The 57671-nt window shown below is 48.8% G+C and carries 47 protein-coding genes, 5 pseudogenes and 1 other annotated feature (1 of these 53 cut by a window edge); of the genes and pseudogenes, 12 read left to right on the forward strand and 40 right to left on the reverse strand.

Translation table 11 applies throughout. The annotated features are described in order from the left end of the window. Together ET464_RS13495 and ET464_RS13500 are read left to right on the forward strand one after the other, a co-directional pair. Positions 1-473: the 3' portion of a cupin domain-containing protein gene (locus ET464_RS13495; RefSeq protein ID WP_129441698.1), read on the forward strand. Its footprint begins 190 nt before the window's first position; the window shows 473 of its 663 coding nt (coding positions 191-663); its start codon lies off the left edge, out of view; the stop codon is at positions 471-473. Between the two features lie 80 nt (positions 474-553). Then, the gene (locus tag ET464_RS13500) at positions 554-1372 is read left to right on the forward strand and encodes a DUF6492 family protein (protein ID WP_129441700.1); all 819 of its coding nucleotides are present in this window, start codon (positions 554-556) and stop codon (positions 1370-1372) included. A gap of 189 nt (positions 1373-1561) precedes the next feature. Here ET464_RS13500 and ET464_RS13505 read toward each other — a convergent pair whose 3' ends face one another. Further along, on the reverse strand, positions 1562-2212 hold the full coding sequence (locus tag ET464_RS13505; protein WP_165279999.1) for a phosphatase PAP2 family protein: 651 nt from the start codon (positions 2210-2212) through the stop codon (positions 1562-1564). A 443-nt stretch (positions 2213-2655) separates the two neighbouring features. Here ET464_RS13505 and ET464_RS13510 point away from each other — a divergent pair, with 443 nt between their 5' ends. Then, complete coding sequence (locus tag ET464_RS13510) at positions 2656-3990, forward strand: sugar porter family MFS transporter (protein ID WP_244226770.1); 1335 nt, start codon at positions 2656-2658, stop codon at positions 3988-3990. 171 nt (positions 3991-4161) lie between these two features. Here the strand turns inward: ET464_RS13510 and ET464_RS20895 are convergent. Then, a pseudogene (locus ET464_RS20895) lies at positions 4162-4281 on the reverse strand (IS3 family transposase); the annotation flags it as partial. A gap of 310 nt (positions 4282-4591) precedes the next feature. Then, positions 4592-5824 (reverse strand): MFS transporter, encoded by a 1233-nt coding sequence (locus tag ET464_RS13515; RefSeq protein WP_129441706.1) that lies wholly within the window; start codon positions 5822-5824, stop codon positions 4592-4594. Positions 5825-5946: 122 nt separating this feature from the next. Here ET464_RS13515 and ET464_RS13520 point away from each other — a divergent pair, with 122 nt between their 5' ends. Continuing rightward, positions 5947-6840 (forward strand): LysR family transcriptional regulator, encoded by an 894-nt coding sequence (locus ET464_RS13520; RefSeq protein ID WP_129441708.1) that lies wholly within the window; start codon positions 5947-5949, stop codon positions 6838-6840. A gap of 141 nt (positions 6841-6981) precedes the next feature. Beyond that, positions 6982-7701 (forward strand): 3-ketoacyl-ACP reductase, encoded by a 720-nt coding sequence (locus tag ET464_RS13525; protein ID WP_129441710.1) that lies wholly within the window; start codon positions 6982-6984, stop codon positions 7699-7701. A 151-nt stretch (positions 7702-7852) separates the two neighbouring features. On the opposite strand, the gene ET464_RS13530 is transcribed toward ET464_RS13525, so the two are convergent. Beyond that, positions 7853-10633, reverse strand: a complete 2781-nt coding sequence (locus ET464_RS13530; RefSeq protein ID WP_129441712.1) for a glycoside hydrolase family 3 C-terminal domain-containing protein — start codon at positions 10631-10633, stop codon at positions 7853-7855. A gap of 117 nt (positions 10634-10750) precedes the next feature. Then, on the reverse strand, positions 10751-10897 hold the full coding sequence (locus ET464_RS19850) for a hypothetical protein (RefSeq protein WP_165280000.1): 147 nt from the start codon (positions 10895-10897) through the stop codon (positions 10751-10753). A 253-nt stretch (positions 10898-11150) separates the two neighbouring features. Here ET464_RS19850 and ET464_RS13535 point away from each other — a divergent pair, with 253 nt between their 5' ends. After that, complete coding sequence (locus tag ET464_RS13535; protein WP_129441714.1) at positions 11151-14996, forward strand: endo-1,4-beta-xylanase; 3846 nt, start codon at positions 11151-11153, stop codon at positions 14994-14996. Between the two features lie 106 nt (positions 14997-15102). Here ET464_RS13535 and ET464_RS13540 read toward each other — a convergent pair whose 3' ends face one another. Both ET464_RS13540 and ET464_RS13545 read right to left on the reverse strand, forming a co-directional pair. Beyond that, positions 15103-15465, reverse strand: a complete 363-nt coding sequence (locus tag ET464_RS13540) for a DUF423 domain-containing protein (protein ID WP_129441716.1) — start codon at positions 15463-15465, stop codon at positions 15103-15105. A gap of 16 nt (positions 15466-15481) precedes the next feature. Further along, on the reverse strand, positions 15482-16156 hold the full coding sequence (locus ET464_RS13545; RefSeq protein WP_129441718.1) for a uracil-DNA glycosylase: 675 nt from the start codon (positions 16154-16156) through the stop codon (positions 15482-15484). Between the two features lie 214 nt (positions 16157-16370). On the opposite strand from ET464_RS13545, the gene ET464_RS13550 reads away from it, so the two are divergent. Beyond that, a complete protein-coding gene (locus ET464_RS13550; RefSeq protein ID WP_165280001.1) occupies positions 16371-16805 on the forward strand; it encodes a DUF4183 domain-containing protein in 435 nt (144 codons plus the stop codon). A gap of 45 nt (positions 16806-16850) precedes the next feature. On the opposite strand, the gene ET464_RS13555 is transcribed toward ET464_RS13550, so the two are convergent. The 7 genes and pseudogenes from ET464_RS13555 to ET464_RS13585 form a co-directional block, all read right to left on the reverse strand. Beyond that, positions 16851-17192, reverse strand: a complete 342-nt coding sequence (locus tag ET464_RS13555; protein ID WP_129441722.1) for a DUF4183 domain-containing protein — start codon at positions 17190-17192, stop codon at positions 16851-16853. Between the two features lie 94 nt (positions 17193-17286). Beyond that, positions 17287-18012: a hypothetical protein gene (locus tag ET464_RS13560; RefSeq protein WP_129441724.1), complete on the reverse strand. Its 726-nt coding sequence runs from the start codon at positions 18010-18012 to the stop codon at positions 17287-17289. Beyond that, the gene (locus ET464_RS13565; protein ID WP_244226536.1) at positions 17999-18553 is read right to left on the reverse strand and encodes an RNA polymerase sigma factor; all 555 of its coding nucleotides are present in this window, start codon (positions 18551-18553) and stop codon (positions 17999-18001) included. Before ET464_RS13565 ends, ET464_RS13560 begins: the two co-directional genes overlap by 14 nt. Positions 18554-18625: 72 nt before the next feature. Beyond that, a pseudogene (locus ET464_RS20365) lies at positions 18626-18727 on the reverse strand (GNAT family N-acetyltransferase); the annotation flags it as partial. Positions 18728-18801: 74 nt separating this feature from the next. Next, entirely contained in the window at positions 18802-19455 is a 654-nt protein-coding gene (locus ET464_RS13575; protein ID WP_129444398.1) for a M48 family metallopeptidase, read from the reverse strand. Between the two features lie 28 nt (positions 19456-19483). Next, positions 19484-21145: a 2-isopropylmalate synthase gene (gene leuA / locus ET464_RS13580; protein WP_129441726.1), complete on the reverse strand. Its 1662-nt coding sequence runs from the start codon at positions 21143-21145 to the stop codon at positions 19484-19486. A 74-nt stretch (positions 21146-21219) separates the two neighbouring features. Then, positions 21220-21479 (reverse strand) — a binding site (T-box leader). Between the two features lie 87 nt (positions 21480-21566). Beyond that, positions 21567-22109, reverse strand: a complete 543-nt coding sequence (locus tag ET464_RS13585; RefSeq protein WP_129441728.1) for an HAD family hydrolase — start codon at positions 22107-22109, stop codon at positions 21567-21569. Positions 22110-22284: 175 nt separating this feature from the next. Here ET464_RS13585 and ET464_RS13590 point away from each other — a divergent pair, with 175 nt between their 5' ends. Continuing rightward, positions 22285-22956 carry a hypothetical protein gene (locus ET464_RS13590; protein ID WP_129441730.1) on the forward strand — a complete coding sequence of 224 codons (672 nt, stop codon included), beginning with the start codon at positions 22285-22287 and terminating at the stop codon, positions 22954-22956. A gap of 56 nt (positions 22957-23012) precedes the next feature. Here ET464_RS13590 and ET464_RS20900 read toward each other — a convergent pair. From ET464_RS20900 to ET464_RS13650, 12 genes and pseudogenes are all read right to left on the reverse strand, one after another. Beyond that, positions 23013-25054: pseudogene (locus tag ET464_RS20900) on the reverse strand (DUF5054 domain-containing protein). 131 nt (positions 25055-25185) lie between these two features. Further along, a complete protein-coding gene (locus ET464_RS13600; RefSeq protein WP_129441732.1) occupies positions 25186-26220 on the reverse strand; it encodes an ABC transporter ATP-binding protein in 1035 nt (344 codons plus the stop codon). Next, positions 26213-27241 carry an ABC transporter ATP-binding protein gene (locus ET464_RS13605; RefSeq protein WP_129441734.1) on the reverse strand — a complete coding sequence of 343 codons (1029 nt, stop codon included), beginning with the start codon at positions 27239-27241 and terminating at the stop codon, positions 26213-26215. The genes ET464_RS13600 and ET464_RS13605 overlap by 8 nt, the downstream gene beginning before the upstream one ends. Before the next feature lie 25 nt (positions 27242-27266). Beyond that, positions 27267-28424: an ABC transporter permease gene (locus ET464_RS13610; protein ID WP_129441736.1), complete on the reverse strand. Its 1158-nt coding sequence runs from the start codon at positions 28422-28424 to the stop codon at positions 27267-27269. Between the two features lie 3 nt (positions 28425-28427). Then, positions 28428-29426 (reverse strand): ABC transporter permease, encoded by a 999-nt coding sequence (locus ET464_RS13615; RefSeq protein WP_129441739.1) that lies wholly within the window; start codon positions 29424-29426, stop codon positions 28428-28430. Between the two features lie 68 nt (positions 29427-29494). After that, on the reverse strand, positions 29495-31480 hold the full coding sequence (locus ET464_RS13620; RefSeq protein ID WP_244226539.1) for an ABC transporter substrate-binding protein: 1986 nt from the start codon (positions 31478-31480) through the stop codon (positions 29495-29497). A gap of 28 nt (positions 31481-31508) precedes the next feature. Then, complete coding sequence (locus ET464_RS13625; protein WP_129441743.1) at positions 31509-33008, reverse strand: Vps62-related protein; 1500 nt, start codon at positions 33006-33008, stop codon at positions 31509-31511. 486 nt (positions 33009-33494) lie between these two features. Beyond that, the gene (locus tag ET464_RS13630) at positions 33495-34625 is read right to left on the reverse strand and encodes a GntR family transcriptional regulator (RefSeq protein WP_129441745.1); all 1131 of its coding nucleotides are present in this window, start codon (positions 34623-34625) and stop codon (positions 33495-33497) included. A gap of 155 nt (positions 34626-34780) precedes the next feature. Further along, entirely contained in the window at positions 34781-35899 is a 1119-nt protein-coding gene (locus tag ET464_RS13635) for a TFIIB-type zinc ribbon-containing protein (RefSeq protein ID WP_129441747.1), read from the reverse strand. Between the two features lie 13 nt (positions 35900-35912). Continuing rightward, positions 35913-36992, reverse strand: a complete 1080-nt coding sequence (locus tag ET464_RS13640) for an SPFH domain-containing protein (RefSeq protein ID WP_129441749.1) — start codon at positions 36990-36992, stop codon at positions 35913-35915. A 105-nt stretch (positions 36993-37097) separates the two neighbouring features. Continuing rightward, positions 37098-38363, reverse strand: coding sequence for an FAD-binding protein (locus ET464_RS13645; RefSeq protein ID WP_129441751.1), 1266 nt, complete (start codon positions 38361-38363; stop codon positions 37098-37100). Between the two features lie 431 nt (positions 38364-38794). After that, a pseudogene (locus tag ET464_RS13650) lies at positions 38795-39648 on the reverse strand (manganese catalase family protein). A 246-nt stretch (positions 39649-39894) separates the two neighbouring features. On the opposite strand from ET464_RS13650, the pseudogene ET464_RS20380 reads away from it, so the two are divergent. Next, positions 39895-40175 (forward strand): annotated as a pseudogene (locus ET464_RS20380) (MFS transporter); the annotation flags it as partial. An 86-nt stretch (positions 40176-40261) separates the two neighbouring features. Here ET464_RS20380 and ET464_RS13660 read toward each other — a convergent pair. Continuing rightward, positions 40262-41398 carry a serine hydrolase domain-containing protein gene (locus ET464_RS13660; RefSeq protein ID WP_129441753.1) on the reverse strand — a complete coding sequence of 379 codons (1137 nt, stop codon included), beginning with the start codon at positions 41396-41398 and terminating at the stop codon, positions 40262-40264. 201 nt (positions 41399-41599) lie between these two features. Between ET464_RS13660 and ET464_RS13665 the strand changes: the two genes are divergently transcribed. After that, on the forward strand, positions 41600-42322 hold the full coding sequence (locus tag ET464_RS13665; RefSeq protein WP_129441755.1) for a YheC/YheD family protein: 723 nt from the start codon (positions 41600-41602) through the stop codon (positions 42320-42322). A gap of 105 nt (positions 42323-42427) precedes the next feature. Here the strand turns inward: ET464_RS13665 and ET464_RS13670 are convergent, their stop codons facing one another. The 7 genes from ET464_RS13670 to ET464_RS13700 form a co-directional block, all read right to left on the reverse strand. Beyond that, on the reverse strand, positions 42428-42748 hold the full coding sequence (locus tag ET464_RS13670; protein WP_129441757.1) for a hypothetical protein: 321 nt from the start codon (positions 42746-42748) through the stop codon (positions 42428-42430). A 211-nt stretch (positions 42749-42959) separates the two neighbouring features. Then, entirely contained in the window at positions 42960-44633 is a 1674-nt protein-coding gene (locus tag ET464_RS13675; protein WP_165280002.1) for a DNA methyltransferase, read from the reverse strand. A 598-nt stretch (positions 44634-45231) separates the two neighbouring features. Continuing rightward, a complete protein-coding gene (locus tag ET464_RS13680; RefSeq protein ID WP_129441761.1) occupies positions 45232-45738 on the reverse strand; it encodes an RNA polymerase subunit sigma-70 in 507 nt (168 codons plus the stop codon). A gap of 500 nt (positions 45739-46238) precedes the next feature. Then, positions 46239-46550 (reverse strand): hypothetical protein, encoded by a 312-nt coding sequence (locus tag ET464_RS13685; RefSeq protein WP_129441763.1) that lies wholly within the window; start codon positions 46548-46550, stop codon positions 46239-46241. Further along, positions 46534-46893: a hypothetical protein gene (locus ET464_RS13690; protein ID WP_129441765.1), complete on the reverse strand. Its 360-nt coding sequence runs from the start codon at positions 46891-46893 to the stop codon at positions 46534-46536. The genes ET464_RS13685 and ET464_RS13690 overlap by 17 nt, the downstream gene beginning before the upstream one ends. Before the next feature lie 122 nt (positions 46894-47015). Continuing rightward, a complete protein-coding gene (locus ET464_RS13695; RefSeq protein ID WP_129441768.1) occupies positions 47016-47336 on the reverse strand; it encodes a hypothetical protein in 321 nt (106 codons plus the stop codon). Between the two features lie 15 nt (positions 47337-47351). Beyond that, a complete protein-coding gene (locus tag ET464_RS13700) occupies positions 47352-47795 on the reverse strand; it encodes a hypothetical protein (protein ID WP_129441770.1) in 444 nt (147 codons plus the stop codon). A gap of 272 nt (positions 47796-48067) precedes the next feature. Between ET464_RS13700 and ET464_RS20600 the strand changes: the two genes are divergently transcribed. Further along, positions 48068-48202 (forward strand): hypothetical protein, encoded by a 135-nt coding sequence (locus ET464_RS20600; RefSeq protein ID WP_279630097.1) that lies wholly within the window; start codon positions 48068-48070, stop codon positions 48200-48202. A gap of 220 nt (positions 48203-48422) precedes the next feature. Here ET464_RS20600 and ET464_RS13705 read toward each other — a convergent pair whose 3' ends face one another. From ET464_RS13705 to ET464_RS13725, 5 genes are all read right to left on the reverse strand, one after another. After that, positions 48423-48803 carry a helix-turn-helix domain-containing protein gene (locus ET464_RS13705; protein WP_129441772.1) on the reverse strand — a complete coding sequence of 127 codons (381 nt, stop codon included), beginning with the start codon at positions 48801-48803 and terminating at the stop codon, positions 48423-48425. A 331-nt stretch (positions 48804-49134) separates the two neighbouring features. After that, positions 49135-50508, reverse strand: coding sequence for a TniQ family protein (locus ET464_RS13710; RefSeq protein ID WP_165280003.1), 1374 nt, complete (start codon positions 50506-50508; stop codon positions 49135-49137). 32 nt (positions 50509-50540) lie between these two features. Continuing rightward, on the reverse strand, positions 50541-51785 hold the full coding sequence (locus ET464_RS13715) for an ATP-binding protein (protein WP_165280004.1): 1245 nt from the start codon (positions 51783-51785) through the stop codon (positions 50541-50543). 1 nt (position 51786) lies between these two features. Beyond that, positions 51787-54294, reverse strand: coding sequence for a TnsB C-terminal domain-containing protein (locus ET464_RS13720; protein ID WP_165280005.1), 2508 nt, complete (start codon positions 54292-54294; stop codon positions 51787-51789). 347 nt (positions 54295-54641) lie between these two features. Further along, positions 54642-56003, reverse strand: a complete 1362-nt coding sequence (locus tag ET464_RS13725; protein WP_244226771.1) for a TniQ family protein — start codon at positions 56001-56003, stop codon at positions 54642-54644. Between the two features lie 557 nt (positions 56004-56560). Here ET464_RS13725 and ET464_RS19855 point away from each other — a divergent pair. Further along, positions 56561-56713 (forward strand): hypothetical protein, encoded by a 153-nt coding sequence (locus ET464_RS19855; protein WP_165280006.1) that lies wholly within the window; start codon positions 56561-56563, stop codon positions 56711-56713. Positions 56714-56979: 266 nt separating this feature from the next. On the opposite strand, the gene ET464_RS13730 is transcribed toward ET464_RS19855, so the two are convergent. Next, positions 56980-57603, reverse strand: coding sequence for a hypothetical protein (locus ET464_RS13730; protein WP_129441783.1), 624 nt, complete (start codon positions 57601-57603; stop codon positions 56980-56982). Positions 57604-57671: the final 68 nt, after the last annotated feature.

Here is a 57671-nt window from a genome sequence, read left to right on the forward strand (position 1 = left end):
TTCACCAGAACGCATCCGAGCTTGTCTATGTCATCTCCGGCTCCGCTATTGTATCGCTGATTAATCCGTTTACGAAAAAACTGCTTAACTTCAGCCTGCAGCCCGGTCAAGTGGCCAACGTTCCGCAAGGCTGGTGGCATTACGAAATTGCCACAACGGACAATACGCACCTGCTGGCTATATTTGACGCGCCGATTCCGGAATTTATCCCCGGCTCCGATCTGCTCCGCTTAACGCCGGCAGCGGTATTCGCTCATTCGTATTGCCTGAATGAAAACCAGGTGAAAGAAACGCTGGCGCCGATTACCGATACGGTCGTCATCGGCCCGCCTAACAACTGCCAGCCTTCCCGTGAAGGCGCGCCGGATGTTGAACAGCTGCAGCAATCTCCTTACCCGGCCCGGGCTTACCATTACTCCTACGCCGGCCAGCCGTACGGCTACTACCCGGTTTATTATTCCTATCCGTATTAATGCCGCTCCGCCCAGCCGGATGCTCCCGAATCGGCATATGTTATATACGTCCGAACAGCCTAAACGGGAGTTGATCACGCATGGCGTCTGCAACCGGAACCCGAACAGCCTCCGGCTACCGGCTTGACCTGATTATTCCGGTTATCGAAAAAGATTTAAAAACATTGCCTCATGTCGTGCAGGCCGCCAAGCAAAACGTACGGCATACGATAGGCGACGTCATTATTGTGGCGCCAGACAAACCGGCTATCCGCTCGCTCTGCAGCCGGAACGGCTACCGGTTCGTAAACGAAAACAGTGTGCTGCCGCTGCGGAAGCAGGATATCCGCTACAGCTCCAAACATTGGGAGCGTTCGGGCTGGATGCTCCAGCAGCTGCTGAAGCTAAGCGGCGACAAGCTTGCTTCAACGAAGCATTTTCTCGTGATCGACGCCGACACCGTGCTCCTTCGTCCGCATACGTTTATTGCGGGCGGGCAAACGACCTACTACACCCGCAACTGGAGCCAGCCGGAATATTATCGCACCTATCAAAAACTGATCGGCCGCAAGGCCGCCGCCCCCCGCTCCTTCGTCACGCATTACATGCTGTTCGAGAAAGCAAAACTGCGCGAGCTGAAGCGGCATATTGAGCAGCGCCACGGCCGAATCTGGTATAAAGCCATACTCGCCAGCATGAACAAAAAAAGACAGTTCGCCTTTAGCGAATATGAGACGTACGGCAATTTTGTATACAGCCGCTATCCCCAAAGCGTGAAGCTGAAAGCGGCGCTCAACCGCGCGCTGCATTCGGACGCATCGACCTTAACGAAGGACCGCATTCAATCGCTTGCGGCCAAATACCGCTCGGTTAGCTTTCATGAGCGCAAGCTGTATACGAAGCGGCTGACAGCATACTGAACGGTTCATTGCGGAAAAGCCTGCCGGCTGTGAAAAACGGCAAAGCGTTTGCCGTCAGCAGCAAATGGGGCTTTACTGACCGGATGACGTTAAACGGGCCGCTAGATGAGATGACCAGCACAATGAAAGCAAAACAAACTAAATAAACCAAAAAAAGAACAGGAGATCCTGTTCTTTTTTTGGTTATCATTAGAGGGGCACTCCCGAATCCGGGTGCCTCTTGACCGTTATGCGGGCGCGGATAGCCAGCGCAGCAAACAGCACTGCACCGGTGGACAAATAAGCGCCGGCAATATCGGTCGGGTAATGCACGCCCAAATAGATACGGCTGACGCCTGCGGCCAGCGTAAAAAAGCTGCATATGACCACAAGCGCGGTTCTCCCGGCACGCGAAGGAATCCGGCTCCAGCCTAACACCGCCAGCATGCCGAACAGCGCCAAGGCGCTTGTTGCATTCCCGCTTGGAAACCCGTATCCGCTTGCTTCAATAAGCCGGTGCACATCTGGCCTTTCGCGCTGAAACAGCTCTTTTAACGCCAAATTTACAGCTTGTGAACCTGCCAATACAGCAATGAAGGTTACCCATTCGCCAATACGCCTTGCCAGCAGCAAATAGAGGCACACAAGCGCAATGATAACAGCAACCGGTATCCCCGAAGCGACCGACCCGGCTGTCTTCAAAAAGGCGGTCCATCCATCCGACTCCAGATTGTGCAAGCCATCCGTCAGCGGCCGGTCAAAGCCGTCCGAATATCCCGTGCTGACAAACGCGGCAACCACGGCAAAAGCAGCTGCACAGCCGATCCCCCAATATAACGCCAAACGCGGTGTGGACCTCATCCGATCCCGCCCCTCCATTCATCTGCCCGTCATGTATCTTCTATTATATTGCCAAAAATTTCTTCGTGCTCGGCAAGTCGATTTTAGCATGGCGGACATGCCCGCTCAATAGCGTGCAGCAGGTTGAATCCGTTAATGTTGTTATTCCATCCCATGGACATGGACTATATTGCGATTTCTGGACAAGATAATGCTATTCGGCTTGTGAAAGCTGCTTCACAGCGGGTCAAGCGTTCTTTTTAATGCTGGTACAACACAAATTAGTGAAGAAGAACGCCCCAAATCGCCTGTTTTATGCGTGTTATAATGAATCCGCTTTAAATTGCAACCATTTATTCAATTCGCATTGGAAGGGGAATAAATACATGAGTTCAACCAACTCGAACGCAGTCCATGCAAACGCAGCCGACTCGGATACCGCTGAAAAAAGCGTAAAATCGAGCATGCTGTTTGTTTCGCTTGTTTCAGCTATCGCCGCAATTGGCGGTTTATTGTTTGGCTTCGATACCGCCGTTGTATCCGGAGCTATCGGATTTTTAAGCGACCGCTTTGATCTGAGCAAATTTGAAGAGGGCTGGGCAGTTTCCTCCCTAATCGTCGGCTGCGTAGTCGGCGCAGGCTTCTCCGGAATGCTGAGCGACCGCTTCGGCCGGAAAAAAGTGCTGATCGTTGCCGCTTTGCTGTTCATTATCGGCTCGATCGGTTCGGCTATTCCGGACACGTTCAGCTTTTATGTCATCGCCCGTATGGTCGGCGGCCTCGGCATCGGGATTACTTCCACGCTGTGCCCGCTTTATAATGCGGAAATCGCACCTGCCAAATACCGCGGACGCCTTGTCGCACTGAACCAGCTGGCGACGGTTGCCGGCATTTCGCTTGTTTACTTCGTCAACTCCGGCATTGCCGGCATGGGCGATGATGCTTGGGACGTTGCCAACGCTTGGCGCTGGATGTTTGGGGTTGGCGTTGTGCCCGGCCTGCTGTTTATGGTGCTGCTGTTCTTCGTGCCGGAAAGCCCAAGATGGCTGATCAAACAAGGCAAATCGCTTGAAGCGCTGAACATTTTGTTGAAAATTCACGGCGAAGAAGACGCAAGAAAAGAAGTTTTGGAAATTAAAGAATCGTTTAAGCAAGAAAACAGCTCGCTGAAACAAATTTTCAGCCCTGGCCTGCGCGTTGCGCTTATTGTCGGCGTTGTGCTGGCCGTCCTTCAGCAAGTTACCGGCATTAATGCAGTCTTGTATTATGCGCCGGAAATCTTCCAGTCGATGGGTACCGGAACGGATTCGTCGCTTGTTCAAACGATCTTTATCGGTGTCGTTAACGTATTGTTTACGATTCTCGCCATCTGGCTCATCGACAAAGTCGGCCGCAAGCTGCTGCTGCTCGTCGGATCGGGCTTAATGACGATCTGTCTTGCGGTTATCGGCCTTGCTTTCCACACCGGACATACAACCGGTCCGCTGGTTCTGGTGTTTATCCTGATTTATGTAGCGGCTTTCGCGGTTTCGCTTGGACCTGTCGTATGGGTCGTGCTGAGCGAAATTTTCCCGAACCGCATCCGCGGCCGGGCGACCGCTATTGCTTCCATGGCGCTGTGGGCTGCCGATTATGCGGTATCGCAATCGTTCCCGCCGCTGCTCGATTCCGCCGGTCCTGCTCCAACGTTCTGGATCTTTGGCGTTATGGGCGTGATCACCTTCTTCTTTACGCTTCGCGTCGTGCCGGAGACGAAAGGCAAATCGCTTGAAGAAATCGAAACTTCGTGGAGTAAATAATGAACGGAATTAAATAAAAAAAGCGATGCACCTTCCCGGGGGACTGACCCCCGTTACTGAGACAGGGATCAAAACACCTTTCAAGTTAAGCGACCAGTTGTCGGTACTCTACCGGCGACTGGTTATTTAGTTTCGCTTGAATTACGAATTGAGTTATAGTGGTAATGTATTCTCGAACGTTTCAGACTTTAGTGTGGAATGGAACGATTCGGGTGGGGTAATGCCTTTTCCTTTTACGGCCTCCTGATACGCCTGAGACGTGTATACGCTGCCATGATCGCTATGTAGCACCATTCCCGAGCTCATTCATAACCTCTCGAACCGGCACACCGGCCATTCTCATTTCAACGGCCTTCATTTCCACTTCAACGGGGTAGCCCACTCTTGTTGCCAATGCAAAAACACCTCCAAAGTTGTCCCCCATATCTTACGACATGGAGGCTTTCTCTTGAAGGTGTTTTAATTTGTCTCACGCTATGGGGTCAGTCCCTTCCCGGTGCACCGCTTTTTTGTATGTTGTTCAGCTTCAAATGCTCATCCGCTTCAGGCAGGTTTCATGGAATAAACGGATACCGGCTTTGTACAGCCTTCCTGCCGCGAATTAAGCAGCCGTTGCATTCGGTTTGCCTCCGCCAAGCTTGGATTGCCGGCGGTGATGCAGCACATAATAACCAAGAGCGGATAACATCGGCACGATACCGGCCACGACGTACATGACGCGATAATCGGTAAACGAAGCGATTAACCCCATAAAATAGGAACCAAAGCCGTAACCTAAATCGAACATCAAGAAAAACGTTCCCGTTGCACTGCCTCTCCGGTGCTCCGGCGCAAGCTTCATTGCCAGCGTCTGCAGGCACGGCAGCAAAGCGCCGTAGCCGATCCCCATAATCACGCCGTCAATTAAAACCATCGTGCCCGAATGCGCTTGGCTGAGCAGCAGCATGCCGGCAATAAACAAGGCAATGCCGGGATAATATAAATAATGTTCTTTATACTTATCGAAAATTTTACCGATCACCGGACGGAACAACACGATCATGAGCGCAAACGCCACAAAAAACGTGCTTGTCACCTGCGACTGGTGAATTTCGGCCGTAAAGGAAGACATAAAGCCGGACAGCGAGCTGTACGAAAACGATAAAATAAACCCGACAAACGACACCGGCAGCGCCTTCAGCTCAATTAAATCGCTCAAGCGGCCGCGCAGGCCGGATGCCTTCAGCGCCGGATGCCCGTAATCCGGCTTCCCGGTGCGGCGCGGCTGTTCATTCGGCTTCATCGCTAAAGCAAACAGCAGCGAAAGCGCAGCGATGATACTTACGCCAAACAGCAATACATTGACATTGTGCCCCTTCCATAAAGTAAGCCCCAAAGCCGGGCCGATGACCATCGCGATGCTCATAAACATGCTGAAGTAGCCCATGCCTTCTCCTTGGCGCGATTCCGGAATCATCGCGGAAGCCGCCGTGCTGGTCGCTGTGGACGCCAACGCGTAAGCCATGCCGTGGATGAGGCGCACGACCAGAAACAGGAACATCACGTTTTTGGTCGCGAAATAACCGAGGCAGGCTGCCAGAAACACAACCATTCCGAGCACCGCCATTTTCTTTTTCCCGAACCGGTCTACCCATCCGCCCGACAGCGGCCGGAGCAGCACGCCCCCGATAACATAAACGGTAATAACCAGCCCCATCTGCTGCTGGTTGCCGTGCATCCCGTCTTTAACATAAAGCGGAAACGCCGTCGCCAAAATATAAAACGTGAGAAACATAAAAAAACTGCTCATGCAAACCACAATAAAGTTGCCCGTCCAGATTTTCTCTCTATTCAACTCGATTTCTCTCCATTCTCCTTTTCTATGCTGAACTATTATAAGACCATCAATTTATAAAGTATAATACATATCTTATAATGGAATCATTACATGGATGTGATAAGGAGCCGTAGCCGGTTATGGAGTTTCTTCAACTTAAATATTTCCAGGCTGTCGCACGCCACGAGCATATGACGCAAGCAGCCAAAGCATTAAATGTGTCGCAGCCATCGTTAAGCAATTCGATCCACCGGCTGGAAAAAAAGCTAGGCGTCCCGTTGTTTGAACGGCATGGCAGGCAAATCAAGCTGAATGCGTTTGGAGAAACGTATTTGCGCAGAGTCGAGCAAGCTTTTCGGGAGCTGGAAGAAGGTGAACGGGAACTGGCCGACATGGCCGGGCTTGAGCACGGGACGGTAACGCTGTCGGTAACGCTGCCGTATGTACTGCCAACGCTGCTGAAGGAGTTCCTCACCGTTCATCCGCATGTGCGGATCATTCAGCGGCAGCTCGGTTCCATCGTGGAAATGAAAGCGGAGCTGGAAAATGCCGCAATCGACTTCTGCATCTCCACTATGCCGATTAACGGGCCGGATATTGAATGGATGACGCTGGTGGAAGAAGAGCTGTGCTTAACCGTCCCCAAAGGTCACCGCTTTGCTTCGCGTAAATGCATTTCATTAAGCGAAGCGGCTAATGAGCCTTTTATCGCCTTGTCGTCGCGTTCGCATTTCCGCCAAATAACGGACGGGTTTTGCCGGCAGGCCGGCTTTGAACCGCATATTGCATTCGAGCTGGAGGAAGCAAGCGCTGTTCAAACGCTGGTCGAGATGGGACTTGGCATTACGTTCACCCTTCCGCTTTCGCTTGGGCGGAGAGCCTCCAATGCGGACACAGTCCAGCTGCGGATCACGAGACCGCAATGCCGGCGCACCTTCGGCATCGCCTGGAACCGGAAGCATTATTTATCGGAAGCAGCTATCCACTTTCGCGAGTTTGCTGCCGGATTTTTCAGACAGGGCGCCGGCAGCTAGAACAGCCAAACCGAAGGAGAGTGCTTGCGTCGCAGCAGAAGTCCTTCGCCTCCTTCATGAATGCGCAGGTTTGCTTCAATCGCGGCTCTGTTTCATAATAGACAAGTATATAAATAAATGAAGGATAAGGAGAGAAAAACTATGACCTTACATAACAAAACCGCCATTATTACCGGAGCCGGCAAAGGCATCGGCAAAGCAACCGCTATCGCGCTGGCAAAAGAAGGGGTGCACCTCGGCTTGCTGGCCCGGACAACAACCGATCTGGAGGCGCTAAAAGATTCGCTGGCGAACGAATACGGCGTGAACGTATTTATCGCGAATGCAAATATAGCCGTTCGTGCAGAAGCGGAGAAAGCCATCGCTTCGCTTGCGTCCAGCCTGGGTTCAATTGATATTCTGATCAACAACGCCGGTACGGCGCAATTCGGCACCGTGCTGGAGATGGACCCGGACATTTGGGAGCAAATCATTCAAACGAACCTGATGGGCACGTATTACGTGACGCGTGCCGCACTGCCGACAATGCTCGGCCAAAACAGCGGCAGCATTATCAATATCGCTTCCACAGCCGGCGAACGCGGCTTCGCTACCGGCTCCGCATATGCCGCTTCCAAATTTGCGGTGATGGGCTTTACGGAATCGCTCATGCAGGAAGTGCGCAAATCGAACATTCGTGTGACCGCTTTGACGCCTAGCACGGTAAATACCGAACTGGCCGTCAACACCGGCCTGAAGATCGGCGACGAGGACCGCATGATGCAGCCGGAGGATGTGGCAGAACTGATTCTGGCCGCATTAAAGCTGCCGCAACGCGTATTCATCAAATCCGCCGGCATTTGGACGACCAATCCGCAATAACCGATTGCTCCGGATTTTAGCCGAATACGGCTGATCTGTACTTACCGCCTAAGCTAAAAAAACCGGCACCCTTAAGAGGGTGCCGGTTTTTTTAGCTTTGAGCGCTGCGCACATACGGCGCTTCACAGCTGTTACACGGGATAGACGAAGGCTACTCGCGCGTAAATTCAATCCAGTCGATCTGCATGCCCGGTTTGACAAAATCAAGCTTCAGCTCGTACAAGCCTTCCGCCAATTCCACTTTCACAAGCTTCTGGCGGATCCAGGCGCCTTCCGTTCCGTTGGTCTGCACCGTCGTCATCAGCTGCCCGTTCATATATACGTTGCAGGCGCTTTGCGCCCATGCGAATTCCGTCGACATCAGATGAACCGTCATCCGGTAAATGCCCGCCTGTTCCACCTGCATCACGCCGGCTTCACCTGAAGCTACATGCACGCGCCCTGCCTCACCGGACAAACGCTGCGCCGCCCCAAGCGGCAAGTCCTCGCGCGGCTCATACCGTTCCGCATGCTCCTCCTTGACCAGCTCGCGGGAAAACACCGGCGCCTGCATGAGAAACCGGCATATGTTCATCGCGCTGCGCTGTAGCTCGCCGCGGGTTAAAGTGCCGTCAGCAAGCGACTCCACCGTGTTGTCGCCCCAAACGTTCGACTCCGCACCGTAGTTGCTCACGACCATATACAGGTCATTTTGCGAGCGGACCATCCAGTTCGTAAACTTGCGGCTGGCCGGGCCGCCATTGGCCGTGTCGTTCATAACTGCCCACCAGTCCGTCATGACAATGCCTTCGAAGCCCCACTCGCCGCGCAAAATCGTTGTATTCAAGTCATAGTTGGAAGCCGCCCAATGCCCATTAACCGGATTATAGGAAGTCATGACCGAATTCGCTCCGCCTTGCTTCACGGCAATTTCGAATCCTTTCAAATAAATTTCCCGCAATGCGCGCTCTGACACGACCGCATTCACTTTATGGCGGTGCTGCTCCTGATTGTTGCAGGCAAAATGCTTCAAGGTCGCGTTCGAACCGCCTCTGCGGATGCCGCGTGTGCATGCTGCTGCGAACAATCCCGATACAAGCGGGTCCTCCGAAAAGTATTCGAAGTTGCGCCCGTTCAGCGGGCTGCGGCGAATGTTGAGGCCCGGGCCAAGCAAGGCGTCGATGTTGTTGCGCAGCAGCTCCTGCCCTTCCAGCACGTACAGCTCTTCTACGAGCCGGGTGTCCCAAGTTGCCGCAAGCAGCGTGCCGATGGCGACTTGCGTCGCTTTGTGCCCGCTGTCCATCCGGATGCCGGACGGGCCGTCCGCGGTGCACGCCAGCGGAATGCCGTAACCAAGCAGGCTTTCGCTGACTCCGCCAAACGCAGACGCCGTTCCCGGCGTAACAAGCGGGCTGCTCATGCCTTCCCCGCGCACAATGGCGGCCAGCTCCTCATCGCCCAGCTGCGCAATGAATGCTTCCAGGCTTACTTTGCCGTCCGCCACATCCTGCAGCTTGTAGCCGGCATCCCCGGTCTGCGCAAAGCTCTCCGGCAGACGGCTCGCAATCCGCTCGGCAAGCGATATGGAACGCACCGGCACTTGCGCCGCTGCCTGCTCATAAGTGCCGTCAGGCTTACGCGCGCCCGGCTGCAGGCGGTTAAAGCTTTCCGTCGGGGCAGCCGCTTCCTCGAGCTGCTGCACCACCCGAAGCGAGTCCACCAGGTAACCGGTTTTGTCGCCGACGCTGACAGGCGCTGCCTGCTTCACGCTGCTGCCGGCATACAGCCGGTATTCGCCCGCTTCCAGCACATATGCGGAAGCATGCCCCGTTACGCCGCTGTCATCATAAGAAGCCATCTGATCGACCGGGAAGCTTAACACAAGCCGCTCCGATTGTCCCGGCGCAAGCGCCTTCGTTTTTGCAAAAGCGGCCAGCGCCCGGGCTGGCTTGCCCAGCTTGCCTTGCGGCGCTTCCACGTAAACCTGTACCACTTCTTTGCCGGTATACACCGTACCGCTATTGGTCACAGTAACGCCGATTTCAATTGTCTCCGCGCCTTCGGCCGCGGTTACCCGCGCAGGTTCCAGCTCCAATGCAAATGTCGTATACGACAGCCCGTACCCAAATGCAAACTGTACTTGTTCCGGGCAAAACGTTTCAAAATAACGGTACCCGACATAGATGTCTTCCTCGTAAATATTGGACAGCTCATTCCCGTAGTTCCGCGTGGACGGATAATCGCCGATGGAATAAGCAATCGTATCGGTCAGCTTGCCGCTTGGCGTTACATCGCCCGCAAGCACATCGGCTATGGCGTTGCCGCCCTCCATGCCGCCCTGCCAAGCATAGACGACGCCAAAAACCGGATGCTTGTAATCGTCATTCAGCCAGCTCATATCTATAATATTAGAGACGTTAAGCACAACGGCAGTCCGTTCAAAATGATTCGTCACCTGCCGCAGCATCGCTTTCTCTTCTTCCGTCAGCCGGTAGCTGCCCGGCGCGTCGGCGTTATCCTGATCTTCGCCGGCCGTGCGGCCGATCACGATAACCGCCTTGTCGGACTTGGCGCGTGCCTCTGCCACCAGCTCATCGGTTAAGGGCATCTCCTTCTGGTGCCACGGCTCGGCAGCCCAGCCGCCGCCGCCGTTATCAAACGGATTGCTCTCCAGCCAGCCTTCGTACACTGCTGCCAGCTCTTCGTTTACATGGATGCCGGGTTTGCTGCGCAGCCCATCAAGCAGATTTGTCGTATGGGTAACGTTGACGCTGCCGCCCGACCCTGTGCCGCTGCGGTAATAATTGATTTGCGTCCGGCCAAAAATAGATACGCTTTCATTTTCGCGGATCGGAAGCACTTCTTGTTCATTCCGTAATAATACTGCGCCCTCTGCTGCAACTTTCCGGCTAAACGCTGCAAATCCTTCTAAAGGCACTCCCAGTTTCGACATAGTTCCTCTCCCTTGATCTTATGATTTCTAAGTATTGTACCATGTAAAGGCATTCATGGGACGGGCAATCATGAATGCGCGCGTTAAAGCGGCTGCGCCGCCGCAAACCTGTTCACATCAAACGGCTCCAGCAGTACTTCTTCGCCGGTATTCTTCAGCGTTCCGCTCACCCATGAGCGCCTCATGCCCGTCCCGGCGGATTTCGCCCGCCAGCGCGGCCAGCTTTAATGCAATGGCGTTATAGTCCAAATAAATATGCCGCATCTGCGCCCTCCCTTTTCATCTGAAACCAGCTATTAAACTATCATCCAATTATTTCTATGCGATTGCAATAAAATTTTGAAGCGCCGCAACGCAATGCAGCCGGATTCGCCTCCCATAAACTCCATAGTTAGTACAGTAAATTCTTTAATTCGTCCGGTAAAACGCTTTCATTATTAACGATATGATGAAAGCGTGTAAGAAAGTTTATATAGAAACTTCTTTCACTACCATTAATTAAGGAGGAATTCGGCAAATGAGTAGTAAGCTCAAAAGGGTTACCTCGCTATGGCTGGCAGCTCTCCTGCTTCTCCCGCTCGGCTGGCTGGCGCCGGCTGCGAAAGCGGCGGATGCAAGCAGCACGACCGTATACCATGAGACTTTCGCGGATAGCACAGGAGTCGCCCAATCTTCAGGCAATGCTGTGCTGTCGCAGGTAGCCGATAAAAATTTTGAAGGCAATGACGACGGAGGCGCTTTATACGTCAGCAGCCGCACGGCCAGTTATTCGGCCGCCGATTTCAATTACAGCGACATCGGACTCGCGGACGGGCAGACCTACACGGTGACCGTTACCGTCTACGTCGATCCGGGTGAAACGATACCGGAAGGCGCGCAAGCTTACCTGCAAACAGCTGACCAAAGCTTCGGCTGGCTGGCCGGGGCCGCTTACAAGGCAGGCGAGCCGATTACGCTTTCGGGCGAGCTGACCGTTGGCGCCAATGAAGATACGAAAATTCGCGTCCAATCCAACGATGCAGGCGCAAACGTACCTTTTTATATCGGGGATATTCTGATCAAAGGGCAGCCAACTGTTGTTTACCACGAGACGTTCGCAGACAACACCGGAGTCGCCCAATCTTCAGGCAATGCTGTGCTGTCGCAGGTAGCCGATAAAAATTTTGAAGGCAATGACGACGGAGGCGCTTTATACGTCAGCAGCCGCACGGCCAGTTATTCGGCCGCCGATTTCAATTACAGCGACATCGGACTCGCGGACGGGCAGACCTACACGGTGACCGTTACCGTCTACGTCGATCCGGGTGAAACGATACCGGAAGGCGCGCAAGCTTACCTGCAAACAGCTGACCAAAGCTTCGGCTGGCTGGCCGGGGCCGCTTACAAGGCAGGCGAGCCGATTACGCTTTCGGGCGAGCTGACCGTTGGCGCCAATGAAGATACGAAAATTCGCGTCCAATCCAACGATGCAGGCGCAAACGTACCTTTTTATATCGGGGATATTCTCATTGAAGGGCAACAGGCGCCGCCTGACCTTCCTGTCCAGGATCTGACGCCTATCCAAGATGTGTACGCAGACGATTTTCTGATTGGCAGCGCGGTCGCCGAGCAGGACTTGGCTGATAAACGTTTAGAGCTGTTGACCAAACATTTTAATGTGGCAACAGCCGAAAATGCGATGAAGCCGGAATCGCTGCAGCCGACCAAGGGCAATTTTACGTTTGACGCAGCAGATGCCATCGTGAATAAGGTGCTGGATGCCGGCATGCAAATGCACGGCCATGTGCTTGTCTGGCACAGCCAGACGCCGGCCTGGATGTACACTGGCAGCAAGGAAGAAGTACTGGCCAACATGCAAGACCATATTACGACGGTGATGGAACATTTTGGCGACAAGGTCATCTCCTGGGATGTCGTGAATGAAGCGATGAACGATAACCCAAGCAACCCGTCCGACTGGAAAGCTTCGCTTCGCCAATCGCCATGGTATACTGCGCTTGGACCGGACTATGTGGAGCAGGCGTTTCTGACGGCAAGAGCCGTACTGGACGCTCATCCGGAGTGGAAAGACATTAAGCTGTATTACAACGATTACAACGAAGACAATCCGAATAAAGCACAAGCCATTTACAACATGGTGAAAGAGCTTAATGACAACTATGCCGCAGACCATAACGGCAAGAAACTCATTGACGGCATCGGCATGCAGGCGCATTACAGTGTGAATACAAGCCCGGATAATGTAAAAGCGTCGCTTGAGAAATTTATATCATTAGGCGTAAAGGTAAGCATCTCTGAGCTCGATATCGGAGCAGGAAGCGGCAATAAGCTTTCCGACAAACAGGCGATTGAACAAGGTTATTTGTATGCGCAGCTGTTTAACATTTACAAAGCGCATGCCAAAGATATTGAACGTGTAACATTCTGGGGGATGAATGACGCAGCTAGCTGGAGATCCGACACTTCCCCGCTGTTATTCGACAACAGCCTGCAAGCCAAACCGGCCTATTACGGCGTCATTGATCCGGATACCTTTATCGACGAGCATCCGCCAGAGGTAAAAATTACGAAACAGACAACAGCTTCGTACGGTACGCCGGAAGCGATTGACGGAAAAGCAGATGCGGTTTGGAGCAAGGCGCCGGATATTCCGGTGAATCAATACCAGTTGACCGGGCATGGCGCGACCGGCGTGGCTAAAGCATTGTGGGATGAACATAATTTATACGTGCTCTTTCAAGTCAGCGACCAGCAGCTGGACGATACGAGCAATAACGACTATGAACAGGACTCCATTGAAGTATTCCTGGATCAAAACAATGCGAAAACAACAAGTTATCAAAGCGATGACGGGCAATACCGGGTTAATTACAACAACAAAACTTCCTTTAACCCAACTTCCATCGCAGCCGGTTTCGAATCGGCAGTTGAAGTTTCCGGCACCAACTACACGGTAGAGGTTAAAATCCCTCTCACCGCCATTACGCCGAAAAACGGCACCGTTGTTGGCTTTGACGCGCAAATTAATGATGCCAAAGACGGCAGCCGCCAAAGCGTTGCTTCCTGGAACGATTTAACGGGTACCGGTTATGCCAATCCTTCCGTGTTCGGGGAATTGAAGCTGAACGGCAAATCGGATACTACCGGCGGCAACAACAACACGCCGCAGCCGGAGACCGGAAGCGTAGAAATCAATAGCGGCACTGTGACCATTCATCCTGTGCTGAAAACATCCGGAAACGTTGTAACAGGCGTAGTCACGGATGATCTGCTGGATAAAGCTTTAAAACAGGCAACTGCCGGCGCCGACGGGCGGAAGCAGGTAACCATTAACCTGCCTAAGCAAACTGGCGCAAGCTCCTATGAAGCGCAGCTGCCGGCACAGCGGCTCGACAGCGGCGATAACCTGTCCCTGCTGTTGCAAACCGAATTCGGAACGATCGAACTTCCAAGCCGGATGCTGTCCAATGTAACAAACAGAGGAGATCAAGTATCCGTTCGCGTCTCGCAAGTATCCGCAAGCGATCTGGATGTGGATGCCGCAGCGCGTTCTGCCATCGGCAGCCGTCCGGTCGTGGAACTCAGCTTGCTGTCCGGCGGCCGTACGATTGCCTGGAATAACCCGGAAGCACCGGTGACGGTTTCGATTCCTTACACGCCAACAGCCGACGAGCTTGCCCAGCCGGACTCCATCGTCGTATGGTATATCGACGGCAACGGTCAAATCACCTCCGTCCCTAACGGGCGTTATGATGCGGCAACCAAGACGGTAACATTCCAAACGACGCATTTCAGCGCTTATGCCGTGGCCGTATCGTCCAAATCGTTTACGGATTTGAGCAGCGTGCCTTGGGCACAATCGGCGATTGAAGCGATGGCAGCCCGCGATATCATTAAAGGCGTCTCTGCATCCAGCTTCTCGCCTGGCGCCTCCATCAAGCGGGCGGACTTTATTGCGTTGCTTGTCAGAGCGCTGGAGCTGAAAGGAAGCGGACAATCCGTATCCATGTTCAGCGACGTTCATGATACCGATTATTACTATGAAGAGCTGGCCATTGCGAAAGAGCTTGGCATCGCAGCCGGCTATGAAGACAATACGTTCAAGCCAAACAGCACGATTTCCCGCCAGGATATGATGGTGCTGACCGCACGCGCGCTCGAGGCGGCCGGCAAGCCGCTTGCAGCAGGCGGAACGTTAGCCGCATATCCGGATGCGGCGCAGGTTGCCGGCTATGCGGAGGAAAGCGCCGCAGCGCTGGTGCAAGCCGGTATTGTGAACGGCAAAGGCAGCATCATCGCTCCGGCCGATTCGCTGACCCGCGCGGAAGCAGCCGTCATCTTGTACCGGATTTGGAGCTTGTAACACTTAAGCACAAAGGGACTTGCCAGTAATGGCAAGTCCCTTTGTTTGCTTGTGCCGCTCCCTGCACCGCTTGATGCCGGCGACGGCAGCAGTTTTAAGCTGCGTGTTACAGCACGCCTAGCGCAAGAAGCACCCAGCCGATAATTAAGCACAGCCCGCCAAGCGGCGTAACCGGTCCGAGCAGGCGTGCTTTTGCCACACTTAATACGTACAGACTTCCCGAGAATAACACAATGCCTGCAAACATCAACCAGCCTGCTGCTGTAATCATGCTGGAGTCCGGATAATGATCGGCCAATATTCCAACGCCAATCAAGCCTAATGCATGTGTAATATGGTATTGCACGCCAACCTCGTAAACTTTCAGCTTATCGGGTTCCAGCCTGCTCTTCAGCATATGCGCGCCAAACGCCCCGATGATGACCCCGATCGCCATCAAAATACTGCCAAGCACGACAAACGTTTGCATAAGTCTCTCACTCCATTTACAAATTAGAAATTTGCCAATCAATCTCCTGCAGCCCTACGCTTCGCAGAAATTCGTTAGCCTGCGAGAACGGCTTGCTGCCAAAAAAACCTCGGTGGGCCGATAGTGGGCTTGGATGCGGCGAGCGGATAAGCCGGTGTTTCGGGTTGGTAATGAGCTGGGCTTTCTTCTGGGCATGGCTTCCCCACAGCAGAAAGACGACAGGCTCATGCTTCCGGTTAACCGTCTCAATGACTTTATCCGTAAACGTCTCCCAGCCTTTGTCTTTGTGCGAGTTCGCTTCATGTGCCCGTACCGTAAGCACCGTGTTTAACAGCAAAACCCCTTGCTGCGCCCATTTCAGCAAATGCCCGTTATTCGGGATATAGCAGCCCAGATCATCGCGCAGCTCCTTAAACATATTTAATAAGGATGGAGGCGTACCTACGCCTTCTTTGACGGAAAAACTTAATCCGTGGGCTTGTCCCGGGCCATGATAAGGGTCCTGTCCCAAAATCACGACCTTCACACCGGCGAGCGGCGTGTAATGCAAAGCGTTAAAAATATCATATGGATCCGGATAAATCGTTTTTGTCTGATACTCCTCGACCAGAAACGCCCGAAGCTGCAAATAATACGGTTTTGCAAACTCCTGCTCTAATTCAAGCGCCCAATCGTTTGTTAAGATAGCCATTTCAAGCTCTATCCCCCTGCCGGTAAAATAAGTTCAGCACGATTATATCATATTGCTCTTTCAGACCAACAAAAAAAAGCATAGCAACCGACAGATGCCTGCCCGTTTTCCATGATGAAGAAAACAGCCATCCTTGCCGGCCTGCCGGACAAATATCCACGCCTTCTATCGCTCACCCGAGTAATATACACCATACGTGATGGAGGTGTTTCGGTTGAAATGCGCACCAATGAAACGAAAAAAAGGGTGCAATGCCAAAGTTGTTATCGTCTGCCCCCCAAAACGAAAAAAACGAGCGAAAAAGAAAGCTCGTCCGCGCCAAAAAAGAAAACGCAAGCTCCATGTCACCATTATCCCTTCCATCCAAAGGTACTTTACTTTGGCCGAAGCCGATATCGCACTGACGACAGGCAAAACTTTATATGCCAGCCAGTTTGTGAATGATGCAGGCGAGGCAATCAGCCGGTTTGCCGAACATGGACGCAGCGGATACTATAACCTGTATATCAATTCCACCTTGCAAAGCAGCCAGCTTTACACCATTGATGCAAATACATTAGTGATTTTCCCAACTGGCCAGATCATAAAAGAAAACACCCCGATCATCCTGGAGTCCGTGGCCTTCGCGGCAGAAATAAACCGTTCGTGACCATCGAAACCAGTATGACCGGTGGTGTTCAAAAAGCGTTACCCCTTAAGAGACCATAACAGCCTCCAGAACAAGAATGGTGTCTGCCGTAAAAGTCGCGTTTACATTAAGCGTAATAACAGCAACGTCATCTGTGCCGGGGGTTACTGCGAAGCTGCCGCCTTCCTGCATAACGCCATTCACATAAAAGTTGTAATATCCGGTAGTTCCTACAGCCGGTACCGTAACCGGCGAGGCGCCCGTATCATTGCTAAAAGGCTCATCCTCTCCGTTGAGAGCAATAGTCCCGCCTGTTGCAACCGTCAAGTCAGCCGCTAACTGACGGAAAAACCTTTGCGGAGCAATTACCGCAGTGGGAAAGGCAATTTGATAGATTTGAAGAGCCATTCCAATCATCTCCTTTTATTTTCTTCTATAGTAGATGCAGTGAAATGGCAACCTGACAGGACATACAGCTTGATGCAAATATACTATTTTACAGTCAGTAATACATTTCGCTGGAGATGATATTTCCTATCTTGTCCAATCCTACGACCTTATAGCTTCCCTTTGCCTCCGGTAAATAAATGTACCAATACGTATTCCCGTTTTGGCTAGGGATCAGTTTCCCTTCATAAACCTGATTGTCACTATCTATAACTTGGATCTGCTGGATTTGCGGATCCCTGATTATGCCTAAAAAAACAGGGATACGGTCCAATTCAAACCAACCGGTCGGCACTCCCGTTTGAGAATCGGCAATAGAGGTAGAGCCTTGCTGCCTTAAAACCCACTGCCCCGCGTCTTCCACGAACTCGCTGGCTTCCAGCTCGATGTTCTGCTGATTATCATTCCATTCATAGGTTCTGCTGCTTAAAACAAGCATTATAGCATCCCCTATCCTTTGCTTCACCAATATCTCGGTCCGGTCAGCCGGATTGCCGGCTTGAAGGGCATCCAGCCAAAACCGGTCTGCCGGAACAGCTGCACTCTTCCGCTCTTGATCCGTTCCGTATCCTAATGAACTCATCGTATAAAACGCGATGGCAGCAGCAACGATCAAACCGATGCCAGCCAGCGTTAACCGGCGGGCGGCTGGTTTCCCCACCCGATCAGTGGAAACGAACGCTTTATCCCTGATTCTTGCTTTTAATTGTTCTGTAAAAGCCGCTGAACGAAGCGGATTGCCTTGCAGCGATTGATACCATTCCGGATCAGATGAATTCATGCCGATAATTCTCCTTTAATAAACGCGACATTTTTTTGCGGGCCGCAAACAGTCTCGATTTTACCGTTCCCTCGGGGATTTGCAGAACCTGGGCAATCTCCGTTAAGGAAAGCTCGTATTTGGCTTGCAGCAGCAGTGCTTCCCGATATTTGGCCGGCAGGCTTAACAGCCGGATCCAAACCTCGTTGGAAGCTTCGTTTTCCAGAAACGCTTGCTCCGCGGAAGCGGCATGTCCTCTGGATTTGACTGCCTCCACCAGCAATACTTTTCGAATAAAAGCCGATTTGCGATAGTTATAGCTGATGTTTCTCGTCATTCTGAGCAGCCAGGTTTTGACGGACGATTCGCCCCGGAAGGAAGCGGCATGCAAATAAGCCTGCAAAAAAACATCCTGCGCAACGTCATCCGCCATGCTGCGGTTTTTCGTTAAAGAATAAGCAAAATTCCAAACATCCTGCCCAAATGCACTCATCAGCTTCTCAAGCGTCGCCGAATCCATATTGGCCATATACCGCAAATAATCATAGCTCAACAAACTCACCTCATGAGTATAGACAATTTAACGCCTATATCGGTTCAAAAAAAGACACTCTGAAGGAGTGTCTTTAACGGGTTAAATATTTAGTTCCATCCATTCGTCCGTTTGTTGAAAACCAAACTTTTGGTAGACGGGCCTGCCTGGCTTCGATGCGCCAAGCCATATTCTCGTAATGCCGGCATGTTGGGTTTCAGTCCCTTATCCAGGGGCGAGGCCGGGGTTGCATGTATAACAACGATCGGGCCGCACAGCTAAAGCGTCATCGCCTGGCCATATTGCTGAAGGAATGCTTCCTTCTTCTTGTAATCCGGCATAACACTCCCGACAAGCCGCCAGAAGGAGCGGTCATGGTTCATATGCACAAGATGGCAAAGCTCGTGCACAATGACATAATCAATCGCTTCAACCGGCGCCATAGCAAGGCGATAATTAAACGTTAGCTGCTTGGCCGAGCTGCAGCTGCCCCATTTGGTCGCGGATTCGACGATCTCGACCGATTTGGGCGTTACTTTCAGCTGTTGCTGGTAGCCTTTGATCCGCTCCAGAATCACCTTCTTGCAGCTGGCAAAATAAAACTTTTTCAGCCGCTGCTTCAGTTCTTCCTCGCCTGCCGACTCCGTATCAATCAATTCGCTCAGCCGGTAATACCGCCCCAAATGCAGGAATTTGCCATGATCTTCATATTCCCGGATATGCGAGGCGTCACGGGCTTTCTCCATCGCATCGAGCCGTGCGGCGATTTGTTCCCCATGCTGCAGCACCGCGTTCACAATGGCCGTCTCGGCAGTGCCGTTTGGCGCTTTGACCGTCACGAATCCGGCCGGATCGATATGGATCGAAAGCTTATTCCGCGGCCCATATACAACATGGGGAGTCAGTATTCGATTTCCAAGTTGAATGTTCATCATTTCTGAACCTGAACCTGCTTAACGTTTATTTGCTGATGATTTTGTTAATGGCGCTAAATAATGCCCTGACCGAAGATACCATAATATCGGCATCAATGCCGCAGCCCCAATATGCCGCGCCGTCAGCGCCTTTAATGCCGATATAGGATACCGCCTGGGACTTCGAGCCCGTCTCCAGCGCATGCTCCGTATACACCAGATCGGTATAATCAAAGCCAAGCTCGGTTTGCAGCGCATTGCTGATCGCATCCAGCCGGCCGTTGCCGTTGCCCGTAATTTCCTTCGTTTCGCCTCCGGTACGGATAGTTACAACCGTGCTGAACTCCTCATCATCATTAAAGCGGTATTTCACGAATTCGACCGGCGATTTCAGATTGACATATTCCTGTTTGAAAATGTCATAAATTTCGTCCGGCTGCAATTCCTTTTGCTGCTGGTCGGATACGTTTTTCACGCAATAGCCAAAATGCTCGCGCATTTTCGGCGGCAGATCCAGGCCGTACTTCTGCTGCAAAATATAGCCGATGCCGCCTTTGCCGGACTGGCTGTTAATGCGGATAATATCCCCTTCGTATTGCCGCCCGATATCTTTGGGATCAATAAGCAAATAAGGGACGGACCAATACTGGCGTTCTTCCTCTTCGCGCCACTTCATCCCTTTGGCAATCGCGTCCTGATGAGAGCCGGAGAACGCTGTAAATACAAGCTCGCCGCCGTACGGGTGGCGTTCGCTTACGCGCATTTTGGTGGCTTGCTCATAGGCGGCAACAATTTCCGGCAAGTTCTCGAAGTTCAGCTTCGGATCGACGCCATGCGAGTACATATTCAAAGCAAGCGTCACAATATCGACGTTGCCGGTACGTTCGCCATTGCCGAACAATGTGCCTTCCACGCGCTGCGCGCCGGCCAGCATGCCAAGCTCGGCGTCAGCCACGCCTGTGCCCCGGTCATTATGCGGGTGCACCGACAAAATGACATTCTCGCGGTACTTCAAATTTTCGCTCATATATTCAATTTGGCTGGCGTACACATGCGGCATCGACATGGATACGGTAGCCGGCAGATTAATAATCACCGGGTTTGCCGCAGCCGGCTGCCATACATCAAGCACGCGATTGCAAATATCGAGCGCAAACTCGATTTCCGTACCGGTAAAGCTTTCCGGCGAATATTCGAATTGGAAATTGCCTTCCGTTTCAGCGGCAATTTGCTTCACCAGCTTCGCGCCGGTTACGGCAATATCAATAATTTCCTCTTTCGATTTGCGGAATACTTGCTCGCGCTGCGCTAACGAAGTCGAATTGTACAGGTGGACGACCGCTTTGTTGGCGCCTTTCAGCGATTCGAACGTTTTGCGGATAATATGCTCGCGCGATTGGGTCAGCACTTGAATCGTCACATCGTCCGGAATCAGATTTTGCTCGATCAGCGTACGCAGAAACGTGAATTCCGTCTCCGATGCAGCAGGGAAACCGACCTCGATTTCCTTAAAGCCGATGTCAACCAAAACTTTGAAATATTCCAGCTTCTCCTCCAAATTCATCGGAACGATAAGCGCCTGATTCCCGTCGCGAAGATCCACGCTGCACCAGATCGGCGCCTCCGTAATATATTCCTTTTGCGCCCATTTCAAGCTTGTTTTCGGCGGCATAAAATACCCTCTGGCATATTTCTCAACATGTTTCATCCGTCATCCATCCCTTCTTCAATATCGTCTTGCGGCATGCAGCAAAAAAATAAAAAAAGCCTTTCATCTCCATTAACAGAGACGAAAGACTTTGACATCCTACGCGGTACCACTCCGACATTCATGCCGTTTACCGGCATGCACTCGACAGGCATAAATTTGCATATGCAAATTCCACACCCCTGATGATAACGGTCAGGCGCCGGCTCCGCTTACTGGTTCATTCGGCGGGCAACTCCAAGGCGAGTTCAAGTTTCCTCCACGACTGTTTCGCAACATCCAACAGCTCTCTGAACGTATGGAAAACTTTACTACTCCTCTTCAACATCTTTTAGGTTTGAATATGTTACATCTATCCTACCCTACAAAAGCGATGTTAGCAAGTGCTGTAATCATGTGCAGCGCCGATCCAGCAGACCATTTAGCAAACCGTGCTTTCTAACTCTGCGTTTAACCGTTCTGCAAGCTCCAGCAGCTCAAGCGGTTCTCGGATCGTATAGGCGGGCCGCTCGCTTGCATCGGCCGGTTCATGCGGATACCGCGGCGTCCAGCTGAGGAACACGCTGGTTATGCCCAGCGCGTTTGCGCCTTTCATATCACGGCTCAAATTATTGCCTACCATCACGATGCGAGAATAGTCCTCTTCTTTCAGTTCGACAGCGCCCGCTGCCGCTTTGAACATACGAGGGCTCGGCTTAGTCGCTTTTATATTTTCCGAATAAATCATAGCGGTGAAATAATCATAAAGCCCATGCTGAGTAAATACATTTTTGAACGACTGCGCGTCTCCATCGGCTACCAGCACAAGGGTGTAACCTCTATCGTACAACGTTTTTACCATTTCCGAGGCTCCCGGAATGAGATTGGCGGCAATTACGATCCCCGCCTCGTCCCTGGTTTCTGTACCTTCATCCACAATCGTATCGCCGCTGTCCAGGAACAACACTAGCTTTTTCCCGCTCATGGTATGACCTCCCTCAATATTGGATGATCTCTTCGTTCCGTCTTATCCCGTTTGTTAAGATTTCGTGCATCGGATTCAAATTCGCACCGGACTAATCTATAATAATTAGTAACACGATTAACCATATATACCATAAATTATAAAGCCATTATTGGTTTAAGGAGGACTCCCCTTCATGTCCCTGTCCGACAAACATGCGCTTCAGGAACTTGCGCTTCGTTACGCCCCTCTGCTTCATTTCGACCGCCTTGAGCCTTTCACGCTCATTCGGGCTGGCATTACCGTATTCGAAGCATCTGCGCCTTCTCCTTCGTTCAACAGGCTTATTACAGTAAACCGCGATAAGGTTCGCATGGTCATCGAATACGCGCTTTATTGGGATTACGACATTCAGCATACGTACGATCTGGAACATGTCTGGGTGTACATCGGCCATGATGGCGCCGTTGTTTCTTGCGAAGCCAGCTTCCATGGCCGTTATCTTTTAGGCATTTTGCGCGACCGCAGCAATGTGGCGGACGATCGGCACGTCAGCCTGTTCGTACAGCCCGGCAAGCATGCGCTGTCGCCGCTCGCTGAGCTTTTCCGGCTGCTGCCCAATGCGGAATCCTGCTGTCTGGAGGAAGCCGGCGTCGACGGCGTGCTTGAGCCGGCGCTGTTCGAAGGCGAGTTCAACACCGCAGCCGGTATCGACCAGCTGGCGGAAGCACATTTGCGTTCGTTTGGTTTTAAACCATCGTTTCACTATGTGCCATACGAGTGGAACCCGGCTGTTTTTGTTTCCTGGGACGAGCTGCGGATGGAAATTCCCGTCCGCATGAGGACTCTTCTTGCTTCATTGGCTTAGGAAAATCTCCCTTCCGCCAAATCCGCTTCATCTAAGGGGCTTGCACAGCCCCTCTATCATTTTCCGTTAGACTTCAGCCGCAGCCGGAAACGGAACTTGGCGTCCTCCTCATACCACATCGGAAAGTTCGTACCCCAAATATTGTTATGAAGATTAAAATGCCATCCCTGTTCAAGCGGTGAAAACGTATGGTCGAACTGAAGCAGCCGTCTCCGGCCGGGCGCGGCTAGCGCCGCATCCATAGTCTCGAGCATAGCCGAGCCGTCGGCCCCCGCATAGGAAATGCCACGGCCTACCGCATGAAGATTCCGGTTTCCGCCTTTTACAACTTGAAGCGGCGAGATCGGACTGCCCAGCTTGTCCATCATCCACAAATTCGGACTGTCAACCTTTAAGCCGCAGCTGAACCAGCTGGCTTCCGGAAGCCGGCTCGCATCTTTGCCGAACCATTGCAAAGCAATGTCGATGATGCCATCCGCATGGCGCCAATCGTATGCAATCTCCAGCTCTCTGGGCGCCCCGTATTGCTCGTAGGCTTCGACCGGCATTCGCAAACGAAGTCTGTATTCATCTGCAGACGCTCCTGCGCGGAACCGCACATCGTCGACAGTTGGAACAAACACGCCATGGGAAGGCAGCGGCCGCACATATTCAAACCCCGGTTTGCCAAAATCCGCATCCGCCCACGGATGAGTAACCGGAAGGTTTTGCATGTAGGTACGAAAATAACCTGCATAATCTTCCGTTCCAAACGTCTCATAGACGAAAGCCCCGAAAGGCCGATGTTCATCGCACCAGCTTTTCCCGTTTTCGTCCGTTAAATGAACAAGCGATCCGTTATCGCCAAAAGCAAACGCATAACTGCCGCTCCGATAAACTTCGCGAATGCGGGCGGCTGCAGCGCCCTCCGTATTTGCTTTAACAGGCTGCAGCGCCTGGAAAGCCTGCTGCGCTTCGGCTTGCTTATCCTTGCTTAAGCCTAGAATGGCGCGTTCGGTATACGCTCTTTGCTCCGCCCATGAGCTCTCCAGCATGGAATACGAACGGCGATGTTCCGCTGCGGCAAATTGTCCCCTGCTATGATGGCGATCGAATTCATCCAACGCAAACGCTCCGATATAACCGTATTTGGCCGGAATATCGCTTACGTCCACTTCATCCTTCAGACGCGCGGCCTGAAAGTCGCTTTTCCCGTAATTGCGGAAATCAGGCAGCCATTTCTTCACATCGAGCCCCATGTATGCTCGGCTACAAGCAGCAGCGCTTCGCTCATTTGGCTGTATTCAATGCTTGATTCATCCATTCGCCCCTGCGCAATCCAGTCGTTCCGAAGCCTCTGCAGCTCGCGCAGCCTGGCTACTTTAAGGGGATCGGTGCCCGCTCCGTGAATCCACGTATCCCCAATCTCCTCGCGCACGACTGGCAGACCGCTGCGCATTTCCTCCAGCCGCGCCGCAAATGCGTCCAACGTAGAAGCTTGAACATCCGCTCCCGGATAGCGTCTCCGGATATCGGCGAACTGCCGGCGAATGTCCTGAATAGAGGGCGGCCCGCAATTGTCGCCCGTATGAGCGAACAGGAGCACGTCGCTTAGCCCCGGCATCTGGACCGGTTCTCCGTAGCTGCCGGCATAATTCACGATCACCTCGGCTCCGCCATCCGCTTGCCATCGAAACAGCCTTGGAACATCGGGACGCCTCGACGCCGGATTGACGCCAAGATGCAAATAACGTATACCGGCTTCCTGCATATACGGAACCATCGCAAGCGTATGGCCCGGCACGTCCGTCATCTTGGCGGCGATGGTCCGTTTGCCGTATAGTGCATCCAGGCTGCGGCTGATGGACAGGCCATAGCGGAACAGCCGGGAATCCATTAGCTCCGTATGCGTGGTGAACGGCAGCCCGTGCCAGGCGATATGCCCTTTCGCAATGGCGTCCTCCATCTTTTTCTTATTTTCAGCAGATGCTTGTTCCAAATAATAACGTATAAGCCACGAGCCTGTTGTCCATACGAAACGCTCGGGCCCGCCCTCGGCTTCCAGCTGCTCCGCCAGCTCGATTGCCTTTGGAATATACTCCTCCGTATATTGCTTCATCACCCGGGAGGCCAAATGAGTAAACCCGATATCCAGGTGCGTCTTAAAAATAACGTGCACTCTTTCGATGACCGTCAATTGCTTGTTCCTCCATTATTCCAATGCGTTATTCCTGCAGCTTGCGCCCGGATTTATGCCCTCTGCCCGGCGAGCGCAGGAGCCGTTATGCCTTCCAGCGTCAATTCCCGCGCATGGTGGCAGGCAACCAGTCGTCCTTCTCCAATGTCTTGCAGCTCCGGCACAACCTGCTCGCAAGCTGCGGTCTTGTAAGCGCAGCGCGGGTGAAAATGGCATCCCTTCGGCGGATTGGCGGCGTTAGGCACCTCCCCTTGCAGTACAATTCTTTCTCTTCGAATCAGCGGATCGGGATTCGGAACCGATAACAGCAGCGCTTCTGAATACGGATGCATCGGCCGGCTGAACAAGGCGTCCGTGTCGGCCAGCTCCACAATCTTCCCTAAGTACATCACGGCAATCCGGTCGGATATATGCTTGACGACGGACAAGTCGTGCGAGATAAACAGATAGGTCATTTGATATTGACGCTGTAAATCTTTTAACAGGTTAATAATTTGCGCTTGTATCGAAACGTCGAGGGCGGATACCGCCTCATCGCAGACAATAACCTTCGGATTCGTGACGAGCGCCCGGGCAATACCGATCCGCTGCCGCTGCCCGCCGGAGAACGCATGCGGGTACCGTCTTAAATAGCTGGCGTTCAGCCCTGTCTGTTCAGCCATGGCAACGACCCGCTCGTCAATTTCCTGCTTGGACAATGTAGATAAAGCCCGCAGCGGCTCGCTTATAATGTCATAGACCGTCATCCGGGGGTTCAAGGAAGAATAGGGGTCCTGAAATATCATCTGAATATTTTGTCTGACCGCCTTGTACTCCTGTTTTTTCGCTTTCAAAAAATCAATCCGTCCGCCGTTCCCGTAATAATAAATATGCCCCGATGTCGCCTCGATGCCCCTGACGAGGCAGCGGCCCAGCGTCGTTTTGCCGCAGCCCGATTCTCCGACAAGGCTGAACGTCTCGCCCTTGCGGACGGTAAACGAAACGTCGGAAACCGCTTTGACAGCTGTCCCTTTGCGGTCCTTGCCAAGGCCGCTTTGCACGGGGTATTCCTTGACGAGACGGCTTATTTCCATGATCGGCTCATTCATGTTTGCTCCCCGTTTCTTCTTCATGTTCGGCGTACAGAAAACAGCTGACGCTGTGGCGGTCGGACAATTGCGTATGCGGCACTTCCCGTTTGTTGCACAGGCCTGGAATCCGGTCCGGGCAGCGATCGTAAAATTCGCACATCGGCGGCATATGAAGCGGAATCGGCACGGTACCTTCGATTGATTCCAGACGCTCCTTGCGCGACTCGATCGTCGGAATAGACCGCAGCAGCCCCTGCGTATACGGATGTTTCGGCGCATGATAAATGTCCGCTACCGGCGCCCGCTCCACGATTTTTCCCAAATACATAACCGCGACCTCGTCGCACATCTCTGCAACGATGCCCAGATCGTGGGTAATAAAGACGATAGCCATGCCAAACTCCTGCTGCAGCTCTTTCATTAATTCCAGCACCTGGGACTGAATGGTCACGTCGAGTGCGGTAGTAGGCTCGTCCGCAATGAGCAGTTCCGGATTGCACGACAACGCCATCGCAATCATCGCCCTTTGCATCATGCCGCCGGAAAATTCATGCGGATACTGATGGAACCGTTTCTCCGGATTCGAGATCCCGACTCTTCGCAATATATCAATCGTCAGCTTTACAGCTTCCTTTTTGTTTTTTGTACGGTGCAGCAGAATGGACTCCATAATTTGATTGCCTATCGTATACAGCGGTGAAAAAGCGGCCATCGGCTCTTGGAAAATCATAGCGATCCGGCTGCCGCGAATAGCGCGGATTTCTTTGCCGTTGCGTTTCAGCTTAACCAAATCCACGTCTCCGAGCTTAACCGAACCTGTGACGGCCGAGGTTTTGGGCTGTATGCCGATAATGGCCTTCCCCGTAATGCTTTTGCCGCACCCGGACTCTCCAACGATGCCTAACGTTTGCCCTTTGGACACGCTGAAGTTAACTCCGTTTACCGCTTTAAGCATGCCTCTGTCGGTCGGAAAATGAACTTTCAAATCTTCCACCCGGAGCAAATCTTCTGGTTGTTGTGCTATTACCGTATCCGTCATCTGGATTTCCTCGCCCCGCTAGTTTTTATTTGTAAGGGTCGGCCGCATCCCGCAAGCCGTCGCCCAAAAAGTTAAACGCCAGCACCGTAACTACAACAAACCCAAGCGGAATCAGCTTCCACGGATATAAGGCCACATTCTCCATTTGCTGCGCTTCCTGCAGCAGAACGCCCCAGCTTGCCGCCGGAGACCGGATTCCGAGTCCCAGAAAGCTCATTGCCGTTTCGCCGATAATCATGGAAGGAATCGAAAGCGTCATCGTTACAACCAAATAGCTCATAAAACCGGGAATGAGATGAATCCGAATAATTTTTGCGTTGCTGACGCCGGAAATTTTGGCCGCCATCACATAATCTTCGTTCCTTAATGCCATAAACTTGCTGCGCACAACTCTGGCGAGGCCTGTCCATTCTATAAACGCCATAATAATTGTGATATAGAAAAACATCCGCACGATCGGCACCCGGGGAGGAATAGCCGCCGATAACGCCATCCATAGCGGAAGCGTCGGAAAGGAACGGATGATTTCGATCAGACGCTGAATGACCGTATCTGTGACGCCTCCAAAATAACCCGAGATTCCTCCGATCAATAAACCTAGAAAAAAGCTGATTGCTACCCCGACAAGCGGAATCGTCAGCGAAACCTGGCTGCCAAGCACGATGCGGGAAAACAAATCTCTTCCCATGCCGTCTGTGCCAAATACAAAAAACCTTCCCGGCTCGTCAACGCCAAACAGATGCAGATTGCCCGGAATAAACCCCCACATTTTGTATTCCGTGCCGGTAACCAAAAATCGGATCGGGAATATTTTTTCCTTATCCTCCACAAAAATTTTGCGAAGCGTCTCCGGATCGCGTCCCGACTTGAGGCCGTACACAAAAGGAACGAAATGAAATTTGCCTTCCGGGTCCACCCAGTGCAGCTTGGAAGGCCTGCTGTTCAGATTGTCGCTGTCGTAACTGTCCAGTCCCTGCGGCGCGATAAAATTGCCGAACAGCACCATCAGATACATGAAACCGAGCACAAACAAACTGATTCGGGCCAGCTTGTGCTTCATAAGCTTCCGAATCATCAGCTTCCAGTGTGAAGCCGCATAATAGGACTCTTCCGCGCCGACTTCCACCGTCTTTCTGGACCATAAGCCCGACCATAATCTAGTGTTGATTAACCGCGTTTTCATCCGTCACATTCCTTTTCTTTGCATTCGAATTCGTGGGTCGAGCCAGACGAGCAAAATATCGGAGAGCAGCGTCCCGAGCACGATGCACACCGCCATGAACAGCAGCCACGTACCCGCCAGGTACATATCCTGACTGAGCAGCGCTTTGTACATAACCGGCCCTTGCGTAGGCAGATTCAATACGATTGCCGTAATCGTGGAGCCGGTAAAAATCGAGGTAAGCGACCATCCGATCGTGCTGACGATCGGATTGATCGCGGCGCGGACCGGGTACTTCATAATTATTTTTTTCTCCGACAACCCTTTGGCTCTTGCGGTCAGCATATAAGGCTTGTCCATCTCGTCCAGCATCTGGGCCCGCATCACGCGGATCAAATCGCAAGTGCTGCCAAGCCCAATGACAATAACGGGGATAATCATATGCTTCAGAAAATCTTCGAACTTGGCAAACGACCAGGCGGCATCCACGAATTCAGGCGAAAAGAGGCCCAGCATCGGATCGCCTACCCAAATATAAGAGAAGTACATCAATATAATCGCCAGCAAAAAGTTAGGGGTGGCCATTCCCAGAAAGCCAAAAGCGGTAAACACATAGTCGGCGATCGAATATTGCCTGACCGCACTGAAGATGCCGATCGGAATCGACACCGCGTAAGTGAATAACATCGAAATAATGGAGACGACAAGCGTAAGCGACATGTATTGCCCGATAATGCCGGATACCGGACGATTGTAGTTTAAGGAATAACCAAAATCGCCTCTGCTGATCATCCCCCACATCCATTTGCCGTATTGAACGTACCAGGCCTGATCCAAACCGTAAGCGCTTCGCATCGCAGCAAGAGAAGCGTCGTCGATAATTTCTCCGCCCGTTGTCATCTTCGCTGCATAAATGCTGATAAAGTCTCCGGGAGGAAGTTGAATAATGAAGAAAACTATGATCGAAATGAGCAGAACGACCGGAATCATGAAGATCACCCTGCGTACGATGTAACTTAACATGGCGTTCCTCTCTTCAAGAAGCAAAAAGATGGGGGGAGGACAAGCTCCCCCTACCATTTTGCAACTGTTTATTCGATATAAAATTGCGCCGGATGTGCAAATCCGATTCCCCTGTACTCGTCGGCGTTGACGAGGGCAGGAACGTTTTTCACGTTATTTTTGACGACGACCAAGGATGGAGTTGGAGCGGTATAGCCGATAATCCATTGGTTTTTCTGATGGAGCTTAATAATGTCGTTGCCAAGCTGGCTGATTTCTCCCTTGGATTTGGCGGCTTTCAGCTTATCCCAATCTTGCAGCAGAAGGGCAACGTCGCCTTCCGGCTTCACGCCTTCCTTGCCGCCGGAAGAGGTGTACAAGCCGTAATGGCCAAACCATGGCGTAATGACGCGGAGCGGCATCAGCTCATCCGGTCTGAGAGAGACGTCTACGACGGATACGCTCTTGACGGCTACCGGAATTTTGTTAGCGTACTTCAGGTCGAAGTAGCTGCCTTGGTCAACGATTTTCAGCTCGGTTTTAATGCCGGCTTGATCATAATATTTGCGAAGCAGCTCGATGAACTTCTCATCGTCCGTGCCTTTTTCTTCGTAAATCAACAAGGACAAATTGGAGCCGTCGGCAAATGTTCTGTATTTATGATTGCTGTCCCATTTCAGGCCGATTTCGTCAAAGAGCTTCTCGGCGCCGGCAACATCGTAATCGGTCCACTGCTTGTCCCATCCTTCTTGATAGCCCGGGAGGCCTTTCGGTACGGATGCTTGCGCCGGTGTGCCGACTCCGCTCGTAATAATTTCCGACACCTCGTTGCGGTCGACGGCAATGGACAACGCTTGACGGAAGCGAATATCCTGGAAGAGCGTGCGGAGCTTCGGATCTTCCGTCGTCTGGTTCAGCTGTACACCGGTGCTGGACCAAGACGGCGTTTGCCACGGGATAACGGTGTAATCGCCTTTTTTCTCGTTTTCCTTCAGCACGGTATAATCCTTGAAATCAAACTGGGCGATATCCACGTCGCCAGCCAGCGTTTCGACGAGCTTATGGCTCGGATCTTGCATTTTATCCAATACGATCCGGTCGATGTAAGGCAGCTGTTGGCCTTCTGCGTCCGTCTTGAAGTAATAAGGATTGCGTTCCATAATGAAACGGTCGCTGTTGGCGTCGTTTTTTGCGACCCAAGGGCGAAGCGTCGGACGCTGCGGGTACAGCCAGTAATAGTAGCCTGTCCATTGGCCAAGCGTTTTGGTGTCTGCGAAGCCGTATTGCTTCGCCACTTCAAGCGCTTTGTCTTCGCCGATAAATTCAGGAAGAATCGTCTTGTAGTAATGCGCCGGCGCAAAAAACCATTTGTTGTCGATAGCGAGGCGCTCCAGGAACTGTACGCTAGGATGCTTGAATGTGACTTTCACCGCGTAGTCATCTACCTTCGTAACCTCTGCCCTTTCCTTCTCGCCGGTATCCGGATTAACCGAGTAGTAGCAATCGTAAAGCGCTTTGCCAAACGTCTCAGGGACCAGCATATGCTCCCAGTAGAAAATAACGTCATCTGCCGTAAACGGCACGCCGTCAGACCACTTCATGCCTTCGCGCAGATGAATAATATATTCGGTGGAGTCCGCGTTCACCTCGTAGCTTTTCGCCACGTTGGGCTCGATGCCTGTGCCGTCCTGCTTGAAGCGGAACAGCGGCTCCTCCGTAATCATCTCAATGCCCCATTTATCATCGGGACCGTTCCATGGATTCCGCCATTCGCCGCCGTATTTGCCGATGCTTTCGTATACCGGCTCGACCATGACATCGCCCTTTGCAGGGAGGCGCTGCTCAACAGGAGGAAGCGTTCCGGCCTTCACAAGCTCTTGCAGCATCGGCGCTTCTTTGAATCCTTCGCTTGCGGCGGCAGTCGTTGCGCTAGGCGCTGCCGAAGCAGACGGCGCCACGCTTGCATTGCCTTTGGCAGCCGAGTTATTTGCATTGTTGCTCGTACAGCCGATTAAGGTTGCAGCCGTAAGCAGCAAGGCTATTGCCGTAACACCAAGTCTTTTCCTAACGATCACTTTTTCCCACTCTCTTTCCTGTATATGTTTAGTCCAGCAGGACATCGCTGGTTAAAGCTGTTTTCTCTTGCGGTCCGGTTGGGCCTTCGGCGAACAGCGGCTGGCCAAAGAAGGTGCCTACTTGCGGATTGCCAAAGTGATAGACGGCGCCGCCGTCCGGGTTCGTATAATCTTTGTCCAGCCACGTCGGCCAAGCGTTGCCAAGGCCGTTGCCGGTCGCCTCGTTCGGGTAATATTGGAACGCCTGTACGTTGTTCCATGTATCCCAAGCCGTCCCCTGATTGGTGACGTCCGTCAGTTGATCAATGACCAGCTCTTGATACACATGGTTTCCCGGGTCCTTCCACATCCCATGCGAGCCTTGCGCCGAATAAACAACCGGATGCGTTCCGTTCACTTTGTCGACTTCGTCCCAGCGATACGTCGTTCCGAAGGAATGCGCCCCATAATACACTTGCACCGGCTTCACATAATTCACGCCGTTATCGGCAAACTTGGCCAGGCGGACCGTAATGCGCTCCCAGTCGCCGACATGGTCGCCCACTTCTGTGCCAAGCACGTTTTTGCCCAAATCGTAAGGCGTAAATTGGAAATAGACGAGGTCGACGTTGTTGTACTCCTTTTCTACCCAAAACGCATAGATAGGCGCATGGGCGAGGTCGCCGGTGAAATACGGCAGTTTAAGCGTAAGCGGGTCCAGCGTCGTTTTCGTCTTGAACTCATATTTGCCAGAGTTCGGGTTCAAGTAACGGTCTACATAAGGGAACGTAAATTCCACAGAGGAAGGGAAATAACTTTCGCCTTGGGCGAACCAGATTTTTGGCGCAAAGTTCTGGAGGAGCTGGCGTTTGGACGCATCGCTGTATGCATTGTCCGGAACGGCGACGCCTGTCGCGTCCAGCGGAGAGATCGCCTCGACCCGCAGGCTGGATACATCGTCATTGAAGTCGTCTACATACATCGCGTCCGAGGTAAATACTTTCGAACCGCCCGAGAAGTTGTAATCCTGATACAAGGTGACTTTGTAGCCCGGAGCGACTCTTAGCGAGGAAATCTGATCATTGCCTACGCCGGCCTTCAACTCTTCCACGTTATGATCGCCAACGCCAAACTCCTGCTCAAACCCGCCGTACGGAGCATTCGAATAAACGGTGACAGGCGCATGAGAAGCTCCAATTTGTTCGACTTTAAGGCTGGAAGCCTCATCGTTCATGTCGTCCACCCAGCTTGCGTCAGCGGTAAATGTTTTGGTCCAGCCTCCGTAATTGGAGTCGCTGTACAACGTTACCCTGTACCCTGGTGCAACTTTGAGAGAAGAAATCGCATCGTTTCCTACGACGGCCTTAAGCTTGTCCACGTTGTAGAAACCAACATCCAGCGTTTGCGATGCGCCGGCGTAATCGCCGTCTTTGTAGATCGTGACCGGAGCTTGTCCTTCCGCACTCACAGGCTTGTCTTGCCAAACGATAGACGCAGCGGCAGCGCTCATCAGAAGCGTAACGGAGATCCATTTCTTCACAGCCTTCATGATTCAACTCCTCTTTCATTCATTTGATTGTTCATCCGCATTTTCCCAGGAAAGTAATATATACCAGAAGCTCAATTTCAGATTAGTTTATGTTATTGACATATTCAATTGAACTAGAACTATTAATTTTGTTAAAACAATTGCACTTTTTTGTTAAATTTGCAGGAGTGTTAACAGGGTGTTAAGCTAAAAGAAAACGGAAACGGTTAGCTAAACTGCAAAATAGCGGTTCGATCATACGGGAGTATGGCGTTACTTGCGCGTAATCCCCTCACAAAACACCATGTCACTGATATTTAATGCTTCTTGTCCTTCTGTTAATTTTGTTAAATGTTCTCACGATTTGCGTTAAGCCGATGGACTTCGTCTGCCGCCATATTTTACTAGATAATGGAATACACGGCTTATACGGCAGCGCAAAAAGCCGCCTCCATAGGATATCCCTATCCCGTGGAGGCGGCTTTCTTCCGAATGCTACAATATGATTTATTCCGCCTGCATCATGCGAACGGAGCTGCGTTCGATGATTGAGGTGTTTAATTTTATCGTAATGGCTCCTTCTCGCGAGTTTTCAATTCTCTTAAGCAGCAGCTTTACGGAGGATTGTCCCAGTTGTTCGGTCGTTTGCCTTGCTGTTGTTAACGGAACGGGAAGCAGGCTGGCCAGTTGAATATCGCTAAACCCGACAATTGAAAGCTGATCGGGAACGGATCTGTTCATATAAGCGGCTGTATATTGGCAGGAAGTCGCCAAATAATCGTCGGTGCACACTACTGCGGTTAGCGAAGGGTTGTCGCCGATAAACTTTGCAAGCTGCGGATTCGGGGCACTCAAGTTTTTCATATAATCCTCTGTGCATTGCAGCAAAATATTATGGCTGTTAATCGGCAAGCCGTGATCCAGCATCGCCTGCACATACCCCTTATACCGGTCTTCCCGGCTCGTTACCCCGTCAAACGCCATTGAAATGTACCCGATCTCCTTATGGCCCTTATCAATCAAGTATTCCGTCATGTTATACATCCCTTGATAATGATCATGATACACGCAGTCGATGCTGACCTCCCGGAATATCCGGTCAATAATAACAAGAGGATAGTTCAAAAGATTAAGCGACAATACCTTCTCGCTGCATTTTGTTCTTCCGCGCGGATACAAAATAATGCCGTCCACCCGGTCGTCGTACAGCTCCTGGAGGCATTCGCTTTCATCTTCCCGATCCGTAGAGATGCGTACGATCAGATAGCAGTCCGAGTTTCTCGCTTCGCGTTCCGCCGCTGCAATAATGCTTGAAGTATAATCGTCCAGATTGGGAAAAATCATCGCGATTCTCTTCTTGGAAGACCTCTCCGCCACCGTTGCCTGAACCGCGGCATCCCCTTGTGTTTCCGCCATAAACGTCCCTCTTCGCGGCAGACGGTAAACAATGCCTTCCTTCGCCAAAATCTCCAATGCCAGCTTTGCGGTCATCCGGCTCACAGAATAAAGCTCGGCCAGTTCTCCTTCAGAAGGCACCGGATCATGCGACCGCAGCTTTCTGCGCCGAATCTCCTCTTTCACCTTTTCAGCCGTCTGCATATACAGCAGCGGTTTTTTATTTTTCTGGAGTTTCATCATGCCATCCCTCCGACTTTGGCATATCAACCGAATATATCAACTGAATACTACCATATTAATCGGACGCGGTATATGTAGTCTCGCAGAAAAAACCGGGCGGATTGATCCGCCCGGTTTCCCGCTTGTTCCATTGTCCTTTACTGTACCCCGTCCGCCTAAAGCTGCCGGGCCAACACGGCAATAACGACGCCAACGATCAGAATACAAAGCAGCGTAAACAATGTAATTTTCCAAGGGCTTCTCGGCACATGGCCGGTTACGCTCCCTGTCTCCCCGTTCACCATATAACGGTACGTTTTGTCCTTGTACTTGTAGCTCGCATTCCATACCGGCAGCAATATGTGCTTATACGTCTGGTCAGAATAACGGGTGCTGATGCTCAAGTTGCGCACTTCATCTCCGGCGATCAGCCCTCTGATTTGGCCAGCCAGCTCTTCCTGTATACGGGATTCGGCCCGCTCCCAGCCTTCCTTCAGCGAAACGGAATAACGCTCCGCGATAAATCCGCTTAAATATTCCGGCTTGTAAGCCGCCAATTGATCCAGCCGATAGTCGTGGAGCTTGTAAAGCAGCTTGCTGTCGTACTGCCCGGAAGCCGGAATAAGCACATCGTCGAAATAATGCTCGTATGTACCGCTGGTCCAATGCCATACCGTATAACGGACATTTTCCGTATACGTTTCGGTTTTGCCGTTCACGACGCGGGTGCGAACCTCTTGCCGGTAGTGGTAAACGCCGACCTCCGCTCGGTACGACGAATCCGTATTGGAATCAAATGTCCAGAACGGCACATAAATCCCGTTCAACCGGGAATCTACCGACCGCTTTTTAAATTCGCTAGGCACAAACCACTTTTTGCTGCGCCAAGCTTGAAATGCCTGCGCTGCCTGCTCCTTCGACACATGGAACGGAATGACCGATTCCGGGCGTATGCTGCCCGGGCTGCCCTGCGGGAGCACCTTGGGCGAACCGCAAAAGCCGCATACCGCCGCCGTCTGGCGGGCCGGGAGCAGCATTTCGCCGCCGCAATTGCTGCATTTGACCGCCTGCTGCTCCGTTCCCCAATCCATCAAAGCTGCATTGTCCTCGTCAGCCCAATTGAGCTCATGCTCCGCAGGTTGTTCACGCGGCCCCTCCGCGATTGGCCGTTCACTGCCGCAGTAGCGGCATTTCAGCATTTGGCTTGCGGTATCGAACGCCATTTGCCCGCCGCAGCCCGGGCACGGAAAACCAGCCGCATGACCATGCGGATCCGGATGCTCCTTATCTCCCATCTCGCATCATCCTCTACACCTTCGTACCGCAGCTGGAGCAAAATTTGGCCTCCGCAGCCAGCTGATCTCCGCATTCCTGGCAAAAGCGGCGCTGCGGGCGTGCAGCTCCGCATTCCCCGCAAAATTTATCCTCCGGCTTCAGCAGATGGCCGCACTGCGAACAGGAAACATCCCCCGCCGGCTCCTTCTTCGTCGCCGTCTCGCCTGCATCGCCGCTTGGCTGAGACGGCTGGCCCGGATTATTCATCATCCCTTGAATCATCTGCCCCATCGCCATTCCGGCTCCAAGCCCCGCTCCGGCCCCCGCCAGCCCGCCTCCCGGATTATTCGCAGCTTCGCGGATCGACTCGGCCGTCTGGTATTTCATATACTGGTCGAGATTGCCTGCAATTTGCATCGACGATTTGCGGTCGATCATCCGTTCGACTTCTTCCGGCAAGGAAATATTTTCGATCACGAATCCGGCCAGCGCCAGCCCCATGGCTTCAAAGTTCGGGCCAATCTTCGCGGCCGCCCGGGCGCTCAATTCATCGTAATGCATGGCAAGATCAATAACAGGAATCGCCGATTCGGCAAGCAAATCGCTGATGCCCGACACGATCATCGTTTTGAAAAAACCGCCAAGCTGCTCCGGATGAAACGACTGCTGCGCGCCTAATATTTCACGCATAAACAAAGCCGGGTCCTTGATTTTAAAAGAATAGTTGCCGAACCCGCGCGCGCGCACGACGCCAAATTCTTTATCCCGCATCATGACGGGATTGGTTGTGCCCCATTTTTGATCCGTCTGGATCGTTGTATTCATGAAGTAAACATCCGCTTTGAACGGCGAATTGAAATCGTATTTCCACGACTTGAGCGCCGTCAGCACCGGCAAGTTTTGCGTATGCAGTTCATACCTGCCCGGTCCAAACACGTCCGCCACTACGCCTTCATTCAAAAAAACTGCAGCCTGCCCTTCGCGAACCGTCAGCTGCGCCCCCATTTTGATCGCATGATCGTATGCGGGAAAATGGTACACGAGCGAATCCGTATTTTCGTTCCACTCAATAACCTCGATAAACTGGCCTTTAATGAATGAGAACAGCCCCATGCTCAACCTCCGTTCGAGTCAACATGCATGAAATGATCATTTCAATTATTTCTATTATACGGTAAATAAAGGGATATAATAGCTTCAACACTGCCGCTGGCCTGCTTAAAATATATACGTGTCCAAAAAGCGGTTCCGGAACTTGCCGTCCGGGTCGCACTCCTTAGCCAGCGCTCTGAAATCCGGGAGCTTGGCGTACATCGGCTGCAGCTTTGCCGGTTCCATCGTAAACAGCTTCCCCCAATGCGGGCGGGCGCCAAACGGCTCCAGCTGTTTCTCCATCAGCGGCAGTACTTTGCGAACCGCCTCCCATTCCGGCTTCCATGTGAAATGAAAGGCAACGGAACGCTGCCCGCGGCATGGACTCAGCCACAAATCGTCGGCCGCGATCGTCCGAACCTCTGAAGTAAACAATAACGGCGATATAGCCTCGCGGATGCTGTCCAGCGCTGTCAAGGCAGCATAAGCATCTTCGCGGGCCACAAAATATTCGCTCTGCAGCTCCTCCCCCGCGCTAGGGGTAAAGTCCATCCGGAAATGCGGAAGCCGTTCATGCCATGGCCCTACAATGCCGCGCTGCTCGCTGCAATTGTCTGCGGCGCAGCCAGGCACCGGATGAAGATTAACACCGGAGAGCGCCGCGCCATAATAATCCGAATCCGCGATTACCGTGGCTCCGGCGCCAGCCGGCGCGATGCGTTTCAGCCAAACCTGATTGAACACGGAATCCTTCCAGTCCGTGAACAAGCTGACGCTGTAGCCTGCCGATACAATCGCATCAAAGTTGTCCTGCAGCCGATGCAGAGGCAGACCTTCATAAATATGCTGGGTCATTTGGAAAGCAGGAACCACGTCCAGCGTCAGCTTGGTCACAACGCCAAGCGCGCCTAATCCAACAACAGCGCCTGCGAACTTGCCGTCCTTGTCGCCGCGGGTAAACGTTACGGTCTCTCCGTCCGCCTTTACAATCTCTATGCTGTACACCGCCGCAGCCAGATTGCCGTTCTCGTCTCCCGAACCATGCGTAGCCGTCGCGCATGCGCCCGCCACCGTAATATGCGGCAGCGAAGCCAGATTGTGAAGCGCATACCCATAGCTATTCAAATACATGCACAGCTCTCCGTACCGAATGCCGCCTTCAACAGTCACCCGGTGATTCTCGCGGTCCAAAGCAATAACGCGATTCATCCGCTCCAGCGATATATGTGCAGCACTCGTATCCGCAATCCCGTTAAAAGAATGGCGAGACCCCAGCACTTTAATGGAATCGCTTTCAGCAACCAGCTGCTGAACGTCTTCCAGCCGTTCCGGCACATGGCATTCCACAGCGCCGTATCTATAATTGCCTGCCCAATTTCGTTCGTATCTCATCCTATTCAGCTCCTCTATCATTTAAATTGATATATTTCAACTATTATTCAGTTTAGCTTATTATAGCGTGCTTGTATAACCACAAGCCCGTTATCCAACTTCTATCGTTTGGCGTCACGTTTTTCCTTGTCCGTACAAGCCGGGGATTATTCGCACCTGTAACGCAACAATCCTGCTTGGCAGTCCTCCCGGCAATACGAATGCTTTCACCGCCGTATGGGCAGCATCCGGTATTTTAGAGGTCATTATATTTATGCTCCTTCCGGTTAGGAACAAAAAATAAACCCAGCTTCCTTTGTATGAAGGACTCTGGGTTTATTTTAAATAATAAAGCGATAGTCAGCGATGTTTTGGCGTATCCTGAAGGACAACGCCGCTCCGTTGCTTGCAGCCGCACATGGACAGCAGGGCTTGGCGCTATAGCGGCATCTCTACCGGTTCATATCAGATAAGCCGGGGCTGTGCTGATTAGGCATATCCGGCCATTCCGGCACCGGAAAGCCTTGTGGCGGATCAATGACGGTTAGCTGCCCGCCGTTCCGGCTTGGGCTTTCCCCGGAATAAATTTCGGCGATTCGGGTGTGATCCAGCCGGAAATTGAACTGGGCATTATGGTAGCCCTTATCAATAAACTTCCGGCATTCCGGGTATTTATTAATATCATAATTCGGAACGGGAAAACATTTGCCCCAATCGACGCCTAACGTCTCCAGCGCTTTGGCAAATGCGTTCTGATGGGCGTTATCGCGCACAATTAGAAAACCAATCGTTTCCCGGAATGTCTGGTTCGAGCTCATTTCGTAAATTCTTGACTTCTGCAGGACGCCTGTCGATTCGAGTACGACATTGTTCAGCATATCGGCAATCAGGTTGCCATGCGCATACACCCACGAGCCGCTCCACGGGTTGCCTCCGGCGTCTATTGGCAGCGAGCTTTTGGCTCCCATAATATAGTGATGCGGATTGCCCAGCTTCACCGCCTCATCAATTGGCGCTGCATCCGTACCCGCATTGCCCGGCAACGAAAGCCCCGAATCATTGAGCAGCTGATTAATGGTGGATTGCACCAGTTCTACATGCGCAATCTCCTCCAGAAACACGCCGCGCAGCAAATCGCGGTACTGCTTGTCCTTCCCCTGAAATTCGAGCTTTGAAAAAAATATTGCATCATCGTGCGCATTTCGCCAAACTGCCCGCCCAGCGCCTCCTGCAGTACCTTCGCCGCCGCCGGGTCCGGTTTGTCCGGCTTAATGATATTGATTAATTCTTCTTTGTAGTAATACAGCTCAATCCATCCCTTCGTACAAGATTGTCATTGCTTTTATTCCTAACTAGAGTGCCTTAATTGGACATTTTTATTTATCGGCAGCATTGGAAGGTGACGAATCCGCAATGGTAAACTTTTCAACTAAAGCTTTTGCGAATTATTGCAGAAAGGACAGCAGACCGGCGGGCTCGATGCCTCGAAAGACGCGAGAGCGCTGGCTGCTGCTGAATCTCAATCACAGCATCAAGGTCCTGAAATATAACCTTGGTTGCTGCGGCCATTGAAATGGACATGAGCGTATCGGCAAACCATGTTCTCGGGCAGCGCGTCATCTTCTCTTTGGGAGCGGAATTTCGCAGCCGCCTTAACGGCTTGTTTATGGCGATTTTCTTCGGCTGTGGCGCTCTGGGCTTCGCTTGGGAACATGGGCATACGCTTCAGGCGGCTGAACGGCAGCCTTGTCCATCGGTATGGCGCTGCCGGTTCTCGCGATGATTGATTATGCAACGGAAAGAAGCCGCAGTTGGCGAACTGCGGCTCATTGACTTGCGTTGCAAGAAATTTACATAGTTGGGCACCGGCGCTCCGTTCCCCATTTTCAAATGCTGAACCGCGGTTTTCTGTCCGGCTGCTAGGAAAGACAGCTGTACACCATGTTTCTTAATCGCGGATGTACATAAGGCTCCTGATTATTCACGAGATGCTGCGCATACATGACGGTCAACTGCGATTCGGGATCCATGATGGCGTAGCTGCCGGCCGCGCCGCTCCAGCCAAATTCGCCGAGCGGGGATAAAGAGCCGCTGTCTGCTTTAGAGATATGGGTTCTGACGCCAAGCCCATAACCGTAACCGGCATGATGCGCCCAGTTATAGTCACCCCTTGTATGCCCGTTCAGGTGGTCCGTCCTCATCAGATCGACGCTGGCAGCTGACAAAATACGCACGCCTTCCGGGCTTGTGCCGCGATTGGTCAGCGTATTCAGGAAAAGCGCATAATCGCGTACAGTGGATAAGAGACCCGCTCCGCCGCTCTCGAATTCCGTTCCGATGCGGTACCAGTCCCCGTCCATACGAACAGCCTTGCCCAGCTCATCATTAAATTCATATTGCGGCACAAGGCGGCTGTGCTGCGCTTCTGACAAGAAGAAGCCGGTGTCGGGCATGCCCAGCGGTTCTGTAATCTCTTCGCGCACGTAGGTGCTGAACCGCCTTCCGTCCACCACCTCAACGAGAGCCGCAAGAACGTCATGGCACAGACTATAGTTCCACCGGGTCCCCGGCTCGAACAGCAGAGGCTCCTTAGCGAGTGCTCTCGCAAATTCGCGGGTTGGCAGTCTTCCTTCCGTGCGTTCCGCAGCTTCCCGTATGGAGGGCGAATCAAGGTCATAGGAGAAACCCGCCGTCATCGTAAACAGGTCGCGGACCGTGATCGGACGTTCCGGCAGCCCGGTTCTGCTTCCATCGTCCTTCTGCTGCTTTCGCACCGCCGTTTCGGCGAACTCCGGCAAATAGTCGGAGAGAGGATCGCCGAGCAGAATCTCCCCTTTTTCAACCAGCTGGAGCGCAGCCGTGCATGTCATGATTTTCGTAAGCGAATAGAGATAAATTATTTTGTCCTCGTCAATCGGGGTGTTCGCTTCCAGATCGGCGTACCCGGCCCGGTAGCGGAAAACTGTCTCATTGCGGTGCATAACAACTACTTCTGCCCACGGAATGCGCCAGGCAGCGATATGATCAATAAACCGGGATAACGGTGCAAAGTTCATTATTCCTCATCCTCTGCTACAAAGTCTCCTTTCCATTATTGTACAAGAAGACGTTCCTGCCAACCCCGCGCTTAGGCGGACCAAGCGTGCGTATAGCCCAACTATTGGACGGATACGGCGAAATATAGACGAATGGTTACTTATGCGGACCGTTAATTTCACGTAGAATGACCGTAGAATACGGAAAAGGCTGGGATAACCATGTTAATCCAAAGAGACAAATGGCTGCAATATCGCATTCTTCGCAGTAATCCTTCTCTCGCCGGACGGTTGCCAGACACACAGCTGCTTCAAAAAAACGCCTTATCGAAAATGCTTCTTCACTATCAAAGCGTCGTACTGAAACCTCGCGACGGGCGCTATGGAAGAGGCATCCTGTTCATTAAACGGAACAGCGCAAACGCCTATCGTATTCATTACGAACAAAGAGCAGTCACCATGAGGGACACCGGTAAAGTGCTCCAACTGCTCCGTAAAAAAAACAAAAGTCGCGGATATATAGTCCAAAGGCGGCTGCAGCTCGCGCAAATTGGACACAAGCCGTTCGACATTCGGATCATAGCCCAGCGAAAAAAAGGCGTTTCCTCCCGTTGGAGCGTGACCGGTTCATACGCGAAAGTAGCTAAACAAGGATACCTGGTCACGAATGTGGCGAGCCGCACCATTCCAGTGCCCCAAGCGCTCAAATTAGCCCAAATCGGAAACCGGAGCCTGCTGGCCAGAGCAGAACGGATCGCATTGCAGGCTGCCAAGCGGCTGGGGGAGCGTTACCCCACGCTTAGGCAAGTCGGGTTCGATATTGGCATCGACCGGAACCAACGGATCTGGATCATCGAAGGCAATTACCAACCGGATTTGCGTCCGTTCCGGCTTTTGAAAGACCCTTCGATGCTTCGCAAAATCGTATGGTATAAGCACCATTAAAGCGAAAAAAAACGACCAGCCTTTTATCCACGGCCTGTCGTCTTTTAGCTTGGCGCCTACGCGGAGTCATGCCCCCGCTTCAGATTTCACCTGCATGCTCCAGGTTTACCTGCGGCCTTTGCCACTTACCACGCGCGTCACTCGGAACTGGTTTGCCCCTACTTGTATAATGGCAAACTGGCTGAAAGAAGTGCCGGAAGAAACGTATGGTTCCGCTTGAATATTTCCGCTTGGCGTTCTAACCGTTGCGCTAATTCTCGTCAACAAGCAAACTCCGCGGCTAGAAGCTCTCCAAGTTTCGTCGCGCTCCACAACAAAATTGTCGTTACTGCAAAAGATGGACGCATATTCAACTGTCCCAACCGCATTAAACGAAGTAGAGTTGACAATTTGAACGGGGTCATAACCCCCAGGTCTATTTCCCATTCTCAAAACCTCCTTGTTATTCATATAGTTCAGTAAATGCAACTGAATCGTTTTGGTCAGGTATAAGTGTGGACAAGAAAAAAAAGTACGTTTGTACGGTGATTGCGGGATCCTGCAGATACAGAAGAAAAGAACCACCCTCGTAGTTACGAGGGTGGTTCGAGAGCTATGGACAATATATCAATATAGCAGCCCTGATCGTGCAAAAGACTTAGAAGTTGAATAAAGATAGTATACCAGGATAGTTTATTTTTCTACCTTCAAGCAATTCTCGAATAGTAATTATCTGAATACGCGGGAACTGTCCATTTAATGCGTAGAAAAATCCTGCTGATGCAGATTCCTTCCTCATTGGTTGAGTAGGCTTCTGTAATGTAATCATAACCCCCATATCTGCTTTCTCTCTTTCTATCACTCCCCATAGTTCTCTCACATGTGCAACACTGACATTTCCGGCTTTAACAGAAAAAATTATCTGCTTTGTCTTTTTCTTATCACTATCGTGAAAATATAAACGACCATCAATGCCTTTATCAGCCCCTTTTTTCTGTTCATTTGGTCTAGCCCCCACCAAACCAAGTGCCCACCACTGAAACTGATAAGGATCTTGTCGTGCTAATTCTTCAGCGTCTGGAAGTGATGTTGGCTCACCTTTAACCTGATATTTTATTTGTTCTCCAAACCCTTTTTGAAGACGGTGTCTAATAAGAGCTATTGCGAGATGTGTTACATCAATGCCCACCCAATTTCTTCGAAGCTTTTGAGCAGTAGCAATAGAGGTTCCACACCCGCAGAAGGGATCCAGAATTGTATCACCTTCATTGCTGCTGGCTTTAATTATTCTCTCCAATAAGCCCTCAGGTTTCTGTGTAGGATATCCAAGTCTTTCTTGATCTTGCGGCGTGAGCCAACGCACATCTTCATCAATACCTAAATTAGTTCCAAATACTGTACCACTTGTATAAGGTTGAAATGCCCAAACATCCGGCAAAGGCTGCCCATCAGTCTCTCTTATGTACCTCTCATAAATTGGCCACGCTTGCCCATCCTCAATTGTTATATATCCTAATTCTAATAATCGATCTAACTTCTGATGCTGTGATAGCTTGGAAATATCTTCATCCAAGTCTTCAATCAGCGCACCAGGAATTGCCCAATGCCTCCCTTTTGCAGAAGGATCTATACCGCGCCAAGGTTTTCCAGATTCACCGCCTCTGACACCTGAGCCAGTTAACACATTTCCATAATAATTAGTTCGATAACCCTTCTCATCAAGAATAAAATACTGCTTTACATGACCTTTCATATATGGCTTCTTAGGGTAGTTCCAATTAAAATTATTTGTTTTAGTATAAAACAAAATAGTATCATGTATCGGAGCAAAACGTTTCATCTTATTATGAGAGCCTGTTCTTCTCCAGATAATCTCACTCCGAAATTGTTCCTGTCCGAAAATTGAATCCATAAGTAATTTCAAATAATGACTAGCCGTTGGATCACAATGTAAATATATTGAACCAGTTTGCTTTAGGACTCTGTGTAGTTCAACTAATCGGGGTGCCATCATCGAGATATACGCCAGCATATCACTTTCACCTAAAAAAGCTCTTATTGCTTGCATAAATCGGGATACTTTCCCATTAGGATTCAGTACGGCCTGCTCATAAGCCCTTGCAGCTTCATCATCCCAATGCCACGTGTCTTCGAATGCTTTAATCTGTGCTTTAGAAGATGTACCATCTTTTTCTTCAAACAATACATTAAAATTTTGATTACTGTTAAACGGCGGGTCCAAATAAACAAGATCTACTGAGTATTCTTTAATATATCTGCATAGTATATCTAAGTTATCCCCATAAAATAGTATGTTCTTATCCAGCCTCATCACCATCCTGGTCTCCAAGAATGGTATACGTTATGCTTGTAAACAGTTGTACAATTACCATAATTTACAAAACATCTTATTTGATGATCTTTATGCATAATTCGCCTAAAACGAGGTTACCACTAGAAACATTGCTCCCGTACATCCCCTTGAATCAGTGGCTCTCTACTGGCTAAATCAACAGCTCCAGCAAGTCCTTCCTAATCACAACGCACCCTCCTGCAACGGGACTATTAGATACAAAAAGACCACCTCATGAGGTGGTCTTTTTGATAGTATTGGTGGGGGCGAACCGCGGCTGTGCAAAACCACAATTCGCCGCTACGTGTTGATGCGGATGCTTAGTGAGGCGGCTTGAAAACGGAACCTTCCCGAAATCAAGAAGTTCATCGGTAGCTATGTAGAGAAGGTGATCGTCTATAAGGAACATGTAGAGCTTATCCTAAACCTACATGTCGATGAAAAAACAAAATCCACAATTCGCCGACGGGTTTAGAGTACACAACCTCAATTCTAACTTCAGCGTTAGTGCGATCTTAAGCATACCCATAATCAGACGATCCATACTGTCTAATAATGGATCCTCTTTTATTTATTCTTATAAATAAGCCCTGTATTTAGATTGAATACTTTCTAATACATCTTGAACTTGTAATATTGGAATGCCTAGTCTGGTAGCCACCTTATTAATATTACGATCTTCCAGCATCAGTGAAATCACTTGCTTTTCCATTCGAGACAATTGATCTGTAAAGCAGTTTACATCAAAAAGAGTATCATCATATGGATCTGCCCTTAAAACATCATTTAATGTTGCTGAGACACTATGAGGAGTTAAAGGTGCATCAAGTGAGATGATAGATTCCGGTTTTCTCATCGCCCATGCTTCTTTGTTCTTTTGTTTCAAAATTAATTTAACCTGAGATAACATGTACTCTTTAAAACTTCCATGATGTGTCCTGTATGTACGGATAGCATGAATGATTGCGAATGTACCTTCTGCAATTCGATCCTCTAATTCCAACCCTTTATATGCTGCTTTACATTCCTGAGTGACAAGAGAAGTATAATATATTACAACATCTTGTTCGGTAATCTTTTGCATTATATTGTTCCTGGGATGAATTACTTCGAATTCGAAACTTAGGTGCAGTCAGTTTACAGCACTTAATAGAACTTCTTAGACGGGCTTCTCTACACCCAGAAAAGCTGAATACAGCCTTAATCAACAAAAATGAACAGTTAAAACCACCGGGATCGTTAAGGATCTTGCACAGAAATACGAAAAAAGAGCAATAGATTCGTTCAGTACCGAAAAGACGCCAAAGCAACAAGAAATCCTTCAGAAACTTCGAGCCATGGGGATGATAACTTAAAAGGCCAGCATCCAAAAGGGGTGCTGGCCAATGTTACGATTTGAGAATTTTACATATACGTTTTCGGGATCTGTTATATTTTGAGTTTACACCGTTTTGGGGAAGCTTTCTGCGGTGTTTTCTTATTCAAACCCTTCTATGTCCTTTACTTCAAACCATTCTCCGTCTGAACCTCATGCTTTCCACTTTATCCATTTTTGAAGCTATTTACATGCCTTCGTGACTTTTCTCACTCTTCTTCCTTTATTTTTACAGCTATATAAGCCGTAAAGCTAATTAGCGTTAATAAAGCACATATCTTAAGCAGTCTTTCCATTTGCACAACATTTACATTTATTAATAAATACCTGAAGGTATCGGCTCCTTCTGCAACTAATACAATGAAACCTGGAATTAAATAAATAGTCAGAAGTAAAAACAAAAATGTTATGGTCAACAAAAAGTTCTTTAGTATATGCTCACTTCTCAACAAGTTTCCAAAAATAATAATCAAACACAAAACTATGATAGCAACGATGAAAAAACTAATTAAAGCACTCAAAGAGTTGCCCTCCTCTAAATGAATTAAACAGAGCACAATTGTGCTCTGTTTTAATAATACATGAATAATAGGAGAAGGACATATTATGTGTTTGCGCTCCTATTCCAGAGTTATAAATATCATTCCCATTCCACATAAAATAAGAAAATTTAAGTTTTAAACTCTTTTGTCCTGGAGTATCATAATGTCCAACTGTAATAACTGTATCAAGACTATGCGTCATAAGAGAGAACTCTTTTGTTTTAGGAACAGTTATTTTAACTCTTCTTGTTTTCTCACTTCCACTATTATCGAACACTTTAAGAGTATTTGCGGCAACACTTTCACCCTTAGTATATTCCAAACCGAAAGTCAAACCTGTTTTAGGTAACGCAAGTCCCCAATCTACTTTAAGTTTAACACTAGAAAGAGTGGAATATGAAGAATCCCAAAGGCAAAGTTAATTGCGGTTTATATTTTTATAGGCTAAAAATGAGTTAGCGTTACTTGCTGTAAATGCCGACCGCACGTTTGAGAACCGGTCCTTTTTGTTTTAACCGGCTGGATCCTCGTGATCTCCGGCACAATCGCCTGAACTATCCGCTTCGTGCTGTCTGCATAGGCTTCATCAATAAATGTCTTCACTACCCTTGATGCAATGTTTTCCGGCGTGAATAAATCCTCATCCATATGGTCATTTAAAGCATCTGCGATCTTCTGCAATTTCTGATACTCTGCCCTCTTCAAACCAATGACAAGCGATCGATACTTTAAATACGGATCAATAAATTCACTAAAAATCCCCATCCCTTCACCCCTCTCTTACTTGAAAATGCTCCAAACGTTTGGAATCCCTTTCTGATTCGTAACAGCAACCAGTTTTTCCGCCGGCTCTTCAATCCTTGTGATTTTCACCCACTCCATGCCAGGTGCTACTTTTTGAATGATGGTTAAATTCCGTAGCGCATATTCGATCAGAAGCTTGGCCGCATGTGCAAAAAACGAAAGCCCGAGCGCGATCTGCAGCTCCGTCAGTTGCTCCACTACCGGCTGCGACAGTTTGATTTTAAACCGGCCTGCCCCCTCTTTGCCAAAATCAATGAGCGAATTTGCGTCTGCTGTTTCAAATCCTGGATACATCGTATGGCCCCGGTCGTTCACAACATACGGGCGTTTAAAGTACGTTCGGAAAAACTCAATCGCCGTTTCGTCATACAAAGCGGCTTCCAAAAGCCGTGTGCCGACATCGCCTTCGGGACAATTCAAATGACGCGCAATCCGATAAATGTAAACTCGATGCTCATCTTTTATGTAAGGTGCTGTATGCACTTTCTTATCCGATCTTGTCTTTCTTGTCTTTCCACCTTGCTCTTCTGCCCTCCCCTTCCCCAAAACAAACGCCTCCATTCAGCTCATTATTCGTGGAACCGTGTTCCGCAGTTCCTACCATAATTCTATGAGACAAGAGGGGGTTAATATGCTAGAAACTTGTCCAAACTATCTAGTAATATGGGATATTTTTTTGAGGAGGAAAAAACATGTTACTCGTTAAAAAACCTTTTTTACAATGGACGGCCGAAGAGAAAACACAGTTTGGCAAAGAAGTTCTGGACTACGCACGTGAAACCGGACAATTGAAAAAAAGTAAAAAGAAAAACCGCCGGCAAAAATAAGAAATTAAGGCGGGGTTCTCTAATAAAGGTCTGTAATATCAGTTTTGATTTACGTTAAAATCAGACGTTTCCTTGCCAATCCGGGAACGAACCATTCCCATCGTTTTCCGGGCCGCGCCATTCGTAGGGCCGAGGAAGTGGACGGCCTCCGGATGAGTGCAGACCGATTGCAGAGCTTCGCTTTCAATGTAACAAAACAGCCGGCTCCCCGGCTGTTTTCCTATGCTACGACGTATTGTCCTCTCATCTTCCTTGAAATGAACCCCTCTGCCTCCAGTTCCTGCAGCGTACGCCGAATCGTCGCCTCCAGTGTATTCGTCTTTTGTAGCTTTGTCGGGAAATTCTTTTTGATGCTTTCGAACACCGTTGCCGGCGTAATCTCCTGCAGCCTAACCATTACGTTTTTCACTGCTGTTTTCCAGGTCACAAAAGCATCTGCGTCCATTTTTTTGTATTGCGCCGGCGCCAGAATCCACAAATCCCCTCCTGGTCGGTAGTCCGTTCGGAAAAGCAGCAAGTGCTCGGTAACAATAGGAATGAATTTTCTTTCGCAGTACTCACCGGCTTGCGTTAGCCCCTCACTGACTTTCACAGCACTCACCGGCGTGCATCAGCTCCTTATTCGCTTTCGCAGCACTCACCGGCTTGCGTCAACTTCACTTACAGAAAAATAAAGAAGGAGCAATGGTTATAAACCCCATTGCTCCTTCTTGTCTTCGGCCACTCGCCTTCAAAAACATACAAGCCACCACCAATACTATCAGAAAAGCGACCTCTATCATTTAAATCAAAAGTTTGCCGTTTATTCAATCATAAAATTGCCGAAAAGACAACTGAATGGTCAGCTTTTTCACAGTAAAACCAATCAAGATTAAACCATATGATTGCCGAAGGTTCATTATAAAAGCAATCGTTTGCCGAAAGTACTTGAATCAAGTTTTCTTTTCCACAAATTCTTTAATCTTCTCATAATAATAATTCATCAATTCTTGTTTGAATGTTATATGTGTATAGCCCATGAGCTTTTTTAACATTGATGTTGTCGGCACTGATCCATTCGCGTGATAATAATCTTTAATGACAATTTCCATTTTATTTTTTTCCATTTGTATCTTCTCATTTTTCTTATTTGTCCTATGGTTGGTATATTTTGTTGCCAGCATTTTTGCTTCTTCGGGGAAGCTTTTCCGAAGGTATGATTCTTGTATGTTTAGTTCCTTTGCAATATTATTGAATGAAAGAGGAGGGTCATCACTTAGAAAATCTGTTAGTTTATTCCGTACTATTTCCTTATCAATTTTTGACCATTTACTCTCGAGCATGAAATACTTTTTTGAGTCTTGTAGTAATTCATTAGGCTTTCTTTTAATTTGAGTAAACTCCCCTCCAGTGCACACGCTGACTAATTCTATCCCTAGAACGTAACAAAACCATAATAATAAATTAAAATGGGGGTTAGCTGCGCCCCTGCAATAAGCATTTATTTGTCTTCTCTTATTTTCCAACAAAAAAAGCCTGGATAATACTCTGTCATTATTATCACAGTAATTTTTTCGGAAAGACTGAAGTGCATTACATATTGAGGATGTGTCAACAAATTCTTTTGGATACATCAATAAATTTCCGATACTATCACATAACCACACTTGGAATAAAAGTTCATCTTCCGATTCAACTAGTCGGACTTCATTAACGGAAGCCAAAGACTTAAAACAATAAATACAGTGAGATGGCAATGAGCGGTTATTAATAATTGGTATCTCCATATTGCAACCAGGGCAACTTGTCTGAAGTAATGTCTTATGTACTGGACATATTTTTATTAACTCAATCGACCATATTAAAGGGTCATAAAGTGCCTCCCCCTCTTTTTCCCACTTAGAATAACATTGTATGCACCAATGTTTTTGCTTCTTAACAATTGCCTTATTTCTAGGGATAAACACCCATTTCTTTAGATTCATTTCGGAAATATCTGATCTCTGGGTTAATTTTGTTAGGGCATTCTCCATATCCGTGCATATGGTCCCAAAGCAGTTAATTGAAAAAGCGTCTTTATAAAAAGTGCTGGTCACTTTATTCGAATGATAAGGATAAATTCTGGGATTCTCAAAATTCGGGGAACATTCAAAAGAAACCAAAGACCCGACGTCAGTGCAATGAGCCTCTGACAGCCGGGTTATATAACTAACTAAGCCTTCTTTCATTGCCGTTCCCAATCCTCTTGGCTGCAGCGGATAAAGACGACTCCTAGTATCCATAATATGCTTAACTTTATCCTCGTCTATGCTAAGAACATCAAACAACAAATTATCCTCCATTATTAATTCCAGAGAAATTACACAGCATCCGCATCTGATTCTGCTTTAGTTTCTCCGGTGCTCCATCCGGTAGCATCTCTTGTCGGTTTTCTATTCCCCGGTTTTGGATTTTTTGATTTACCCTTACCGTTGGTCTTCTTATCTTTCTTTCCCTGCGCCGTGGAAGACTTCTCTCCCTCCTCGTTTTCCTCTACTGGCAATGTATTTGCCATTAATAAGTTATATAACCTAGTTCTTTTTTCATTACTATCTAATAACTTAGCCTCGCCTTCGGTCGCCTCTCGAGCCATCTTTATACACTGATCTAGGGAAAGCGCATATTCTCGGAAATCATCCATTGTTAATGACTCATTCCCCTTTAGCAATCCCATTTCCAATGTTTTAGTCAACCAATCTTTCAAGGTACCAATACAACCGATACATCTTTCGTAGAAAAAATCGGTGTTCCCAACAAGGTCGGGTTCACTCTTTAACGGCATGTTCTTTTGAAACATATATAGCGAACTCTCAAACCAATCCATATGCTCCGGATTATCCATACGATACCGTTGAAAATGAACATCGTCGCTTCGCCGCGATAACTGCCCACTTAAATTCGTAAATTGCAGCAGTTCATACGTTCCTATTAAAACAATCGGTGTATTTGAAAGAGAGGCCATTGATTTTATGGTATCCATCTGGCTTCTTAATCTCCTCCCGTTAGCCATTTTCATCATATGTTGAGCTTCATCTATCAGCAAAACAATTGGGCGACGGTTTTTTAATGTTGATTCTACCGCAATTCTGAATTTGCGATTCGGGTCCTGCGCTTTTGTTTTTGGTAATCCATCTCTTTCACGTAACGCATCGTAATCGATTTTATTGTTTATTGCTATTTCTCTAAATTCTTCAAGTAATCGAATGTAAAAGTCCTTCCAGTCAAAAATACCAGTATCTGAGGCAACAGCTTCTAAAGCAGCATATGGAATTACTCCTTTATCCATCTCAAGCACAGGCATCATTCTTTCAATGATCGTACTTTGCACCTTTTTATAAATGGTTGTTTTCCCCACTCCACTTGGACCATACAAAAACTGAATACTTCTATTAGAAGGATTAAAAATGTTGTCAATAAATTTATTGTAGGCTTCAGTTAATAACGGATGAGCAACTGTATATTTTTTAAAATAATTTATTTTCTCTTTAGTTGATTTATCGAGCAAATGCTTTGGAAACCCAAATGATTCTTCCTGTTCTACTTCACATCCAGTAACTTCATTCATTTTAAAACTCCCCAAAAATTTTATACTTAGATCCTTGATCCCGCAGCGTTGCATTAAAAGAAGCTGAATCTGAATCCTTCGAACCATCCTTCTTGTCAGAAACAACTGCTAACGGTTTAGTCTTCAATTCTTTGTTTTTAATTGCTGCATGATTATTGATACTTTCGCTCGCTTTACCACCTTCAATCACTGTAAACGTACTTCTCACTTCACTATCTCGAAGGCGTTGAAGTAGCAAGGCTTCCTCTGCTTCAACAGATTTCAAAAAATTAGCCAACTTAGAGGCAGAAATATATACTTCCTCGCCGCGAAGCCTCATTCTACGTTTAAGCTCTTCTAGTGCCTGTTGAACTTCCTTCTCTGTCCGATCTACAAATACGCTGTAATACTCAGAATTCATGTATATCCATGTATTACGAATATAAGCGTACGCTACACCCATGTTAAAGGGGTCATACCTAACTGGAACTTGTCTTCCAGCAAACTCGGGATCAAGCAAGCTCTCTGACCAGTAATATATGTGATTGATTTTAATCCCTTTACTGGGATCTAGCTTAGCTGTTCCTTTTTTAGTCGTTGGGAGAGTGAGCATATAAAACACTTCGTCATACGCCACATAAGTAGATGTCCTTTCTCCCGAAATGGCTATGCCATTTAAAAATTCATTTCTAGGCGTTCTCCCCAAGGTCGGATGTTCAATAGTATCATAAACTTCATAAGCAAATTCCTTCAGCCTATCAAGAAATCTTCCAAATGTCCAAACTGCGTTATTTTTAGGATTAACTGCTGCTGTTACTTGCCGAACGTTCTTCATCAGTTGTGTATTCCCAAGCAAATTATCAATAAACATTGTATTATTAGTGCCAAATAATCTCTCAATTACAGAGCCATGCTTTGGTTTACCCTTACGCAGTGACTTACCTACATTATAGAGGGCGAGAAGCGTTTCAAAATAAGTACTGCCAAATTCCTTACCACCGTCGACTACTATGTGCTTAGGTAATCTTGAATGCCTTCGTACACATTCCCTTAGCACCATCATGTTCGAACGGTATCCGGGCTCATCAAATGTTAAATATATAGCTAGAATCCTTCGAGTAAAGGCGTCAACTAAAAAAGTAACCCAAGGCTTCCCTAAATTTTTTTGTGTTTTCGAGCACTTTAGCTCTATATCTAGCTGAGTATGGTCCAAGTGACATATTTCAAAAGGGTAATCGCCATGACGAGGGGTGGTTAAGAATAGCTCCAAATAATTTGGCTCAAGTGCATAGGCGACCTTCCTACCTTCCCTTTTTAAAGTAATATCGTATTGCAGCCGCTTCTTTATTTCCTTCAGAAAGCTTGTAAGGCTAGGTGCATGGTAACCTCTTTCTTCGCATTCCGTAACAAGCATCTTCCAGACTGTGCTTGCGTTTCGGTTTACAACAGTTTCATACTTGTCCTCAATAAAAGTATTCATTAACTCAATTAATTCCTTCGAGAATCTTCTAACATAATTACCTGGCTTCCCATCTCTTAATAGACCCACATATCCGTAGCCAAATAAATGCTCTGCATTTTTATATTTGGAAACCCAATACCGAAGAGTTCGATCCGGGACATCCCCATACGAAATTCGGTAACCATCCAGTATTGGCTTTATTTTTTGATATCTGTAGTTGGCAGCTGCCAGATCCTCTTTTGATGCACTCTTTAATTTTTCGATAACCTCCTGCTTTTTTTTCGTTTGAGAAATTGAAAGGCCTTTAATTTTCCCCTTCTGAACTAATGTCATAAAACTTTCACGCGGCAGATCTATTTGTTGTTGACCTTCCTGTGCCAGTAAGGAAATACTCGTTTCTCCATCATTAAGAATAATATGGGCTCTTCCATCCCACTGGATGGTATTCCCCGGACAAACCTCCACTTTTGTAATTGGAATTGATCCCGCACCCACGTCCTCATCTAAAAAAGAGTAAGCTTGTGCCATTTCTTTATCAGGGAATATTCTGGCCCTATCAATTTGTGTGATACGCACTCTATTTAGATCAAAGTATAAAACATCAGAAACAATAAGTTTATAAATATCATCTGAGACAAAACCATTCTGATCATCTAGAAGCTCCTTTAAAGAAATTCCAGGCTGCTCCATCACACTATCGAGTAAAATCTTCTTGGCATTTTCATCTACAACTAAAGAATCCGAAAGTAGATAATCCTCCAGAAATCTAATGTTATTTAAATAAACCCAATTAATATCCTTTGACGAACGAACTCTAAACGATAAACCAAGCTTCTCAGCATATTCTTCAGCTGGAGGCATATACCAAGTTCCATCATCTGCTCGTACATAAAGATAAGGTTTCTCCTGCGAAAGCTTAATGAGTTCCTCTTCAGTTTTCCATTCTTCCCAACCAATAAAGTCTTCGCCGATTTCAAAGAAATCAGGATGATACATACGTCCGCTATTTTTCCCATTTACTTGGTACCTAATTGTAAATGGAGGAGGTTGATCATAAAATTCATACACGTTTAGATCATGCTCTTTTTCGTAAATCCCGGCAAACTCAACCCTATGGCTTTCAAATTGTATTGTTACCCCCATTTTTTTACTGGGGTAGTTCCCAGGAGTATTCCCCGCCCACTATTTACCCGACGGGACGGCTCCGAGGAGCGAATAGTTTCAATTATTCTACGAGTCTCTGGACTTATCCCTTTCCTAGTAAATAAGTTCACCAAATTAGCAGGAAGCATGAATCCTTCTCCTATCCTCAAAATCAATTGCCGATAGTATAACAAATTTCTGCATTGGAAAAAATCTTCAGTTTTCTGAATACTTATTTATTCCCTTTGCTTATCTGTGTCCTGATTATGTCTTCAACCTCCAAAATTATTTCGTTCATAATTTGCCTCCAGTAATCGTTTTTTTAGATGGTTCTTAACTTCAGCTTCCCGGAAAATAGCTGGTTTTTTCATATACTGTTCCAGTTTTGGTACAGTTGGATGTTCCCCTCGTTCGGAACTCCACATAAGTGCAGTGTCTACTTCTCGTCTAATATTTTCTAATCGATTACGTTTCCGTTTCTTCAAATATTGCTTCCATTTCATTGCCTGGGCTTTACAAAGGGCAGGGAAGTGATTGTATAGTGTCTTTTTATTACACCCGATTTCATCTGCCATAGCCTGTACGTGCATATAACCATTTGCTGAATTCATCACCAAGTTCTTAGCTATCGACCTTACTTCGATAAGAGGACGAGTTGTCAACTTGATATTTATTTTCTTTTTTCTTTTCGCAAATATAACTGGGGAGTAATCATCATTAAAATGGCCTAAATAGAAATCAACAATATCGATTCCATACTTATTGCAAATTCGAAGTACATCCTCTAATTGAGGAAGGTTTCTTCCCTTGTACCATGTCCAAAAAGTCGTCTTCGGTACAGATAATTTCCTTGCCGCACCAGTAATATTTGAGTTTTCTTGAGCTACAATGCGATTTAACGAAACTACTATCCCATCTTTATTCGGAATTTGCATACTCTCTAACAAACGCTCTACCATTTTTGCTTTACTATATTGTTCATAATCGCATCTATCCGTTTTTTCTGTATTTGCTCTCCCAAGCCAAGCATTACAGTGCGAACAGAATCCTGAAGAACTACGTCGATCAATTAATAAATTTGTTCTTGTACAGCTCGGGCAGAGATCTGTTAGAAACCGATGATGTTTTCTGCATACAGAGACTGCTCTTAGCGACCATATTAAGGGTTCATAAACAATGGCCGAAATTGACTGTTTCATTTCTTCATAACACTCAGGACACCATGCTCTCACATTTCTCAGTAATCCTCTTTGGGGTATAGCTTTTGCAAATCTCAGCAAAGTGAGTTGTTGCAGATTTGTATTCCCCGTTAGATCATTCAACATAGTCGAAAACTGTTCGGCAGCGACTGAGTTTCCATTAATCATGTGTGATGAATCATAAAATCCGTTCCCACCCCTCTTCGATATTTCATTTAAATAAAATTTGTTGAGGTACGGAGTGAGCACATCGATAAACAATCGACCGGTTTTAATACAATGTTCATTAGCCAATCTCGCAATATAACCAGCGAGACTTTCAACCATCGAAGTGCCCAATCCTTGAGGTGATAGCTGAAATAGCCTAGTTGTTCTCTTCCAATCAAGAGAGGTATCCGTATCGTGCCAGGTCTTAAAATGATGTACTGCTTTCATCACCGAGGTACCTTCCGACGGTATTTAGATCCAGATTTTCCAAATCTCTTTCTTGCGATTTTTAAACAGTCAAGTGCCTCATGATATTCTGTCAATCGTTTTCCCTCGAAAGGAGTAATCATAACTTGTCTACAGACATCTCCATCCTCGATATTCCCTATAATCACTGTTGAGATATCATCAAGACGATACAATACCGGTATAGTTCTTTCATAATGTGTTGAGCATCCAAACCATTGTTCCTTTATTGCTCGCCTACATGTATACGTTCGTGTGTTAAATACAATACCATTTGGGGTTATTGTTGCTTTTTCCGATTTATACATTATTCCCACCCACCATCATTAATATTTATATTTCGATAAGTTTATAATAAATTATTGAAATACAGATATAACTAGTAGGTTTTTGGTCGCTACGCCATTTATTTCTTCAACGCAAAGAAACGCCAGATCCATGAATTAAGACGGCGGACGTTATAAGTTATGATTTATTCTGGAATGGTGTAATTCCCACGACGTTTCGATTATGCTTTAATGCTGATAAGAGGGCGGATCATGGAGACAATGGTATATGTATCCTTGAACGGAGTTGTTACGGAAGCAGTAGGCACGCAACCCAAAGATGCGTTGTTATTTGCACCTTCTAAGAAAGCGCGGCGCAAGTTATACTTGAGCCGCAGGCGAATCGACGGAGAAGCAGTCAATTAATTAAAGAATGTCTTGAAAAAGCGTTCAAAAGTTAAATGGCTCGTGAAACGAAAAAGCACTTCACGAACCATTTCCCTACCCGAATTTAAAGTATCGTCGATTAGAAAAACAGCGACAGTCTATGACTATTTTCCGGTCCTAGGCTGCCGCTGTTTTTATATTCGTGCCAGTCTAAACCCATTTCAACGAACCTGACGTTTTTTGTCACTGAGCCAGCTTAGATCAGTACAATCAATCAAACACTCCGACCAATGAGTTCACGGCGCTTATCCAAAAAAAGATTTTTCAATTTTATACTTGATTAGAGCCTCATTCAATAAATCAAAGCGAAACTTTCGAATTGTGTTATTTTTATTCCGCAACTCATCAAGCATTTGTTGAAGCGTTCGGCCACCCCTATCCCTTGAAATAATCGTATTAATCGCTTTAATTTGTCTGGAGAGTGGTTCGCGACTCTTATATTTCTCAAGGTCATTCTTGATTTCTTGCAGTGCACTTCCAGGAGCAATTCCCCAACATATGATTAACAGGTTAATTGCATTAAACAGTTGCTTTCCAGTCGGATGCCATGTTTCATCGAGAACTGCATTTCCATTTGCGCTGCTTGTCCCCGTTCCAACGGTTTCAGATGCTAATGGGTCAAAAAGTGTTAATTTAGGATGATGAATCAATTCAAGAAAATGATTTGCTGCATAGGTACCGCATAAAAAAGTTCCGGTAACATCACCATTTTTCGCTCGATAAGAAAAGCAATAATAGCTGTCAGTAAGTAAGTCTTTAGTACAACTTCTACGTTCTTGCCCGTTTAACAAACGAACATGAGCAATGGGTTTTATATCATATTCCTGAACTAGCTTCTCTCTAACCTCTGGTGATCTGCACGGAAGCATCCCAAACACCTCATTTCTTGTTTTCCTTCCATTATTTACAGCATATCAGCCCCCATTCTATACTGTTT

Origin of the sequence: Paenibacillus protaetiae, assembly GCF_004135365.1 — a bacterium.
Classification (GTDB): Bacteria; Bacillota; Bacilli; order Paenibacillales; family Paenibacillaceae; genus Paenibacillus_AP; species Paenibacillus_AP protaetiae.

Bases quoted from the DNA above. Each gene is read 5' to 3' on its own strand.
- ET464_RS13610 (WP_129441736.1), bottom strand. From the start codon at position 28,424: ATGAAAACGCGGTTAATCAACACTAGATTATGGTCGGGCTTATGGTCC.
- ET464_RS20600 (WP_279630097.1), top strand. From the start codon at position 48,068: ATGTTACTCGTTAAAAAACCTTTTTTACAATGGACGGCCGAAGAGAAA.
- ET464_RS13555 (WP_129441722.1), bottom strand. From the start codon at position 17,192: ATGGCTCTTCAAATCTATCAAATTGCCTTTCCCACTGCGGTAATTGCT.
- ET464_RS13505 (WP_165279999.1), bottom strand. From the start codon at position 2,212: ATGAGGTCCACACCGCGTTTGGCGTTATATTGGGGGATCGGCTGTGCA.
- ET464_RS13525 (WP_129441710.1), top strand. From the start codon at position 6,982: ATGACCTTACATAACAAAACCGCCATTATTACCGGAGCCGGCAAAGGC.
- ET464_RS13500 (WP_129441700.1), top strand. From the start codon at position 554: ATGGCGTCTGCAACCGGAACCCGAACAGCCTCCGGCTACCGGCTTGAC.
- ET464_RS13660 (WP_129441753.1), bottom strand. From the start codon at position 41,398: ATGAACTTTGCACCGTTATCCCGGTTTATTGATCATATCGCTGCCTGG.
- ET464_RS13510 (WP_244226770.1), top strand. From the start codon at position 2,656: ATGCTGTTTGTTTCGCTTGTTTCAGCTATCGCCGCAATTGGCGGTTTA.
- ET464_RS13630 (WP_129441745.1), bottom strand. From the start codon at position 34,625: ATGATGAAACTCCAGAAAAATAAAAAACCGCTGCTGTATATGCAGACG.
- ET464_RS13715 (WP_165280004.1), bottom strand. From the start codon at position 51,785: ATGAATGAAGTTACTGGATGTGAAGTAGAACAGGAAGAATCATTTGGG.
- ET464_RS19850 (WP_165280000.1), bottom strand. From the start codon at position 10,897: ATGCGGCATATTTATTTGGACTATAACGCCATTGCATTAAAGCTGGCC.
- ET464_RS13615 (WP_129441739.1), bottom strand. From the start codon at position 29,426: ATGTTAAGTTACATCGTACGCAGGGTGATCTTCATGATTCCGGTCGTT.
- ET464_RS13585 (WP_129441728.1), bottom strand. From the start codon at position 22,109: ATGAGCGGGAAAAAGCTAGTGTTGTTCCTGGACAGCGGCGATACGATT.
- ET464_RS13645 (WP_129441751.1), bottom strand. From the start codon at position 38,363: ATGAGATACGAACGAAATTGGGCAGGCAATTATAGATACGGCGCTGTG.
- ET464_RS19855 (WP_165280006.1), top strand. From the start codon at position 56,561: ATGGAGACAATGGTATATGTATCCTTGAACGGAGTTGTTACGGAAGCA.
- ET464_RS13640 (WP_129441749.1), bottom strand. From the start codon at position 36,992: ATGGGGCTGTTCTCATTCATTAAAGGCCAGTTTATCGAGGTTATTGAG.
- ET464_RS13670 (WP_129441757.1), bottom strand. From the start codon at position 42,748: ATGGGAAATAGACCTGGGGGTTATGACCCCGTTCAAATTGTCAACTCT.
- ET464_RS13730 (WP_129441783.1), bottom strand. From the start codon at position 57,603: ATGCTTCCGTGCAGATCACCAGAGGTTAGAGAGAAGCTAGTTCAGGAA.
- ET464_RS13535 (WP_129441714.1), top strand. From the start codon at position 11,151: ATGAGTAGTAAGCTCAAAAGGGTTACCTCGCTATGGCTGGCAGCTCTC.
- ET464_RS13725 (WP_244226771.1), bottom strand. From the start codon at position 56,003: ATGAAAGCAGTACATCATTTTAAGACCTGGCACGATACGGATACCTCT.
- ET464_RS13695 (WP_129441768.1), bottom strand. From the start codon at position 47,336: ATGGGGATTTTTAGTGAATTTATTGATCCGTATTTAAAGTATCGATCG.
- ET464_RS13590 (WP_129441730.1), top strand. From the start codon at position 22,285: ATGTCCCTGTCCGACAAACATGCGCTTCAGGAACTTGCGCTTCGTTAC.
- ET464_RS13575 (WP_129444398.1), bottom strand. From the start codon at position 19,455: ATGAACATTCAACTTGGAAATCGAATACTGACTCCCCATGTTGTATAT.
- ET464_RS13520 (WP_129441708.1), top strand. From the start codon at position 5,947: ATGGAGTTTCTTCAACTTAAATATTTCCAGGCTGTCGCACGCCACGAG.
- ET464_RS13600 (WP_129441732.1), bottom strand. From the start codon at position 26,220: ATGAATGAGCCGATCATGGAAATAAGCCGTCTCGTCAAGGAATACCCC.
- ET464_RS13605 (WP_129441734.1), bottom strand. From the start codon at position 27,241: ATGACGGATACGGTAATAGCACAACAACCAGAAGATTTGCTCCGGGTG.
- leuA (WP_129441726.1), bottom strand. From the start codon at position 21,145: ATGAAACATGTTGAGAAATATGCCAGAGGGTATTTTATGCCGCCGAAA.
- ET464_RS13675 (WP_165280002.1), bottom strand. From the start codon at position 44,633: ATGAGGCTGGATAAGAACATACTATTTTATGGGGATAACTTAGATATA.
- ET464_RS13635 (WP_129441747.1), bottom strand. From the start codon at position 35,899: ATGGGAGATAAGGAGCATCCGGATCCGCATGGTCATGCGGCTGGTTTT.
- ET464_RS13680 (WP_129441761.1), bottom strand. From the start codon at position 45,738: ATGCAAAAGATTACCGAACAAGATGTTGTAATATATTATACTTCTCTT.
- ET464_RS13665 (WP_129441755.1), top strand. From the start codon at position 41,600: ATGTTAATCCAAAGAGACAAATGGCTGCAATATCGCATTCTTCGCAGT.
- ET464_RS13625 (WP_129441743.1), bottom strand. From the start codon at position 33,008: ATGAAGGCTGTGAAGAAATGGATCTCCGTTACGCTTCTGATGAGCGCT.
- ET464_RS13560 (WP_129441724.1), bottom strand. From the start codon at position 18,012: ATGAATTCATCTGATCCGGAATGGTATCAATCGCTGCAAGGCAATCCG.
- ET464_RS13530 (WP_129441712.1), bottom strand. From the start codon at position 10,633: ATGTCGAAACTGGGAGTGCCTTTAGAAGGATTTGCAGCGTTTAGCCGG.
- ET464_RS13545 (WP_129441718.1), bottom strand. From the start codon at position 16,156: ATGGCTATCTTAACAAACGATTGGGCGCTTGAATTAGAGCAGGAGTTT.
- ET464_RS13540 (WP_129441716.1), bottom strand. From the start codon at position 15,465: ATGCAAACGTTTGTCGTGCTTGGCAGTATTTTGATGGCGATCGGGGTC.